Consider the following 57,671-nt stretch of genomic DNA (forward strand, 5'->3'; position numbering starts at 1 on the left):
TGGCACATGAGTTTGTGGATGCGGGAGCGGATCTCGTTATTGGTGGACATCCGCACGTGCTGCAGGGAGTGGAGTTTTACAAGGGCAAGTGGATCGCGTACAGCACAGGGAATTTTATTTTCTCAAAATCAACAACAGAAGAAACCTGGAAAACTGCTGTTTTCCAGGCAGAATGCAGCGCGGAAGCGAAATGCAGCATGAAAATCATCCCGTATGAGGCGGGACTCGGCCAGGCGATTCCAATGTTAGGTGAAGCCAACAAGCTGTTATTGGAGCAAATGACCAGGCTCTCACCAGGCATTCGTTTTGATGCGGATGGAGTGGCCTCAACAAGCTGATACAAGAATGAAAACGTCTAAGGAGTGGGAAATAAATGAGCAACCTATGTGTAGCGCACCGTGGATTTTCTTCCACAGCACCTGAGAATACGATGGCAGCCTTTCGGCTTGCCATGGAACAGCCCTATGTAACGTGGATCGAACTGGACGTACAATTGTCTCGTGATGGTGTGCCTGTGGTCATTCACGACTTCTCGTTTAACCGGACGACCAATGGAGAAGGGCTTGTACGAGAGACGAATTGGTCTGATATCCAGAAGCTGGATGCAGGGAGCTGGAAGTCCAAGGAGTATACGGGGGAGCGCGTTCCAGCGTTAAGTGAAGTCCTGGACAGCTGCAAGGGGAAGGTACGTCTGAATATTGAGTTGAAAACTCAAGGAGACATGTATCCGGGCTTGCCGGCAGCCGTAATTGAGGAAGTACGAAAAAGAAATATGCAGGATGAAGTCGTCTTTACTTCATTTGAACCTGCTGCGCTCGCCGAAGCCAAGAAACTTGCACCCGAGATCACTACCGGTCTCATCATTGATGCACGCCCGGGAGATCTTTTAGCCAGACTGCGTCAATTGGGTTGTGGCTTCCTGTCCATCGGTTACACGAATGTGGATAAATCGCTGATGCGTGAAATGAAGAACGATGGCATTCAGGTTATGGCCTGGACTGTAGATGACAAAACCATTATGAAGCGCTTGGCGGCCATCGACCCTGAACTCATGCTGTGCACGAATCGTCCGGACGCTTGGCATCAGGCATTGCAGAAGTCGAGCAATCAGGTATAGACGCCAGGGTTAATTATAATTGCAAGGTTACACATAGCATCAGAATATTATAGGTCGTAGCTACTTAACCGAAAACATATGCTTCATATTTGCTAAAGAATCCGATAAAGGTGGTCATATCCCGATGCTCTCAAATATTCGCAACGTATACTGTGTAGGACGCAATTATAGACTTCATGCGGAGGAGTTGGGTAACGCGGTTCCGGATGAACCGATGATCTTCATGAAACCTTCCCATGCGGTTGTACCCTTGAACGGAGAGGCGATCGAACTGCCTGCTTCCCAAGGGGAAGTTCACTATGAGGCTGAACTGGTCGTTCAAATTGGCCGGAGTTATGAATCAGGTGTTGCTTTGGAGGATTTGATTGAATCTTACGCGTTTGGCATCGACTTTACATTACGTGATGTACAGACCGTGATCAAGAAGAAAGGCCACCCGTGGACCGCGGCCAAAGGATTCAAAAATTCCGCACCTGTAAGTGGTTTTCAGGCATTTTCCGGAACAGAAGCGCTGCTTGATAAAGACTTTACGCTGACCAAGAATGGGGTTGAAGTTCAGCGAGGCAACATTCGCAACATGATTTTTGACCTTCAACACATTATTGGTTATGTAGGGCAGCATTATGGTCTTGGCGAAGGAGATGTCATTTTCACCGGGACTCCGGAGGGAGTGGGACCAACCGTAGAGGGTGATGTGCTCGAACTCGCTTGGGATGGTCAATCTGTTGGAAAATGTACCATTGCAGCAGCGAAATAATCTGATCTGTTCCGTATCAAATAAACAGGAAATTATTAAAGGGGCGGGAAACCGCTCCTTTTTTCATGCCCATAAATATAAATGAACACACAGGTGGTACGAAATTATGCCCACTCATACGAGGTGGTAGCACTCTCTAATACGAGTTCGTCCAGCTCTGCAAGTTGTGCCATGTACTGCTCTTCGCTAATACTTCCACTTGCCAGACGATCATCCAGCTGCTGTCTGAGTTGATTGACCTGCAAAGCCACGACCTGATTGAAATCCCCATCATTTTCTTCGGCAATCGTTTGTAGCGACTTGCCTGCGTAGAGATCCTGATACAGATTTTCTTCTGAGGATTGATTCAGTGCGTTCATCAGCTCATCCTTACTCTCATCCTTGGTATTTATACTTACAATGGACCACTCCGTTAAAGGGATCGGGGAAATGGCTGATTTGCTCCAGGCAGTTCCTGCAAAGGACATGGTTACAATCATCGTTCCCACAAACATAACGCGTTTCATGTTCATTCTTGTCAACCTCATTTCTGTTTTAAAGTACGAATGGGATCGTAGCTTAGTCTTGATGTTTTGAGCTGAGATTAGTTTAACCGGGGAAGCTGAAGTGAAACTTAAATTCGGATAAATAAATCCTAACCCGCAGAAAGTTTGAATATTTTTACTAATTCTTACTTGACAGGTTGGGTTAGTTGGTTATATGATGATCTTAATTATTTTAACACTCATTAAATGAACAGTGAAATAAATTGAATACAGATGCGAGCTGATTGGACCACCAAAGGCTCCCGGGACTACTCCATATGGAATGTCTTCGGGAGCCTTTTTGTGTACTGGCTAACGTTTCGATTGGATAGGAGGAGATGAAATGAGCGAGAGAGAGTGGGATGCGTTGGAGAAAACGGATTGGCTGTTTCGCAAAATGGTCAGGCGATTCGTCAAGGAGCGGGATCGCATAACGGTGGAAGGCATCAGCCTGCCGGGCATGCTCATCCTGCATAAAATTATTCGAGAAGGAGAACAGCGGCTGGGGGATCTGGCTGAACAGCTCGACTTCACTTCCGGTGCCATAACCGCATTAACTGACAAGCTTGAGAAAAAGGGGCTTACGATCCGCAGACGCAAGGAAGACGATCGCCGGACAGTCCTGCTGGACATTACCGCTAAAGGCCGGGAGATGTATGACCGCAACAGCAATATCGGTGCCCGATGTATCACGCTTCTGTTTGAGGGGTTTACAGCAGCGGAGCTCGAACTGCAAAGCCAATTTTATGAGCGGGTGATCGCGAATCTGGAAGGGTTCTCAGACACACTGCTGGAGCTGGCGGAGAGCAACACGAGAGACGATAGAGATCCGTCCGTTGACAATGTCCTTGAACAGAAGCAAAAGGGGAATTCCGGGAAGAGCAACTATCTCAGTTACTAACGTTTGACCAGCACTGAAAATCAACAAACCAATCCAAGGGAGAGATGAGAACGATGGGACATTCAACAATTTATCCAACAGGAGCAACGCTGTATAATCCGGAAAAAGCTTGGGGTGGTTACACGGTATATCAGGCAGGTGAAGAAGGCGTTGTATTAATTGATATGAACGGTAAGGAAGTTCATTTGTGGAAAGGTCTGCTCGGATTTCCGGCCAAGATTTTCCCAGGCGGTTATGTGCTGGGAAGCACAGGCAGAAGAGATCCGAAGTTTGGTATTCAGGATAATGTAGATCTGGTTCAAGTGGATTGGGAAGGCAACATCGTGTGGAAATACAACAGCTATGAGCATATTGAAGATCCGGGGTACGAACCATTGTGGTACGCCCGCCAGCACCATGATTATCAGCGTGAGGGCAATCCGGTAGGTTACTATGCACCTGGTCTTGCTCCCAAAACGCAGGGAGGCAAGACATTGATACTGGCTCACAAAAACGTAAGCAATCCGCAAATTTCGGATAAACCTTTGCTCGATGATGCCATTATCGAAGTGGATTGGGAAGGGAATGTGTTGTGGGAATGGCTTCCGAACGAGCATTTTGAAGAACTTGGTTTTGATGAGGCGGCACGCAATGTACTGTACCGTGATCCCAACACGCGCTCATTTGGTCACCTTGGTGGCGGTGTAGGTGATTGGCTGCATATAAACTCAGCTTCCTATGTTGGCCCCAACCGGTTCTATGAAGCGGGAGACGAGCGTTTTAACCCGGATAACATCATATGGGATGCTAGAGAAGCCAACATAATTGCCATTACGGACAGACAGAGCGGCAAGATTGTATGGAAACTGGGTCCGGATTATTCCTCTCCTGAAGCGAAGCATATCGGCACCATTATCGGACAGCATCATGCACATATCATTCCTCAAGGTCTGCCGGGTGAGGGGAATCTGCTGGTGTTTGATAATGGAGGATGGGCAGGTTATGGTCTCCCGAATCCGGCTTCTCCATACGGCTTGAAACATGCTGTTCGTGATCATTCACGCGTGCTTGAGATTGACCCGTTGACGTTGGAAATAGTGTGGCAATACACATCTGCCGAAGCAGGGTTTTCCGTCCCAACCGATTCGTATAAATTCTACAGTCCATATATCAGCTCCGCCCAGCGTTTGCCTAACGGTAATACCTTGATTACAGAAGGGTCTAACGGCAGATTGTTCGAAGTAACAGCTGAGCACGAGCTGGTGTGGGAGTATATTTCTCCATACAAAGATGGGCGTAATACCAATATGGTGTACCGTTCGTATCGTGTTCCATATCAATGGGTTCCTCAACTGGAGAAGCCGGAAGAGGTGGCGATTGAAGCCATTGATGTATCTGCCTACAGAGTGCCGGGAGCAGCACCCAAAGGCTCTGAATCTGTAGTCAATGTGGAGACAACGCTGCCGTTTGTTGAAGGCGCAGCTTGCGTAGCAACATCGGATGAGGGGAAACAAGGCGGTTAAAGGCTAGCGATGATAAAACGATCGAACGGGGGGCAATATTGTGAAAAAAACAGCCATTTTAAAGGGAGCATGGATCATGCTCCTCTCCATGACATTCATATTATCCGGATGTTCTTCAAACGGAACGATATCCGAAGCGAAGGGCGGCTCCGCCAGTGATGCCGCCAAGGTAAAGATTCGCATCGCGGATACAAGCACTAACCCGACGTTCAGGGTAGCCATTGCCAAAGGCTTCTTCGAAAGCCAAGGTATTGATGCAGAAAGTATTACGTTCGGTTCACCGGCAGAAGGCGTGAATGCACTGTTTATCAAGCAGGTGGACATTGCCTACGGCGCTGACTTCCCTGTGTTGAATGCTCTGGCCAAAGGGGATTATTCCATCATTGCTTCTGCCGGTCAGACGACGGATGAAGCAGCAGCTGCATGGAAGCTGTATGCCAAGGAGGAGATTCAGTCTGGTGCCGACTTGAAGGGCAAGAAAGTGAGTTTTATTCGTGGTACGTTTATTCCGTATCTGTGGGATGAGTATTTGAAGGATCAGGGACTGGCACTTGGTGATGTGACACAGGTTGGTCAAGGTGCCTTCGACGAATCCTACATTGCATTGAAGCAAGGAGAACTGGATGCCACCTGGGTAATCGGCTCTGCTTTAACTGACAAGTTCGATACACTCGAAGGTGTACATCAGCTGACAGATATGTCCCAGACTCCGGTAAGGCTTGGCATGGGACTGGTCGCAAGCAATGAGTTCATCGAGGATAATCCCGAAACGGTAAAGGGTTTTCTTGTGGCACTGGATGAAGCTGCGACATATGCCCAAGCGCATCCTGAAGAGGTAGCAGATCTAATGTATAAAGAGACAAAACAACCCAAGGAGGCTACGTTGAAGGATCTTCCCATCAATCCGTGGGTTGTCGGATTTACTCAGGAAGCCTATGACAGTTTGGCAGGACAAAAGCAATATATGGTGGATAACGGGATCATTGAGCAGGACTTCGATCTTAAAGGCAAGTTGAACCTGGAACTCCTGAAGCAGGCACTGCCCGATAAAGTAACATATACCGAATAACCTAATACGTATTGGAGGTATCCTTATGTCCTTACCTGCAGATCGTCACACCATTCATATCGAACAGCTTCGAAAAACCTACAACGCTCCGACAAATGGAGAAGTGCATTACATTATTAAGGATGTTGATCTGGTGATCAAGGGCGGCGAATTCTTCGTTCTGCTTGGTCCCAGCGGTTGCGGAAAGTCAACGTTACTTAACATGATCGCGGGGTTTATCTCCAAGTCGGGCGGACAGCTTAAAATGAATAACAAGGAGATCGACAGACCTGGTAGGGATCGTGCAATGGTGTTCCAACAGGCAGATTCCTCTCTCTTTCCGTGGCTTACCGTAAGGGAGAACGTTGAATTTGGGCTTCGAATGTCCAAGGTGGCCAAGTCGGAGCGACGTGCGATTTCGGATCGATACATCCAGCTTGTGGGGCTGGGGGGCCATGAAGGGAAATTTCCGAAGGAGCTGTCGGGAGGCATGAAGCAGCGGGTCCAACTGGCACGGGTACTGGCCAATGACTCGGCGATTCTTCTCATGGATGAACCTTTCGGGGCATTGGACGCCATGACCCGGAGAGTCATGCAGAAGGAACTGGTGAATATCTGGAGGGAAACACATAAGACCGTCATTTTTGTTACCCATGATATCCAGGAGGCGCTGTTGCTCGGTGAACGGATCGGAATCATGTCGGTGGGTCCTTCGTCGAATATAACGGATATTTACCATAACGTTCAGTCTTATCCGAGAAATATTGCATCGGCTGAATTTAACACCCTGTACGATCAGATTCAAAGCCATTTTGAAGAATAACTGAGGTGAACTGGACCATGAAATGGTTGGAGAAAAAATGGGTGTCTGTACCGCTGTTATGGGTTACAGTCATCCTGATATGGCAGCTAGGCGCATTGCTCTATGGGCCGGACGTGATCCCTGGTCCATGGGATACTGTGCAGGGTGCCCGCGAATTAATTGCAGATGGTACGCTGATGCAGTATATCGGGATTAGCTTTACGCGTGTACTGGCCGGGTGGGTACTGGGAAGCGTCATCGCCATTCCGGTAGGGCTTCTTATTGGTAAGGTTCACATCATTCGGCTGTTTGCCGAACCCTTTCTTAATTTTATTCGTTTTATACCGCCGATTGCTTTCATTACATTATTCCTGGTTTGGTTCGGCATTGGGGAACAGTCCAAAATTGCACTGATCATGTATGCGACATTTTTCATTGTTGTGCTGAATACGCTGACGGGTGTTCTGTCCATAGAGGAAGATAAGATTCGTTCAGCCCGCAGTATGGGAGCAAATGAGTGGCAAATTTTGCTGCACGTTGTTGTCCCCGCTACGACACCATACATTTTCACAGGGATTCGATTGGCAATGGGAACTTCCTACATGGCCATTATCGGTGCAGAGATGATTGCTTCAAATGAGGGTGTAGGTTATTTGATCTGGAACTCACGGCTGTTTTTCCGGACGGACTGGATTTTTGTTGGCCTAATCTCCTTAGGTTTTATGGGTTTTCTCACGGATCGCTTATTCAACTGGTTTGGCCGCCGCGTATTGTTCCGGTATGGCGTTGTTGGCGGAGCTAAGCGGGGCTAAACACTTGAATGGAATGAAAAAACGAAAAACTTACATCATAAGGCAACTCTTTATTTGTTATATCTTATCAAACAAACCTGATTTCGCAGCTTCCAAAGTTGCCAAATCAGGTTTTTGTTATGCCGGCTACGGGAGTTTCGGCATTGGGGTCAAACCGTGGTATAATTGAATTTCAAAAATATAATAAACGTCATGTGGACTCTACATGCTTCCACATGCAGGAGAGATTATGGACTGGATTATCGGCGCCGTATGCGCTTTTATTGTGGCTGGTGCTGCCTACGCGAAGAAGTCGCTAACCTTGTCCGGCTGCCTGGCAGCTGTGATGATGGGAACGATCTATTACGGAGCAGGTAACCTGTTTTGGTTTGGCACACTGTTGTTATTTTTCATTACCTCAACGCTGCTGTCCAAATATCGCAAGGAACGCAAGCAGGAGCTTGAGAAATCGTATGCCAAGACAGGCAATCGGGATGCAGGACAAGTGCTGGCTAACGGCGGAATCGGCATGGTTCTGTGTCTGGGATACTGGATCATACCACACCCGGCTTGGACATATGCGTTTGTTGGAGTCATGGCAACCGTGACATCTGATACCTGGGCTACCGAGCTCGGAAGTCTAAGTCGCAAACCGCCACGTTCAGTTGTGACTTGGAAGGTGCTGACCCCAGGCGCATCCGGAGGCGTGTCATTACTTGGTACAACGGCGGCTGCTGTAGGCGGAGCGTTAATTGGAGTCGGTGCATTTTTCTTTTCATGGATCGCAGGCATTGAGACTCAGGGTCTTCTGATCTGGACGTGCATAGGCCTCGTGGGTGGACTGGCTGGAGCGTTTGCCGATTCTTATCTGGGAGCAACGGTTCAGTTAATGTACCGCTGCACCACATGTGGGCGCGAAGTTGAGGTCAGCGAACATTGTGGGCGCACGACCGTGCGAGCACGTGGCTGGGCATGGATGAGCAACGATCTCGTCAATGTCCTGAGTTCGGTGATCGGAGGGTGTTTGGCGATCGGTTTGGGCAACATTTTGGCGCTGTAGGGAGGGAGTGCAAGTGAGCACTGTGCATGGAGACAAATCGGAGGCTATTTTGGATGCAGCTTATGGTATTTTTGGCTCAAAAGGATTTTATGAGACAAAAATGTCCGATATTGCGGACGAAGCAGGCATTGCAAAAGGCACCATTTATTTATATTTCAAAAGCAAGGAACAATTATTTATCGCCGTATCCAAGCGGGATTGTAACGGTTTTATCAGCAGGCTTGATTATGCTCTGAAATCTCAGGAGAACACGGGTGACAAGCTTGGCGCTATTGCCAAGACACACCTGACCTATTATTACGAGCGGCGCAATCATACGAAACTGTTTTTTATGGCACCCAACAATGATCCGGACTTGATGAAATTTATGAAGGCATTCATGAATGAGTATATGAGCATGGTTTGTGAGGTGCTGAAAAGTGCAAGCGTACCTGAACCTGTGCTTCTGGCTGAAGCTTACATCGGGATTTTGGACCGATTGAAGATGGACATCATGCTGAATCCGGAGTTCAATGAGGAAGACCTGAATAAACGAATTGCTTTTGCAGCGGCTCTATTTCTGGACGGATGCCGTTCCTTTTTACAAATATAAGTATCATCATGTGCGTGGAATCAAGAGAATATTGAATTTCAATTTACAGAGAAGTGGGTAACGAGCAATGAACATAATGACGGTAGAGCAAATTGCGAAAAGCTATGGCGAGAAAATATTGTTCAAGGATGCCTCGTTTGGCATGGGGGATCAGGACAAGATCGGCGTCGTTGGGGTGAACGGAACAGGAAAATCCACGTTTCTGCGTGTGATTGCAGGCATGGAGCCGGCAGATGAAGGACAGATTGCCATCAGTAATGATGTGCGTATTCAGTTTCTGGCACAGAATCCTGAGTTTAACCCTGATAATACCGTACTGCAGCAAGTATTTGAGGGCGATGGCCCAGAAATGAAAACAATGCGTGAATATACGGAGACGATGGAATTGTTAGAACTCAATCCTTCCGATCCAGCATTGCAAGAACGGTTATTGCGTCTGAACCAGCAGATGGAGCAGCTCCAGATCTGGCAGATGGAAAGTGAAGCAAAAAGCATTCTGTCCAAACTTGGTATCCGTCAATTCGATGCCCTAATGGGAACATTGTCCGGTGGACAGCGCAAAAGGGTAGCTCTTGCGTCTGCACTGATTCATCCCTGTGAGCTTCTCATCCTGGATGAGCCGACGAACCATATCGATAATGATTCCGTCATCTGGCTGGAGCAGTATTTGCAAAAACGCCGCGGTGCGCTCCTCATGATTACGCATGATCGCTATTTCCTGGATCGTGTGGCGAATGTGATGCTGGAGCTGGATCATGGACGTTTGTTCCGGTATGAGGCGAATTACACCCGTTTTCTAGAGTTGAAGGCGGAGCGGGAAGAACGCGAATCGGCATCGGAGCAAAAGCGGCAAAATCTGCTGCGTACGGAGCTTGCCTGGATTCGTCGCGGAGCCAAGGCGCGGACAACGAAACAAAAAGCGAGAATTGACCGGTTCGAACAGCTGAAGGACCAACAAGGTCCTACTCGTTCTGGCTCATTGGAGGTTTCGGTAGGATCCACCCGATTGGGCAAAAAGATTCTGGAGATTGAGCATTTGTCCAAATCGGCGGGCGATCGCAAATTAATTGAAGATCTAAGCTATATTGCCGTACCTGGCGACCGGGTGGGTATCGTTGGACCGAACGGCAGTGGTAAATCGACTCTGCTGCAGATGATCTCTGGCAAACTGGAGCCGGATTCCGGTGAGGTGGTTCTTGGTCCAACCGTCAATTTGGGCTACTTCACACAAGAGCATCAGGAAATGAATGAATCTCTGCGAGTCATTGAATATATCAAGGAAGTAGCCGAGAATGTGCGGACTGCCGATGGGTCGCTGATTACAGCAGCCCAGATGTTGGAACGGTTCCTTTTCACACCTGCATCGCAGTGGACGCCAATCTCTCGTCTGTCAGGTGGAGAGAAGCGTCGTCTCTATCTGCTGCGTGTGCTGATGGCTGCGCCGAATGTACTGCTTCTGGATGAGCCGACCAACGATCTGGATATTCAAACGCTGGCGGTACTCGAAGATTACCTGGATGACTTTCCCGGTGTTGTTTTCGTTGTATCCCATGATCGCTATTTCCTGGATCGTACCGTGGATAAAGTGCTGGCGTTCGAGGGCGATGGTGCCATTCGGGTTCATGTTGGCGACTATAGTGAGTATGCGGAATGGATGCTGAAGAATGCACCGGGAGCTTCTCCGGTGAGCGATAGTGGTTCAGCAGCGAAAAAAGCAGGAACGGATGAGGTTAAGTCTGCTGCTGCAGCAGCCAAACCCAAGCTGAAATTCAGCTTCAAGGAACAACGGGAATATGATCAGATCGATGAGAATATTGAGAAGGCCGAAGCCAATCTTGCGCGGATTACCACTGCGATGGAGGAATCCTTCAGTGATTCAGCCCGTCTGCAGGAACTGATGGCAGAGCAGGCCGAGGCAGAGCGTCATCTGGACGAACTGATGGAACGTTGGACCTTCCTGAATGAGCTTGCTGAGCAGATTGAGAAAAGCAAATCCTAATTGAATCAATTGAATCGTCATCTTTTAAAATGTGGCTTAACGCTGTGTTTTGAGGGATGGCGATTTTTTTTATATGAAACGTTAACCATATCCATTACGTTGTAAGTAGTAAGGAAATAGTTCCAGCGAAAGGAGAACACCACATTTATGTACAAAGAACTGAATGAACAACTGGCTGTGCTCAAGGAGAAGGGGAGAATTTACGAGAAGTGGAACATACGAATGGAGAAGTTGAATGAGGAAGAAGCTGAGTGGCAAACGAAAGTACAGCGGTGCCTGGAACATCTCCAGAAGGAGCAGGATGATGTGGATCGGCTGAATAGCATGACGCTGTCTGCATTTTTTTATAACCTGATCGGTAAAAAGCAGGAGCGCCTGGAGAAGGAAGAAATGGAGCTTATGGAGAGTAAGGCTGAATACGATACAGCTTGCCACATGTTAAACGACATCCATGAGCAGCGCAAGGAAGTGCAGCGCGAACTGGATGAGCAGAGTAAATATCGCTTTTGGGAAAATGATTACAAGGTGTTGTGGGGCAAAAAGGAAAATCAACTTCTGTCAAACAATGATGAACTTAGGCAATTGGCAGAGGATCTGGAGCATTTGCGCGGCGAGATGAAGGAACTTAAGGAGGCAGATCGTGAAGGTGAACGGTTACTGAGTGCACTGAATCGTGCCGGTGATGCGTTGAAGTCTGCAGGGAATTGGGGAGTTTACGACATGATGGGTGGAGGCATGATATCTACTCATATCAAACGCAGTCGTATGGATGACGCGCAATCTGCCATAACCGAAGCTGGAAGACATCTGAAACGATTCCAGAAGGAATTGGAAGATGTAAAAATGGCTGTACACACGGACTTGGAGCTAGGAGGTTTGTTATCCTTTGCAGATTATTTCTTCGACAATCTCTTTGTGGACTGGATGGTACAGGACAAAATACGCAAAGCGGAATCCCAGGTGGAGGATGGTTTGCGTACAGTTCGCCGTACATTGCATGTATTGAAAAATGAAATCCGTGATCATGAGCGAGATTTAACAGGGTTAGAGCAGCGATATCATCAGTATGTGGAGCAGGCCGACTAGGATGGGATAATCAGATGAGAGTAAAAAAAGATGCCAGGCAGCCTGAATGAGCTGTTGCTGGCATCTTCGTTTATTATTGAGGCACGGGCTGGTTGACTACTTGGTTGTGATGTATGCAGCCAGCAACCGGGCCGTATTCAGAACGGCATCCTTGTGTGTACGCTCCATGGAATGGGAAGCGTGAACCCCCGGACCAATCAGCGCAGCACGAATGTTATTCCCACCTCGCAAGGCGGCACTACCGTCAGAGCCGTATTGTGGATAAATATCGACTACGTAATCAAGATTCACTTGTTTGGCAAGCTCAATCAGTCGGCTTGTCATATCATAATCATACGGGCCAGAGGAGTCTTTGGCACAAATGGATACATCCGTTTCTTTACAGCTGAGATCATCACCCATTGCTCCCATATCTACAGCGATCAGTTCACTGATTTCTGCCGGGATATAGGAGGCACCATGACCAACTTCTTCATAGTTCGAAATAAGCAGAGAAATGTCATGAAGTGGCTTCCAGCCTTCCCGATGCGCTGATTCCAAGATGCCGAATAGGGCAGCCACACTGGCTTTGTCATCCAGATGACGTGACTTGATATAACCGCTTGGTGTAATAACCGCACGTGCGTCAAAAGAAATAAAGTCACCCACGCTGATGCCCAGTCCCAGAACGTCTTCCTTGGACGAGACCACTTCATCAATTCGAACTTCCATATGGTTCTCCGTACGCTCAAAGGTGCGGGCGTCAGGGTAGACGTGAACAGAAGGATGCAGGGAGAGAATGGTCCCGGTGTATGTCTTGCCGTCACGTGTATGGATGGTACAATACTCATTTTCAATACTATGCATAGAGAATCCGCCAACAGAAGTCAGCTTGAGCGTACCGTAGGAAGTGATGGAACGTACCATGGCACCTAAAGTGTCCACATGTGCACTAAGCCCCACCGTTTTGGATGAATCTTGACCAGGTAAAGTGAGTACGGCCCCACCTTTGTTGTTTAGTTCGAATGGGACATTCAATGATCGTGCTTCTTCCCGGATCATCTCCATAATGTAGTGTGTGTAACCACTTGGGCTTGGGGTATCCAGCAGCTTTTTCAGAAAGGTCAGGACGTAGGATTCATTAATTGTAAAATTCATATAGAGTTCCTCCTTAATAATAGGTGTTCCGTTAAACAAGAATACAGCCTGTCTGGTAGAATGGGCCAAACCATTCCTTATCCAGCAGGCTGTTTCTTCTTCTTACAACGTATCCGCAGAATTTCCTTTACGCCCACTCTGGATGGAATCCGTTTGAGCAATACTATCCGTTTCTGTCGCTCCGAATGGTTCTGTCGTTGTATAGGAATCGGGTGACGAGTAACTTGAAGTGGAGTTTTCCAATTCGATTATACGCAGTTTTAATTGCTTGTTCTCGCGCTGCAATCGATATTGGCGGAAAATGCCATAGGATCCTACAATGATTCCGCCGATCAGGGTACAGCCTAAAATCAGCAGGATTAATGGGATTTGAACCGTGTTAAAGAGCAGGTTGACCTGCACGGAATCCACATTAATTACAGCGAAGATTCCGGTTAGAAGTGCAAAAACAAGACCTGCGATGAGGGTCCATTGCATTTTCATGGTGGTGCCTCCTTGTTGAACAATTCAGGAATAGAATGCATTACCCCAAAGAAGGCGCTGTGCATCTGGCTTGATGATAAAATCCCTTGCCCATTCGGGCAAGGGATGCAGGTCACATGGAACAGTAGGGCAACCTTATTTGGTCAATTGTTCCATTTGTTCAATCAATTCTTTGAAGACACTCATGGCTTCGCGAATTGGCTGTGGTGAAGACATATCCACGCCTGCTTTTTTCAGAATATTGATGGAGTAGTCACTTCCACCACTCTTGAGGAAGCCGAGATAACGGTCTACCGCAGGCTGACCTTCTTCGAGAATCTGTTTGGAGAAGCTTGTTGCTGCAGAGAAGCCGGTTGCGTATTTATAAACATAAAAGCTGTTATAGAAATGGGGGATACGCGCCCACTCCATCTCGATATCCTTGTCAACAGCCATGCTGTTTCCATGGTATTTGACGTTAAGGTCATAATAAATTTCAGAGAGCAGCTGCGGCGTAAGGGCTTCGCCTTCTTCTGCACGCTCATGAATGATTTTCTCAAATTCTGCAAACATCGTTTGACGGAACACGGTGGTGCGGAATTGATCTGCATAGTATGTTAACAGATACAGCTTTTCCTTTGGATCCGTGGATTTGTTAAGCAGATAATCCATCAGCAGCGCCTCATTGGTTGTGGATGCAACTTCTGCAAGGAAAATGGTATATTGTGCATCCCGATACGGAAGGGAAGTATCCGAATAATACGAATGCAAGGCATGACCCATTTCATGTGCCAGCGTAAACATGCTGTTCAGATTGTCTTTGTGGTTAAGCAAGACGTATGGGTGAGTGCCATATGCACCCCAGCTGTATGCGCCTGATCGTTTATTTTCGTTCTCGTATACGTCGATCCAGCGGTCATCATAACCCGCCTGCAGAGCATCTGCATAGTCCTTGCCAAGCGGTTTCAAACCATCTTTAACGGTTTGTTTGGCTTCCTCATAGGTAATATCCATTTTATACTCATCGACCAGTGGAGCGAACAGATCGTACATATGCAGTTGGTCCACACCGAGCAATTTTTTGCGCAGATCCATATAACGGTGCAGCAGTGGAAGGCTCTCATGAATGGTGTCCACCAGATTGGTGTAAACATCCGTTGGAATGTTGTCACCGTACAGGGACATCTCCATGACGGACGGATACTTCCGGACGTTGGCATAGAACATGTTTTTGGTGACGTTGGCATTCAGGGCTGCGGCAATGGTGTTCTTCTGTTTGGAATACGTTTCATACACGGCTTTGAAAGCACGTTCACGAACTTCGCGATTAGGATTCTCCAGGAACTGAATGTAACTTCCGTGGGTAAGCTCCACTTCGTTGCCATGTTCGTCCTTGATTTTGGGAAACTTGAGATCAGCGTTATTCAGCATGCTGAAGATCGTCTGTGGTGCCTGGGACAAGTTGCCCACCTGTGCAAGCAGAGCTTCCTCCGTTTTGCTCAGGACATGCGCCTTTTCACGTTTCATCTCTTCCAGCGTGAACTTGAATGCAGACAATTGCTCATCGGCAATGAATGCATCCAGCTGATCATCCGGTAGAGAGAGAATTTCGGGTGTCACAAAGGAAAGAGCTTCGCCAACACGTACACTCAGCTTTTGCGCTTTTTGGGACAGGTTTTGGTATGTAGGATTAGCTGTGTCTTCATCTTGATGCATGCGTGCATACACAAAGAGGCGTTCAATTTTGAGACTGACCTCATCTTCGAGTTCGAAACATGCCTTAAGAGATTCCGGCTTGTTCAGCTTGCCTTGAAATTCGGAGGCTTTCTTGGTCAGAGACGTTACTTCTTCGTATTCCTGATCCCAGGCTTTCTGATCGGCGAACAAATCTTCGAGTTTCCAGGTATGTTCAGTTGGCACCTCGGAACGTTTCAATAATTGACTCATGGGAATCCTCCTTTGATGAAGTTGATGTATAGACCAGTCTGCCCCCGGCTCGCTCGCTTGTGCGGAGAGAGACGAAGGAATCAGACTGAGTACTAGCAAGACAAACAGCGATTTGCGGTATTTCAAGCGGCCTTCCTCCTCACTATACGAACAATCCGGTATAGTATGGCCTCGGGCCTGTTGAAATATTTGAGAGCACTAGGCTCCCATATTGGCTAGGAAATAGACGATCAGGAAAAAAGCAAAACAAATCAGCAGTGTGGCAATGAGAGCCATTCCCCGCCGAAGTCGATCCGGGATGGAATTGCGTCCCAGAATAAGTACAGCTCCCAGACAAAAGGCAAGGATAATGAAGATGACGACATTGCTTGAGTCAAGCGGCATCCATTACACCTCTTTGAAAGCAGCCATCAATTGACGCCATTCATCTTCGCGGTTCTCAAAATCAGCCTTAGGAAAACGGCGTTCAGCCCAGTGCATCAAGGCAGGGCGGCTGAGAAATGTGTGGCATTCCTCGCCCCATTCTTCGGAAATTTCACGGAGTACGAGATATTTGCCCTGTACCTCTACAGTCATCATATTCCACTTGTCGGTTTTGTATATTTCATGTTTTTTTATCATAGGTAGTCTCCAAACTAACGGTTTTGGTAAAATGATACCGTACCCTACGATTCAAAGCAAATTTTTTCCGCATTTATTGAAAAGATAAATTGCAATGTAGAAAGTCATACAGTATAATTAGGGTATTCGCCATAGATGGCGATATTTTTAGGAGGTTGTTCATTTGAAAGGTACAGTTAAATGGTTTAACGCAGAAAAAGGCTATGGCTTTATTTCAGTTGAAGGCGGCGAGGACGTATTCGTACATTTCTCCGCAATCCAAGGCGACGGCTTTAAAACATTGGAAGAAGGTCAAGCGGTAGAATTCGAAATCACTGATGGAAACCGTGGTCCTCAAGCAGCTAACGTAATTAAATTGTAAGATTTTTCCGTTTATCGGATTTCTTATAAATGATTGGCTTCTAGCTGAATATAAAGAACCCAAGCACAGTCCCCCTCGGGAGACTGTGCTTTTTTGTGTTCATATGTGGCAAAGGTTGTATAGCGCTCATTGCGCACGATTGGTCATGCTGGACAGCAGCTTCAGGACGAAGCCAACAAGTGCAGCGAGTGAGAATGCCATTGCTGTGAGATAGAAAACATGCCTGCCGGCATGATCCAATATCAAACCGCCAAAGGTTCCGCTGAGCAGACCAGAGGCACTGGACCACACAATGGTAAACAGGGCCATTCCTGTTGCACGGTACGCATCGGGAACAAGGCGTGTAATATAGCGGACGGCTGTCACGTAGAAAATGCCGAAGGTAACGCTGTGCATGGTCTGAATCGCAACAACAGCCGCAGGTGTATCCGAGACAGACATTAGCAATAAACGAATGGTGTACATCAGCGCAACGAACGTGAGGAGTGGAAGCTCCTTATAACGATTGCCATACTTGCTGAGCAGTAGAAAAATCGGAATTTCACTCACGGAAGAGATGAGCAAAGACCAGCCGATTAGCCCTTCACTGGCACCGAGGTCCTTCAGCGTGATGGTGAGAAAAGCCTCGTTCATCCGGTGACCCAGTGCCAGCAGGAAGACACAGCCGAAAAAGCTAAGGACATCCCTCCGTTTCAAGATCGCCCACAGCCCTGAAAGGTCCATTTTACTGGTAGTGCCAGAAGGCTCTTCCTGATCCTGTAATCGGAAACTGATCAGAAGTGTAATGGCCGCAAGTGCGATGCACACCCACATCGTCCATCCCGGTCCAAAAGAGCCAAGAAAATACCCGATGCTTAATGCAAAAAATGCGTAGCCGATCGAGCCGAAAACACGAATGGACGTGAAGTTGCGGCCATATTTGCTTGCAGTTGTAATCGCCATCGTATCGGCAAGGGGATAAACCGGATAGTAGAAAAAGTAAAACAAGGTTACCAGGATAAATACCTGTCCGAAGGACGTGGCATTTGCCAGCATGACACCTGTAATCAATTGTCCGCCTAGCAGAATGATCATGACTTTGCGGACCGTTTTATAGCGATCACTGGCCATGCTCCAGAACATGTTGGAGAATACCGAAACAAGTGGACCGATCCCGTACAGGTATCCAATTTCAGCCCGGCTGAATCCCAGATGACTGAAATACAGCTGCAAATAGGATACAACCAGTACGGTAGAGCCGAAGATTGTGAACATTAGTGCCCGCAGCCAGTTTTGATCCGGGCGGGCGTTGTGACTTAATTTCATGTTGAGAGACTCCATTCTTCAATGCATTTCAATATTTAGCCTTTAAGTGAAGGTGATTTTCCGGACGGTGCAGCAGACATGGAAGGCTCTTTCTGCGTGCGCCTGATGACAAGCCAGACAATGATCAGTTCGGCAAGCAGGCCAAGAGACTGAGCGACCGCTCCGATCATGCCGTTCCACGCTGGAAATATGGTGACCAGAATGAGCAGTACGATAACCGTACAGATGGCATTGGCTGACTGGGACCGAAACATCGTTTTGGTTTGTCCCCGCAGCAGGATCAATCCATTGCTGAAGTCGAGAAAAGGTGAAATCAGCGGGAATAGTACAAAGGCACGCAGTGTCCACAAGCTTTGCTGCAGCAGGTTGCCTTGAACGCTCATTACATTCTCCAGTACCCAGGGACCCAGAGGTGTGTAGGCAATGGATACAGTCATGGCAAACGGAATAAATCCGGTGACCAGTGCGAATTTTTTCACCAGTTTGGCATCAATCTGATAGAAGTTCAGCACAATTTGATGGATATAAGTAAAAAAGCTCAGCATAAGCTGCATCAGACTGCTGGCTACAGCAAAAGAAGAGATGGCCAGCGCAATTCCGGTTGTTTTGCCAAGTACGATATTGATGACGGGTCCGATGAACAAGGCCACAAAACTGGATAACAAGAGCGGTTTGTAGAAGCGAAAAACGTCTCCCTTGCTTTCAACAGGGTGATCTTCAAGCTTGGCTGGCATGCTTCGCTTGATGCTGTTTCCTTCCAGAAAGCTCACCAGGGCCTCGATCATCATGCCTGCCGCAAAAATGATAGCGCCTACACGACCACTGTTAATGCTGTCTGTATAGATGAAATACAGAGACAGGCCGTACATGCCGCCAAGACGGAATAACATGCCGATGGTCAGCCATTTGGTCCGGTTATTCGTAATAATGATGCCCTGGTAGATATTGCGAATGACGGAGAAAATGCTGACGTACATCAGAATTTCATAAACATCAATCACTTTGGTCAACAGATCGGGACTCACGCCAAACAGATATTTAAAAACTACTGTACCAACAGGAGAGTATACGATAAGGAATCCAATTAGCAGTACGCAGGCAAGAAATATTTTGGTGACGAATGTGAGGGCCTGAAAAGAAAGGCGGTCCCGTACCAGCGCAGAACAGGTTTGCCGCAGCAGTGTGGAGGGGCGTTCGGTAAGGGTCAGCAGACTGCCGGCAATGGCGTAGCTGGCAATGACCGTCTCCGGGTGGGCAGATCTGGCGAGTGTACTATTAATAATCACGTGAGAAATGGTAACCAAAGAGGCGGATATGCCGAGCGGCACAAAAAAAGCAAATAACCGTCTCCACGAGAGAGGCTCACTTGACGTCATGTCAACGACTCCTTTGATGGATGAAATATGCTTAGTATATCACAAAGACTTGGCAGCGGATGCGATTTTTTGCCGTGATTATGCGGTAGATCATTTGTACAATTAAGGGGTTCATATTATAATGGGATTGGTTAAAAATCGCTCTAATACGTATTCAACCAAGTGGAGGCACATTTATTTTGAGCCAATCTAATCAAAGTCGACATCAATATCCGCGGGGACCGCTGGAATTGATGAGAGGGGTGTACAAGTACACCATTCCGGAAACGCGGAAAGAACTGGCTGCCTGGCGTGCTGAGGCCGAGAAAATTCCGAATGAGGAATTACGCAATCAGGCCCTGGCTAGTCTCAAAGACAAACAGTTTCACTGTGAAGGCGGAACGGTTTATGCTTTGCCTGATATGCCAAAGAGGCACATCCTGATTCCGCTCATTGTTTCTTATCAAACTATTAGTGATTATTTGGACAATCTGTGCGACCGCAGCACATCGATGGACCCGAATGACTTTCGGCTTCTCCATCAATCCATGCTTGATGCGGTAGATCCCGAAGCAACACCAGTCAATTATTATGCGCTCCGAGAGGAGCAGGACGACGGTGGATACTTGCGGAATCTGGTGACAACATGTCAGGAGTTGACGCGTCAGCTGCCTGGATATGCGTCCGCCAAGCCCCAAATTCAGGATCTGGCAGGCCTATACACGGACCTGCAGGTATATAAGCACATCAAGCCGGAACTGAGAGAAACGGCACTGCTCGAATGGTGGTCGGAGCACCGCCACCGAACACCTCAGTTCCGTTGGAACGAATTTGCCGCCGCGACCGGCTCTACGCTGGGCGTATTCATGCTGTTTCTGGCTGCAAGTGATGATCAGCTGACTGAAGAGCAGGCGGCCTCGATCCACACTGCCTATTTTCCGCATGTATGCGCATTGCACATTATGCTCGATTATTTAATCGATCAGGATGAAGATCGTATCGGTGGAGATCTCAACTTCTGCAATTACTACGAGAATGTGGAGACGATGCTGGACCGCATTGCTTTTATCGTGGAGATGGCCCGCAGTGATGTGCAGAATATTCCGGGCAGCGCTTTTCACCGGATGATTATCGAAGGACTGCTTGCCATTTACCTGTCTGATCCCAAAGTCAGCGAACAGCAGGAAGTTCGCGCCGTATCCAAGCGTTTGATGAAGAAGAGTCCAATGACCAGAGTTTTTTTCTTTATCTTCAGTCGCTGGATTCGCAAACATATGTAAGTCAGGCGCATTGTTGCGGAAGCCTGAAGTGAAACTAGAGGAGGAAGAAACATCATGACAGCAGTAAAAAAAATCGCAGTTTTAACGAGCGGTGGTGATTCACAAGGAATGAACGCGGCTGTTCGTGCGGTGGTTCGCAGCGGATTGTTCCACGGTCTCGAAGTATACGGGGTTCAACGCGGGTATCAGGGTCTGTTGAATAACGATATTTTCCCAATGGATCTGCGCAGTGTAGGTGACATCATTCAGCGTGGCGGAACGGTTTTGCAATCGGCTCGCTGCAAGGAGTTCTACACGGCAGAAGGCCAGCAAAAGGGAGCAGACATCCTGCGTGCCCGTGGCATTGATGGTCTGGTTGTTATCGGTGGGGACGGTTCTTACAATGGTGCCAACAAACTGAGCAAACTGGGGATCAACACGATGGGTCTTCCAGGAACCATTGACAATGACATCTCATTTACGGATTATACAATTGGATTCGATACAGCAGTAAGTGTAGTGGTAGATGCAGTCAACAAACTGCGTGATACCATGTCTTCTCATGAACGTTCTTCCATCGTTGAGGTTATGGGCCGCCACTGTGGCGATATTGCACTTCATGCCGGACTGGCGTCCGGTGCCGAAACGATTCTTGTACCGGAAGTTCCATTCGACATGGATGAAGTGGCAGACCGGATGAAAGCCAACTTCGCACATGGTAAACGTCACAGTATCATTATCGTTGCTGAAGGCGTTGGCAGAGGCGAAGATGTGGCCAAAGAACTGATGGAACGCTGCCCGACATATGAGCCGCGTGTAACTGTACTGGGTCACATTCAACGTGGCGGTACGCCAACTCCGTTTGACCGTAACCTGGCCAGCCGTCTGGGTGACTTCGCTGTACGCAGCCTGATTTCCGGTGAGACCGACAAGGGTTGTGGGATTATCAAAGGTGAGCTGGTCCTGACAGATATCGATAAAGTCGTTAACACGAAAAAAGATTTCGACATGAACACGTACGAACTTGCACAACGTTTATCTCAATAAACAACAATCAAAAGAGCACAGCCCGGGTTGACGGCGCTGTGCTTTTTTTGCATCACATGAAATGTGATGTGATGTGATGTGATGTGATGTGATGTGATGTGATGTGATGTAAAGTAATGTGAGCTTGCTTACTTTTATCCTTGAACTGATTAATTTGATTGTTCAACCATGCGAACTGCAGTTTTCCGCTGAACCAGGAACAGTCTCCAGAGCAGTGCAGTGGCACCGACAGCAAGGCCGGCAATAAGGCCGATCCAGTATCCAAAAGCGCCGAGCGATGTATACGTGGCAGTAATGTAGCCTACGGGAAGACCAATGATCCAATAAGCCACGAACGTAATCATCAACGCAGGGTTAACATCTTTGTATCCCCGAAGTGCACCTTGGGTTGGGGTAGCGATGGCATCCGATATCTGAAAGAAGATGGCATAAATGAGGAAATGCTGAGTTAAGGCAATGACCTCATGTTCGTTTGAATACAGACCTGCAATTTGTTCTCCAAAGACGAGCAATACAACCGCTGTCAGCAGTGATAGTACAATGGCTCCGCCAATACCAAGCAGACTGTACTGCTTGGCATCTCTCAAACGTCCAGCACCTGCCTCGTAACCGACAAGGATGGTAAGGGCCATACATATGCTCACTGGCAGCATGTACAGCGTAGACGCGAAATTGAGGGCAGCCTGATGGGCAGCAATCGTAATGGTGTCAAACCGGCTCATCATTAACGTCACGGCAGCAAAGATCGATGTTTCAAAAAAAGTAGCGAAGCCGATGGGTACCCCGATTTTGAGGAGTTCCTTCCATTTTCCCAGTGATACGCCAGTGAGGTGACGAAATACCCCATACTGGGCAAAAGGCTCAATCCGATGCACAAAGAAGATGCTGATAAGGAAAATAAGCCAGTAGGTACACGCGGTAGCCACACCTGCGCCCACACCCCCCAGCTGGGGAAAACCCCATCGTCCGAAGATGAGTAAATAATTCAGTAAAATATTAACTGGCAGGGAAACTAACGTGATGAACATGGTGATTCGTGTCTGCCCAAGTGCATCCATGAAACTGCGCAGCACGGTATATCCGAATAGTGGAAGGATACCAAAAGCCAGCGCACACAGAAAATATAGGGCAACCTGGGCAACACGCGGTTCCAGCGGCATCCCGTTCAGAATTGGGGTAAGGATCATGGCTCCTATGGCAAGAACGGCAAGACTGACGGCAATGCCCAAATAAAGTGCCTGTATGACACTGTGTCCGATCTGATCCTTGCGTTTGGAGCCAAGCAGATGGGATACCACAGGAGTGATTCCGATGAGAATTCCACTAAGCCCGGTTTGTACCGGCATCCACAGACTCGTACCTATTGCTACACCAGCCAAATCGGCCGGGGAAAACTTGCCTGACATATTGGTATCGAAGAAGGACATGGCAGACAGGGCGATCTGTGTTGTGAATATGGGTAAAAATATGATCAGGAATTGTTTTACTTTTTGCGAAAAACTTGTGGTTGTCATGTTCACTGGGAGTGCCTCGCTATTCATAAGAATGATCATTCAACTGACATATATGGACAGCTATTCATTGTAGTGGATTTTGCCGAATTTGAACAGGGAACAGCTCCAGATAGGTGACAAAACAAATAAAAAACCTCGCTCCGCACAAGCGGAACGAGGTGAATAAAGGTGGGAAGAGTGCCTGACTTATCTTTACTTATAGTTCACACCAGAGGTGTAACGATTGGACGCATTCCAGAGCAGGTATTCATCTACATCCATATCTTTCATTGCGCGAATCTGGTCTTCAACTTGTTTTTTGCCGTATTTGATATAGTGCCCGCTGCCAAGCCAGCTTGCCGTAAAGTCTTGAATCCACGGACGAATTACCGGCTTGAGCTCTTTGGTTGGGTCGAGTTTCTTGTGTGTGTCTTCCATGGAGCCTTTGATCGTGGTGTAGGGATCCTTGTCAGGGTCCTTCACACCATACCATCCCGTTGAGTAATGGCTTGGATAGACCATTGGTGAGATCACATCCACATTTTCGGATATTTTTACAAAATCCTGACCGATGCCTTCTGCTGCAGGCACTGAGGCTGCGTAGCCGAAGATATCCACCGAAACCCGGACACCCAACGGCGCCAGTTCCTTGCGGGCGTATTGAACAAATTCCGCTACAACGTCAACCCGGGACTTATCCGTTTTGGTGTATTTGAGCTTATCTGCGCGATTCTCGAAGCCTTCTGGAAAACGAACATAGTCGAACTGGATTTCCTTGAATCCAAGCTTGGCGGCTTCCTTGGCAATTTCGATATTATAATCCCAGACTTCCTTGCTGTAGGGGTTCACGAAACTGTCGCCTTTGCCGTTGGCCCATACCGAGCCATCCTTGTTTCGGAAAGAAAGTTCCGGATTTTTTTTGGCAAGAATCGTATCTTTGAACACGACGACCCGGGCAATCGGGTAGACTTCATGTTTTTGCAGTCTTTTCATCAAAGCGTCAATATCCCGAATAAATGACTGGGATTTGCCCATTTCTTGTAGTGATTTGTTCTCTGTAGGGTAGGTTATGTATCCGAGATCGTCCTTGATATCAATGACCATGGAATTAAGCTCCGTGTTATCAATCAGATCGAGCAATTCTTTCATCCGTGCTCCACCAGCACTGTAGGCTGTAACATAAATGCCTTTAACAACGGGTGCGTCCGGCTGAGGATCAACCTTGGCAGGCGGATTGTCTGCATCAATAACGACCTGATCTTTTTGTGATTGAATAATAGCGGTGTTGAAACTGTTCGTTAATGATTGAAATTGCTGATTTCCCTGATCTGCTGTTGCAGGTGTACCACCGAAGCTTCCCATGGCCATGGCCAGTAAAGCCCAAAACATGTTCATTTCACTCCCACTCCCTTATGTGCATTCCATGATTGAATTATATAATAAAGCCTCTGGGCTTTTAACCATATTAATCAAGTAATGAAACAGCCCGGGAAAATTGAAAACCGCTTCCTGTGAGGGGGAAACCTCTCAAGAAGCGGCGTAATCAGTCAAAAAAATTTATTGAATGTAAATATCGTTCTGATGCTCACAAATACTGTACTGAATGATTTCCATTGCGTCTCCCTGCTCCAGAATGCCCAGCCCATCCCGGAGAACAATAAGTGAATCGAGCTCATTCGGTTTTAAGAAAGGGAGCATTTCCGGACACCATCTGTTGACGATTTCAAACAGTTTTACCGTTTCCATATCCACAATAATCACCCTTTCCTACTCGAATTCCAAAATGGTAAGTCATTCGGCGCGAATCGGAAAAGCATATGGCCTGTGAAAGTGAAGGGCAGATCCTGCTATACATCATATTTAGGAGCCGTGCACAATTATTATACCACAATTATATAAATTGTTAACCGTACATGTGTCTCAACTTCTGCGGAAAGAACCCATGACACCAACCGTTTCGACGATATTCACAAACGCATTGGGATCGGTTTCCTTAATGATGCGTTTAATCTCAACGAGCTCATAACGGGTTGTCACCGTCATTAACATGTCCTTTTCAATGTCGGTATATGCCCCTTGGGTTTTGATCTTCGTGACTCCGCGAGGACGAACCAGCAATTTTTTCAACATGGATTCTGTCTCATTCGTGATGATGTACAACGTCACTTTAACATGACTGATGTGGATCAGATCCAGCACCTTCCCTGTGATATAAATCGATACCATGGAGGCCAAGGCAATGTTCCAGTCATTATTCAGATAACCCGCGAGCATAATAATTGCCCCGTTCATGCCTGCCATAACCGTACCAATCGGAAAGTCCCGATATCGTGTGAAAATGGAACCGACAATATCCAATCCGCCGGTAGAACCGCCTACCCGGAAGGAGATTCCTGTGCCCAGACCTACCAAAACGCCCCCGAATACACAGCTGAGGAGAGGGTCTGTAGCCACGACAAAAACAGGCAGCAATCCAATAAACCAGGAAGTGGCTGCTACCGATACAATGCTCAATATAATGAATCGTCGTCCAAGAATAAACCAACCCGCAACGAGCAAAGGAATGTTAAGAACAAAATACATTACACTAAGATTTAAATTTGTAAAATAACCAAGAAGCATGGAAATACCGGATACCCCGCCGCTTAGCAGCTGATGGGGGACCAAAAACCAGTTAAAGCCGCAGGCTATAGCTGCAGCACCCAATATGATCACTAAAGAGTGCCAAATTATTTTGGGCAATTTAATCACCTCATTTATATTTAAAACCAGATTGCTGGTAATCTTGATTTGTTTTGTGATATAATAATTTGTGGATATTCTTGAGTAGGGAACTTTTTCCAAATGGAACGATAAAATTTGAAATGTTTCAAACAGATGTATGTAGTTTTAGTCTTATGTTGGGGACCCATTCACGAATTGTGATGATTGTGAAAATAATTTGCCCTTATGGGATACCCTATAAATATTAACGCTACTTAAGAATACAGACAACAAAGTGGATTGTCCACCATGTCCACCCTATAGAAGGAGTATGAATAATTTTGACAAATTTAAATTTCGCAGATTTCAATCTTGAACCACTGGTGCTGCAAGCCATCACCGAACTTGGGTTCGAAGAGGCAACACCGATTCAATCCAAATCGATCCCTATTGCGCTTGAAGGCAGAGATTTGATCGGCCAAGCTCAAACAGGTACAGGTAAAACAGCAGCATTCGGTATTCCGCTGATCAGCAAAATCTCCAAAAGCGACGAAAAAATCCGCGCCCTCATTATGGCACCTACACGTGAACTTGCGATCCAAGTTGCCGAAGAGATCGAAAAACTCACCCGCTTCAAAGGTTTGCGCTCCCTGCCAATTTACGGAGGACAAGACATCGTTCGTCAAATCCGTGCACTGAAAAGAAAACCACAGATTATCATCGGTACACCTGGACGTCTCCTGGATCACATTAACCGCAAAACGATCAAACTTGAAGATGTACAAACGGTTGTATTGGATGAAGCAGATGAAATGCTCGACATGGGCTTCATGGAGGATATTCAATCCATCCTTAAACAAGTTCCGGCTGATCGTCAAACGATGCTCTTCTCAGCAACAATGCCTCCTAACATTCAAAAACTGGCTCAGCAATTCTTGAACAACCCAGAGCACGTATCCGTAATTCCGAAACAAGTTAGTGCACCTCTGATTGACCAAGCTTACATCGAAGTTCCTGAGCGTCAAAAATTCGAAGCACTCAGCCGTTTGCTGGATATGGAATCTCCTGAACTGGCGATCGTATTCGGACGTACAAAACGTCGTGTTGACGAATTGGCAGAAGCACTTCAAAAACGTGGATACTCCGCTGATGGTCTTCATGGTGACTTGTCTCAAAACCAACGTGATACAGTAATGCGTAAGTTCCGTGACGGCAGCATTGATGTACTCGTTGCAACAGATGTGGCTGCACGTGGTCTCGACGTTTCCGGCGTAACTCACGTTGTGAACTTTGACCTTCCGCAAGATCCTGAGAGCTACGTTCACCGTATTGGTCGTACGGGCCGTGCAGGTAAAGAGGGTGCTGCTTGGTCATTCGTTACACCACGTGAGATCGATCACTTGCACTTCATTGAGCGTGTAACACGTCACCGTATCCCTCGCAAACCACTGCCAACGTTGGCTGAGGCTGTAGAAGGTAAACAACGTTTGACAGCTGAGCGTTTGCTTGAGATTGTACAATCCGGTGAACTGAACGAATACAAAGGTATCGCAATTCAATTGCTTGAGCAATATGATTCTGTTCAACTGTTGTCTGCTTCCCTGAAGCTCCTGACAGGTGACAAAAAAGACGCTCAAGTTGAATTGACTCCAGAAGATCCGATTCGTGCTAAACGTCGTAAACCAGATGTTCGCTCCAGCGGACGTAAACCATCTGGCTACAGCGGTAACCGCAGCGGTGGTGGCGGTGGCTACAACCGTGACCGTAACAGCAGTGGTGGCGGACGTGGTGGTTACAACCGCGATCGCAACAGCAGTGGCGGTGGAAGCAGAGAAGGTGGTTACAACCGTGACCGCAAACCGCGTCCAAGCAACAACGAAGGGCGTCGTCCTGCGAAAGATTCTTCTTTCGAATAATATGCAAGGCTGAATTGGGAAATGGGGCAGGCAACTGCTCCATTTTTTTATTTTGGAAATGTGTAATAATTCCATGGCCTTAATGGAACTGGATTAGAGGGATTGTTGATCTGTTTTCGGGAAGTACTGGCTTTTCCTATCTATAATAAGGTATATTAATATTAGACTTCAGGTTAGACGCAAGGCTGCGGAGGAGGAGAAATGTTTGGAATTTAAAGGAGCTATGGGTGGGATCTACCGGCTTACAGAGTGGATTACGAGACTGGCCGCAACCAATCTGTTGTGGGCTATTTGTTCGTCTCCGTTCTTGTTTTTCTTGATTATGAAACTGCTCGTTATGCAGCAGAATCTCGCAAATGAATCATTGCAAATGAACTGGGCTATAGCTATTGTGGCACCGCTTACACTTTTTCCGGCAACTTCGGCCCTGTTCACGGTCGTACGCAAATGGAATATGGGTGACACAGATGTGCCGATCTTCCGTACTTTCTTTGTAGGCTACAAAGAGAACTACAAGCAAAGTTTAATTGGGGGCATATTTTATACCCTGTTGTTTGCCATCATGTATCTGGATTATACAGTATACATGACACAGTTCCGCAATATGCAGCTGGTGGGAATCATTATGCTTGTGCTGCTTTTGCTTTTGTTTGTATCCCTGTTTAACTTTTTCTCGATGGTTGTACACTATCATATGTCAATCGGACTCATTATTAAAAATGCAGTGCTCTTGACATTGATCAGACCGTTTCGTGTGTTCTCTACATTGCTTGGAAGCGGGCTGTTGTTTTACATTGGATTCCGGTATCCGGTATTGTTTATCTTCTTCATTATCAGCATTATTGCCTGGTTTGCCTTCTTTAACTTCTACGCGACCTTCATGAAGATGCAGGAGCAGATGGAAAAAATGCAGCAGAAGAAGGAAGAAGAGGAGGCTGCTAAGGCCGGCGATTCTGTAGAGACCATCGGTGATGTTGAAGCAGCTGAAGTGAAAAACGATAATCTGCAAAAATAAAACATGAGTCATCACCATTTACTTTTTACACAGTTAGGGATATAATAATTGTACATCCTGCGATGTACGTTTCGGTTATTCGTTGTTTTGAACCAATGATGATGTCTTCGGGAGATCTACACAGAATGTTGCTGAAACGCCCTGTCTATACGACATGGGGACTTCAAAAAGCATTTTTGCGGTCACCCACCTGCCAAGCAGGTTCATAAGACAATGTAGCCGGACGGCATAGGCGGGTTCCTATGTTACAAGTACAGCACCCTGACGCTTTCCTCTAATCCAGGAATTGCAGGGTGTTTTTTATTTGAACTTTTTATGTTTTGACCCGTGTATTTCTGTTAAAAGCACTGTATGCCCTTTTGTTACTACTTGAACAATGTTACACTAGAATACATAAATGGAACGGTTACATTCAAAGGAGGAAGGGTCTTGACCTTAAAGAGAACGCTCGTCGGTATCATCCGCAGTATGGAGGGAACCAGCGATCGAGCCAAGGATCCCAAATTAAAAACACGTTATTATAATTTATCCAAAGACAGAGCTTGGGAAGAGGTTTCTTCGACACTGAAAAAGATTCCGGGTTATAAGGTGCTTCACGAGGTTCCTTCGGTTGGAGAGATTATTCTGGAGAAACGGACGACGTTTGGACGGACCATGGATATTACGGTTTCAGTTATTTCGGTTAGTCCGGTTCGCAGTGCGGTGGATATGTATTCAGCTTCACGCGGTTCACTTGGAGACCTGGGTTCCAATTATCGGACGATCATGAACCTGTTCTCTGTATTGGATAAGAAGCTCGCCAAATATAAGGCAAACGATTGAAATAGATGGATGGATAAACAAACAAAAAGCGAGAGAAGGTGAACCTTCCTCGCTTTTGTTCTGAACATGGAGTCCTTTTACAGCAAAGCTTTAACAGCTGCAATTGCTTGCTCGAAGTTAGGGGATTCTGTCATCTCAGGCAGATATTCCACATATGTAATCCGGTCTTCGGTATCCACTACAAAGATGGAACGCATGTCCAATTGGAATTCCTTGATCAGAACACCATAGTTTTCACCGAATGAGCGTGTTTTGTAATCGGACAATGTTACAACGCGGTCTACACCGGCTGCTCCGCACCAGCGTTCTTGTGCAAACGGGAGGTCAACACTTACCGTTAGAACGACAACATTGTCACCGAGGTCTCCAGCTTCGACGTTGAAGCGGCGGGTTTGGGCATCGCATACTCCCGTATCGAGTGAAGGAACAACGCTGATCAGTTTGATTTTGCCTGCGTAGTCTTTCAGGGATGCATCTTCAACCAGATTTTTACTCAAAGTAAAATCGGGTGCTTGATCGCCCACTTTCAGTTCGGGTCCGATCAATGTAATAGGGTTGCCTTTGAATGTGGCTGCGCCTGTACGTTCTTGTGCCATAATAATGTTCCTCCTTTAAATTGGTGATCCGTGCCAAAATCCATTATAATCTTTTATGAAAGGCATTGTCCAATTCAGACGAACAATCAATAGAATGGATCGGAATTAAAGGCAGATCTGAACAGGGTGGAGTGAAAGAAGAAGCTTATGATATTTTTACGGTATGAAAATTGGAGAAGTTACTTAAAGTTTTTCCCGCTGACGTCAATTTTTTTGATAGCCAATGTCGTTATGTTTATTTTACTTGCTGTCAATGGTGGATCGACAAATACAATGACGCTGCTCAAGTTTGGTGCTTTGACAAACCATGAGTTCTTCTCGGGAGAATGGTGGAGGTACTTCACATCCATTTTCCTTCATGCGGGTTTCAGTCATCTGTTATTTAACAGTTTCGCGCTTGTTGTATTTGCGCCACCGATGGAACGCCTACTTGGTTCAGTGAGATATGGCTTGCTGTATTTGGGTGGAGGTATCTTGGGTAACATTCTGGCGGTGGCATGGTATAACACAGCTGGAGAGGTTACGATTTCGGTCGGTGCTTCGGGAGCGATTTATGCTATCTATGGTGCGTTTCTGTATGTTGCTTTGTTCCAGCGGACGATGATGGACGAAGCCTCCCGCAAAACGTTATACACACTGCTAGCGTTCGGTATTATTTTCTCTTTTGCCATGTCGGGCATTAGCTGGATGGCTCATTTGGGTGGTTTGTTAGGTGGATTCTTCATTTATGGACTTCTCATCCGTTTATGGAAGCCGCGCAAGTTCAGGAAACAGTAAACACGTAAATAATTGATCTGAAGACGGAGTGCAGGCAAGATCTAAGTAGGGTATAGCAGATTGGAGAGATCAGGCGAGTGGAATTAAGACAGTTGCATTACTTTTTAAAAGTGGCACAAAAGGAGCATGTGACCCAGGCAGCAGAAGAGCTGCATGTCGCACAGTCCGCGGTGAGTCGCCAGATTCATCAACTGGAGGAGGAGCTGGGAGTTGACCTCTTTATGCAAAAGGGGAGAAATTTGCAGTTGACCGCAGTTGGGCAGCTCTTCTGCAAACGAATTGAAGGCATACTGAAGGATCTGGACAAAGCAGTCGGAGAGGTTCATGAGTTTTTGGACCCGGAACATGGTGAAATTCGCATTGGTTTTCCTCATAGTCTTGGTATTCACCTGATTCCTTCGGTTGTGGCCGCATTTCGTCAGCGTTATCCCAACGTCAAATTCAGATTTAAACAGGGCATGTTTCCCACACTCATACGTGATGTGTTGTCTGCTGAGGTGGATCTAGCCTTTATATCTCCTTTTCCGGAAAAGCATGATCAGGTTGCGGGTGATATCGTGTTAACCGAAGAGTTGCATGCGATTCTCCCCCCGAATCATCCGCTTGCGGGCGAAGATGAGATCGCGCTTGACCAGCTCAAGGATGATAAGTTTGTTTTGTTCAGCAAAGGATACTCACTGCGCCCGATTGTCTGGCATGCCTGCCTTGAGGCTGGATTCACGCCGAAAATTGCCTTTGAAGGTGAAGAGACGGATACAATTCGAGGATTGGTTGCTGCGGGAATGGGAGTGAGTCTGCTGCCCGAAATGGCGCTATTTCAGACCAATCCGCTGCAACCGGCTCATGTGGCGATCTCTCATCCCAAAGTAACACGAACAATCGGGCTGATCCATCGCGCGGATGACAAACTGCCACTTGTGGCACAGTCCTTTCGTTCGTTTTTGCTTAATTATTTCGGTTTACAACAAAACAATACCCCATCCGAATAACGGTGGGGTATTGTTTTGTTATGGTTGTATTTAATTTAGTCACGACTGTTGAAAATCCCGATGTAACGGATCAATTCGAGTAGTGAAATCAGTGCAGCGGCAACGTAAGTCAATGCTGCAGCATTCAGTACCTTGGCAACGCCTTTTTCCTCTTCGTTACGAATGTAACCTTCCGATACCATAATTTCACGAGCACGATTGCTTGCGTTGAACTCTACCGGCAGCGTGATGAGCTGGAAGGCAACGGTAACGGAGAAGAAGATAATACCGAGACCAACAAGGTTCATTGCGTTGAAGATGAAACCGGCGATCAACAGAAAAGGTGCAAGTCCGGATGCGAAGTTCACAATCGGGAAGATCCGGTGGCGAAGTGCCAGCATCGGATAGCTTTCCTTGTGCTGTATCGCATGGCCGACCTCGTGACAGGCAACGGAAACAGCTGAGATTGAATTTTCATAATATACAGGTTCGGACAATCGAACAACCCGATGAATTGGATCATAGTGATCGGAGAGTGCACCGCGTACCGGTTCGATTGGAACATCATGCAGACCGTTTGAGTCCAACATGTGGCGAGCGGCGTCATAACCGGTCATACCGTTCAGGTTTTTGACATCAGACCAACGGTTGAATGTACTCTTAACGCGGAATTGCGCCCATAAGGAGAGCAAAAAAGCGATAATGATCAAAACGAACATACCGTTATTAAAACTCATATTCATTCCTCCGCTTTCTAATAGTAAGCTACATCATGGTGTTCTCAAGCAAGATTTTCAAGGCTTCCATCGTACCGGCGCTTTTCGTGAGCAGGCCTGCCATCATCTTGCGTGCTTGTACAGGCTTCATCTCCCCAAGCAGCGGTTTGAGTTCATTAACCTCTCGTTCGAGTTGTTGAACATGGAGCTCAAGAGTTGTCAGTTTGCTGGCAACCTGCTCTTCCGTGCTAACGAGGCTCCACTTCTCAAGAGATTGCTTGATCTCGTCGAGACTATATTTCTCTTGTTTCATCTGTACAATACGTTCGAGCCTAGTTAAAGTTTCATTACTATAGAGACGATAGTTCTTTTCTGTCCGCTCTTCAGGAGCGATCAAACCAAGCTTCGTGTAGTAATCAATCGTCCGTTCACTCACACCAGCGGTCTTGGCAAGTTCGCCAATCCGAAACAGTTTCATATCCCCAATGGTATTCACCTCGCTTGCCAGTTCTAATGTAGGGAATTGTAGATTCACCTGCGGCTTTACAGACTCCGCCCCATTCTTTTCTTCCTATATAGTTATGATACATGATCTTTAACCATACAGTCAAACGTTATACTTTAACGCCCAGTAAAACTGCGTTTCTATAACTATGTACTCATAGGACATGAATATGTACTTAAGTGCAAGAAAAAGACGCATGACTTTATTCCCAGAAATAATTTTCGGTTTTGTTTAAAATACTCTTGTCAACTTTCCTGTCTTCTGCTTATAATGACATTAAGAGTTTCACGTTATGTGAAGAAACTTAACATACGAGGGAGTGGGGTACATGAGAAAGAAATGGTTGGTTTCGGTGTTATTAATGCTTACTTTACTGGCTTTCCCGGTCAGCGCGTTTGCTGCAGCGGAGGGGCCGACTAACATCGAACTTCAAAGCGGTCTGAACTCAGCCTTTACGTTTCTGGCTGTTGTGCTGGTTTTCTTAATGCAAGGGGGATTTGCTTTATTGGAAGCAGGTTCAACACGAATGAAGAATGCAGGACATATTGCGGGTAAGACGATCCTGACATTGGGAATTTCGGTTATTGCTTTCTGGGCTCTCGGCTTCGGTCTCGGCTTCGGTAATGGTAACAGCTTCTTTGGAACAACAGGATTTTTCCTGAGTGGTGACCAAATGGCTGCTTCCTTCGAATCACTGGCCTTCTCCGATGTTCCACTTACCATAAAATTTGTATTCCATCTCGCTTTTGCGGCGGTATCTCTGGCCATTGCCTGCGGTGGTATGGCTGAACGTGCAAAAATGAGCGTATATATTGTTTTCGGAACACTTTATACCATTATTATGTATCCGGTTGTTGCTCACTGGGTATGGGGTGGCGGCTGGCTCGCAGAGCTGGGTATGCAAGACTTTGCAGGTTCCACTGTCGTTCACTTGACGGGTGCTACGGCTGCGTTGGTAGCTACAATTCTTTTGAAACCACGTATCGGTAAATATAATAAAGACGGTAAACCTAACATCATCCCGGGTCACAACCAAGTGTATTCTGTACTCGGTGTAATCATCCTCTGGATTGGTTGGTTTGGCTTTAACCCAGGTAGTACGTTGTCTGCCATGGGCGATGGATTCTTCGGTTATGTTGCATTGACTACAAACGTAGCTGCTGCTGCTGGTGGTGTTGCTGCACTGCTGATCTCGTGGGCAGTTCTGGGTAAATCGGATATTCCAAGCATGCTGAACGGTGTTCTTGCAGCACTCGTAGCGATTACAGGTGCTTGTGCCTTTGTAGAACCTTGGGCAGCTCTGGTCATCGGTGCATTGGCAGGTATCATTACATTCTTCACGGCTCAATTCTTTGATCGCAAAGGAATTGACGATCCAATCTACGCTTTCTCCGTTCACGGTATCGCTGGTATGTGGGGAGCGATTTCCACAGGATTGTTCGCAACTCCGGAGCTTGCTGAGAATGCAGGGGTAGGTCAAGCGGGTCTGTTCTACGGCGGTGGATTCCACCAGCTCGGAGTTCAACTCCTAGGTCTGGTAGGCGCATTTGCCTTCGTACTGATTGTCTCCTTCATTATTCTTGGCGGAATGAAAGCCATTATGGGTATCCGTGTTACAGAAGAAGAGGAAACCATGGGTCTGGATCTTAGTGAGCACGGTACTTACGGGTATCCTGAGCAAATGAAAAACATTGAAGGTAAATCCAATGGAGGCGGTACGTTCAGCTCCTGAGGTGAATGATGACTGAATCACGCTTCAAGGAGGCTGGACATGATGGAACCTATCCCGTTTATAAACCATTCTTGGTCCTATCAGGGGATCGATGGTGCGGCTTCTTCCGAGGAGCTGCGCCAGGCGCGTGTAGTTTTGCAGAATGAGCTCCAGGAATTGTTGTCCGCTTCCTTGTCGCCGATCGAGTGGTACCAAACGGTAAATGAACTGCATGACCGGATATATCGGAAAGCAGTAGAGTTATGCATCCAGGGGATGGTAGAGGACGGCTTCGGTCGGCCTCCCGTCCCCTATGCCTTTATCGTATTTGGCAGTTCGGGCAGGGAAGAAGCAACATTATGGAGCGATCAGGACAATGGCATGATTATCAGTGATACCCCGCATGAGGGGAAAGAAGCGTATTTTGCCGAACTTGGACGACGAATGGCTGATATGCTTGAGGAATTGGGTTATGCCAAATGTGAAGGGAAAGTCATGTGTTCGGAGCCGTTATGGCGTAAGACACTTGAATCCTGGAAGGAGCAGCTCAGGGAGTGGAGATCAGATCTGGCATGGGAACCTGTGCGGAATCTGATCATTGCTTCGGATATGCGTTTTGTGGCAGGGGAGCGAGGTCTGGCAGAGGAATGGGTTGCGGCGTTCTATGATGGATTCAGAGCCGTTCCTGAGCTATCTGATGCTGTTCTGCGCAATACGGTTAAACACAAGGCGACACTTAATATTCTCGGTCAGGTGGTCACGGAACGATTCGGTGAGCATGCAGGCGGATTTGACGTCAAATATGGATTATATATTCCGCTGGTGAACAGTGCGCGTTTTTTGGCATTGCAGCATGGAATTAGGGAAACGTCCACACTTAAACGAATTCAGAGACTGGTTTCGCTGGAAGCTGTCCCTTTGACCTTACTTGATGCAGCCGGTCGGGCCTTCATGATTGCACTCAAGTTTAGACGCAGCACACCTGTTGTAATCAGAAGTGGATTGCAGCAGAGCAGTGGGTTTCTGGATGAGAAACAAATGAAACAAAAACAAATGCATTATGAGCTTCGGGATACGTTAGGGCAGGTGCGACGCGTGCATCGTGCACTGCAAAGACAACTTCGTTTTGCAGAAAGGAGACGTCCATGAGAGAGCCGGCAAGGGGCAATACTGGATTTTGGAATTCGCTGCGTCAGGGAGGGGTACCTTCTGCCATCGCTTCCATTATGGGGGCCCCAACGGCGCAACACATGGCGTTCATTCGCTCAATGATGAGGGAGCAGCGCAGACCGGAAGTTCTTCATACGCCGCTGAATGAATTGGATGCTGTTGTATTTGATCTGGAGACGACAGGTTTTTCTCCCCAGCATGGAGATGAGATTCTTTCATTCGGCGCTGTGCGCATCAGTGGTGGGGTGGTGCTGGAAGGGGAACATTTTTATACGCTCGTGCAGTCCAAAACTGCGGTTCCCGAACATATTACTGAGCTTACAGGCATTACGCAGCAAATGACTGTTGAAGCACCTTCCCTGTTGGAGGGCTTGCATGATTTTATGTCATTTGTTGGAGGCAGTGTACTGGTTGCACATGCAAGTGCACATGATCGGGCCTTTCTGAATGCAGCACTGTGGCGCACCTCCAAGGTCAGGCTGACACATCGGCTGATTGATACCATGATGCTGGCTCGCTGGCTGGAGCCGGGTCGACCAGGTTATGGTCTGGATGAATTGCTGGAATCAAGAGGTATACCAATTTATGGACGACATCATGCCTTGGAGGATGCCAAGATGACGGCGCAGCTGTGGTCATGCTATCTGGAGGATATGACTCGTAAAAATGTAGAAACATTGGGTGACTTGTACACTCACTTAAGTCACGCATAATTGTGCCGGCTGAAGATGATATAACTTTTGCTGTTCCGCCTTGCTAGGGTAATCAAGATTTGACTGGATCTGATAGCCGTTTAAGCGCATCTGTTGGTCAGGCCTGACTGTCAGGTTAGGAGAGCCGATCAGATACACCTGAAGTAATCCGGCGTAAGCTGGAAGGGCGATAAGATCCTCGATGGACGGTACTGGCTCGGTTCGTGGATGGGAGTGGAAAATGCCGATGAGCTGGGGCTCATGGAATACACACCGAATCCATGCTGCATCATCCAGACTAAAGTGATGCAGCGGGTTAGGCGCTACGTTACGAATTGGCTGAAACCGACTGATTCGTATGCCGCCCGCTGCGGCTTCACCCAGCACAACCCCGCAGGCTTCCTGCGGCAGCGAAGTGTACATGTGCTTCAACATCTCTTGCTCTACGGAAGAAGGGATGAAGAATGTGTTTTGCTGTCCATGAAGTGCTGCCATTTTGTATTCACCCCTCTCTCTTTGGCTCCTGCTTAGGCAGGAGTCCTTTTTTTGTTTCAATTTGTGTGATCCCTGATTGTAAAATTTTAAAGGAAAAGGGTACAATAATAAAGAAAGTATTTTGAATCAATGGAATAAGGGTTCCCCAATGCGCAAATGCCGATAAGAGAACTTGACTTCTCACAATGAAGTAAATAAGTCATTAATATGCTGATACTATAAAAGGGTGGCTGGCCATGAAACGGAACATCTACATACTCCTTGGTGTTATATTGCTGATTGGGGTTGCGCTCGCTCAAAATGCGGATAATGGGATCGCTGCAGTGTTTAAACAAGAGGAACCGCTTCCTACTGAAACGGGACCGAGAGCGGGATTGCTGGCTCCAGGGTTTTCTCTAAAAGGCATGGATGGAAAAACGTATACTGCAGGAGGAGCCAAGGAAAAGGCTGTATTTGTCAGCTTCTGGGCTTCCTGGTGTGAACCCTGTAAGGAAGAAGCGCCTGCGCTTAATACCTTGGCTGCGAAGTACAAAGACAAATTGGATATGTATGGAGTCAATGTGACCCCTTACGATAAACTAAAAGATGCAAAGGCTTTTGTGGAGGAGTACAAACTGACGTTCCCCATATTGCTTGATGAAGATGGTGCAGCCTATGCAAAGTATAATGGTGTAGCTTTTCCCACAAATGTATTGATTGATAAGAATGGTGTGATCCAGGAAGTTATTCTCGGCATTTTGCCTGAAAAAGAACTGGAACGCAAGATTAAGGATGTAATCAACTAAGTACATGCAATAAAAAGCGCCTGACTCCATATGATTCTGGAGACAAGCGCTTCTTTTATTTTCCGGGAAATAAGCACTAATGGTTGCTTAATCCGTGAAAGGCGGTATGGACTACACCCGGCTCGTCCTGTAATTTTTCCTGAAGCAGGGCATAACGGAAACTGTGAACAAGGGCTTCCCAGCTCGCTTCAATGACGTTTTCGGAAACGCCGACAGTATTCCATGTATTCTCTGTATTTTTGGATTCAATTAATACACGTACTTTGGCTGCTGTTGCATCTTTCTCGTCCAGCACACGCACTTTATAGTCGGAGAGGTGCATGTTGGCTAGCGAAGGGAAGTATTGGACGAGTGCTTTCCGAAGGGCATTATCCAATGCATTCACCGGACCGTTGCCCTCAGCAGCGGTATAAACGCTTGTTCCAGCCACATTCAGTTTCACAAATGCTTCGGAGACAACGGATTTGCCGGCTGTTTTTTCCACAAGCATTTTGAATGATTCAAATGTAAACAGTTCCTTCATATCTCCGTTCGCTTCGCGAATCAGCAGCTCCAGGGAAGCATCTGCCCCTTCAAACTGATAACCCTGATGCTCCAGATCTTTGATTTTCTCGATGATCTGGCGTGAATTGGCACTGCTTGGATCGAACTCCAGTCCGAGTTCCTGAGCTTTGGAAACGATGTTGCTCTGTCCGGCCAGTTCGGAGACGAGTACACGCTGTTTGTTCCCGACAAGTTCAGGCACGATATGCTCGTAGGTACGGGAATCGCGCAGGATGGCAGAGACGTGAATGCCGCCCTTGTGGGCGAAAGCTGCATTACCTACATAAGGCTGATTGATCGGCATGTTCACATTGGCAATCTCGCTGACGTAACGGGCTACATTTGTAAGTTGTCTCATGGAATCCTCGGACACACATTCATATCCGAGCTTCAGCTGCAGGTTCGGAATAATGGAGGCGAGATTGGCATTGCCGCATCTTTCTCCATAACCGTTCATTGTGCCTTGAACCTGTCTGGCACCGGCTTGTACAGCACTTAGCGTATTGGCAACAGCGAGCTCACAGTCATTATGTGTGTGAATGCCGAGATGAGCTTGAGGAAGGGTTCCAGAGAGTCTGGAAACAATCTCATACACTTCATGTGGCATCGTACCACCGTTGGTATCACACATCACGAGCCAGTCTGCCCCTGCCTCATGAGCTTTGGTTAATACAGCTTGGGCATACTCCGGATTGTGCTTGAATCCATCGAAGAAGTGCTCAGCGTCGAAAATGACTTCCATTCCATTTTGTTTCAAATAAGCAATCGAATCATAGATCATAGACAGATTTTCTTCCAAAGTGGTCTGCAGGGCGGTATGCACATGGAAATCCCACGATTTGCCCACCAATGTTGCTGCCTGTGCACCGGATTCGATCATCCGTTTCAAGTTGGCGTCTTCGCTGGCAATGCTTCCTTTACGACGAGTGCTGCCAAAGGCAACTACCTTGGCATTCAGGTTTAACTCCTTAACTCTTTTGAAAAACTCAATGTCCTTGGTGTTGCTGCCCGGAATTCCGCCTTCAATATAATGAGCACCCAGGTCGTCGAGTTTCTTGGCAATTTTGAGCTTGTCATCTGCCGATAAACTGACACCCTCCCCTTGTGTGCCGTCACGTAAAGTCGTATCGAAGATGGAAATGGCCTTTGACATGAAGATCCTCCTTTGAAATAAAGCGCTTTTTTAAAAAGTTTAATTGTAAGTTGGGAAGCGTGCGAACTAATTTGCGGACGAATCCTTCGATTCTGCAACGCTACACTGTGTTAAATTAGGTGCGTTGATTTGTCCTAAAGTCGTGAATTTGTATAATTAATTATTATAGCACCATTATGGACAAATGCTACACAGAAATCGCAGTTTCATGTAACAAATATCAAATTACGAATATAAGATATGAGATCCATGTCAAAATTTATGATATATTTAAGTTTAACTGATAAATGGGATATATGGAAAATCGGAGGGGTATATTTGACTATTGTATGGGAGAATATGATTTTAGCCTTGATTGCCTCTGTTCTTTTTGTAAGTGTGGGATGGTTGATTATTCGCTCGATCATCAAATCCAACCGAAAATAAAATCACGTGACTGATTTTACATAATGACCTTGGTATAATAGAAATAGATTATATGATGTTTCATTAAATAAGATGCACGAAAGGGCGGAGGAACATGTCTTCAGATGGAACTCATTACACCAATGTGGATCGATATTATCCTGCCGCCGGAAGGGTCATTTTGCATGTTGACATGAACGCTTTTTATTGCTCGGTGCATGAAGCTGAAGAGCCGGAACGATACAGAGGTAAAGCAACAGCTGTTGCAGGCAGCAGCGAAGTGAGAAAAGGCGTGATTGTAACGTGTTCTTACGCTGCTCGGAGCAGAGGCATCTCCACAGGCATGGTAGTAAACCAGGCGATGAAGAAATGTCCGGAATTGATCGTCATTCGTCCCGATTTTCATTTATATCGTCGCTACTCAAGAGAATTTATGAAAATAGCCTATAGCTACACACCGCTTTTGGAGGCGACTTCCATTGATGAGTGTTACCTGGATATCACCGGTTCAAAACAATTCGGCACACCCATGGAAATTGCGGAGAGTATCCAGCGCAGAATTCGGGAGGAACTGGGATTGCCGTGTTCCATCGGAATTGCACCCAATAAATTGCTGGCCAAGATGGCCTCTGATCTGAAGAAACCTAACGGCATTTCCATCTTGCGAATGAGGGATGTACCTCAAATCCTTTGGCACAGACCCTGTAATGAGTTGTTTGGGATTGGCAAAAAGACGGCTGAGAAGCTGAAAAAGCTGGGCATAGAAACCATTGGACAGCTTGCAAAATCGGATGAACGCATGCTGACGGATGTTTTTGGCATTAACGGTACCTGGCTGAAAAATTCGGCGAATGGCATTAACCATTCATCCGTTCAGGCAGAACGGGAAGCGAACAAATCCATCGGGCATACCACTACACTTCCTGCGGACATTAGCGAGATGGAGGATGTACACCGGGTACTGCTTAATATAAGTGATCAGGTGGCCAGGCGTTTGCGCAAGCATGAGATGCTGAGTCAGGGCATACAGATTACGATCCGTACACCGGACATGAAGACCATCACGCGATCACGAATGATGGAAGTCCCTACGGAGGATGCAACGATTATATACCGGGAAGCCTGCGCTTTATTTGCGAAGCATTGGAGCGGGGGGAAGCCTGTACGAATGCTGGGAGTAACGCTGCAAAATCTGATTCCTCGTGAGGAATCCGTTGTACAGCTTGATCTGTTTGAATATGAGCAGAAGCCGAAAAAGGAAAATCTGATTCGCATTATGGATCAGCTGCGTGACAAATTTGGAGAGAATGCTGTTGTAACCGCGGGCATGCTCGGAGATGACCCTTCCGTGTTGCTTCGCAACCATAAGGTGAGGGGCACCTCACTGCAAAAAGATAACTTGCAAAGTCTCGATTAAATAGGGCATAATATAGTCTTGATGTTGTGAAAATAATTTGTAATTACTTTTACTTTGTATTAATATGTTTCTAGATAAAAACACTGTACGTTTTGAATTTTAGGAGGAGAGATTGTAATGAGTAAGTATACTTGGGTTGAAAAAGACACATGTATTGCATGTGGTGCTTGCGGAGCAACAGCGCCTGACATTTATGACTATGACGATGAAGGTTTGGCCGAAGTGATCTTCGATGGCGACGCCAACCAAGGCATCAAGGCGATCCCGGACGACCTGTTCGATGATATGCAGGATGCTTGCGATGGCTGCCCTACAGATTCCATCAAAGTTGCAGACGAACCTTTCAACAAAGAAGGCTAATCCACTCCATATACCATTAAAAAGCACATTCTTCTGTCTTGGGACAGGAGGACGTGCTTTTTTTGATGCTCTGAAATTGGTTCAATGGATTTAGACGTATTTTTTTGTCGAAAGTACAGCCTCACCCGGGTACTCAAGTCCTATGGATTTCATTCCTTACTATGCCGATATAATAGAAAGAAACGGAAAAAGGCATAACAACGGAGGATCGGATGCAGAACACTCATCTAAGAACATATGTTAAGAAACATCCAGATAATAAAATGGCCTGGTATTTGCTCGGCAAGGAGTATGTGCGCGAAGGCCAGGAAGGCAAGGCCAATTATTGTTTTCAGCAAGCAGGTGAGGTTTACGAAGCGTTTGAACGGAGTAAGGCTCCTGCAGACATTTGGGTGGATTATCAAAACAAGCTGGTTGAGATGGCGGAACAAAAGGAGAAGAAGCACCGTATTCGCAAAATGTGGCTTACTCTGCTGATGCTGCTTGTGCTTGCAGGATTGCCGCCTGCAGATGCCCCTGGCTTCAATCGAGATGCAGCTGAAACGCTGGCTACCGCATTGGAATCTGTAGGTGATTCAGGTGAGGAGCCATTATCGGGGGGGCAGGAAGAACAAACCGTTCCTGTATCCAATTCAAATGTGTTTACAGCAGCTGGGTTTGGTGGCAGTCATCAGGGAGAAACAGCGCTGGCTGCCGCCTGGTCAGGGGCCGGACCTAAAGTGGAGACATCGGCAGTACTGGGTATGCAAATGACTGACAACTGGGCGTTATGGAAACGGAATATGCCGGTGAAATATATCGTGCAGACCAACAGCAGCGGCAGGTTAACAGCGCAAAGTTATGATGCGAAGCAGTGCAACTGCGAACCTCCGGAAGTTTCGAAGGACATAAAGCTGTTGGCACAAGCCTGGACCGCCAAGCAGGAATCAGCGGCGTCGTTGTCCAGTGCGATCATTACATATCAAAAGAAAAAGGGTACTTGGCCCAAAAACGTGAGCCAGCTTGCACAGCCTTTTCCAAATAATATCTTGGGCGAGACTGCACCCGGAATGACTGAAATGTTCCCGTCATTACTCTCGCTGCATCAACAAGGGAAGGGGATTGCAGGTCAAGAAACAAATGATGCACAAGCTGGACAATCGGATTCTCCGCAAGCTGGCAGCCCTTTTGCAGATACACTTGGAGGGAAGCTCTTTTTGCAGGATCAACTGGAGATTGTGGTAGACAAAAGCAACCATAGACTTGCGCTGATTAGCGGGAAGACCATTATACGTAATTATGAGGTCGGACTGGGGGGAGAACGCACACCCGAAGGAACTTTTGTCATTACAGACAAGGTTGTGAATCCGAATGGCCGCGCCGATGGTGAATTCGGAACACGAGGCATGCAGCTGTCGGATACGAATTATGCCATCCATGGGACCAACGAGCCAAACAGCATCGGGCTGGATGAATCCCTTGGATGTGTGAGAATGAGTACAGGGGATGTGGAGGAATTGTTTGCGCTTGCCCCTCAGGGAACCCCGGTACGGATTGGAACAGATCTGCTGCCAGACACCATCCTTGTTCCGGAAGCGAAGGATCGTTATCAGTATACGCTTGTTCCGAAGCAAAACAATCCAAACAAGACGTATCACTGGCTGAACTAGGCTGCTGTTTAACTGTTCGTTAAAGCATAAACAACCGGGTCATTATGTACGGAACTGGCAGTCGGTTTGACCATTTACATGTTGGCGATAATGATCAGTGCGCCGATGATAATGATTAATCCGATGACGCTGGCCGCTGTCCAGGCAATGGCTTTCCGATTGACTTCTTCTTTCTTTTGCTGCAATGCAGGCGGTTTACGTTTGGGAGCCATGGGCTGTTCCTCCTTCGTTCATTAGAACTGGTATAATGTAACCATGCTCCCATTGTAAAGAATTCAACACTTCATTTCCAGTATGCGGGTGTATTTCTTCCGCACAGATTCAAGTCGCTTCGGGGTACAGGCAAAATGCTGCTGTCTATGCGCAAACTACTTTCCTTTTGATGAAGAAACGGATAGACTTGTGTATAGAGTGTTTTTTTACATATGAAAAAGACGGGAAAGCATATTTACAGCGTACCGGACGAGAACGGAGTGAGTGATTTGTTATACAGAAGTCTTGCTAAACCCTTGTTGTTCAAAATGGACCCTGAACAGGCCCATCATCTGATTATTGGTGGCCTTAGCGGCATGGGCAGTATTCGCCCGGTGCCTTCTGGTTTGCGTGTGATGTATGGCGTGCGTGAAACGGAAGACTTGGCTGTCGATATGTTTGGCTGTCATTTTCCTACACCAGTGGGCCTCGCGGCAGGTCTGGACAAAAATGGACAGGCTGTAACGGGTTTCTCATCCATCGGATTTGGGTTCATGGAAGTGGGCACCGTAACACCGCTCGCACAGCCAGGCAACGAGCAGCCTCGCCTGTTCCGTCTGCCTCCCGATGAGGCATTGGTCAACCGGATGGGTTTCAATAACCTTGGTGCGGAAGCGATGGCAGGTGAGTTGGCGCGTCTGAAGGAACGCCGGATTCCCGTAGCTGTCAACATCGGCAAAAATAAGGCAACGCCCAATGAGGAAGCCCATCTGGATTATGCCAAATGCATCCGTGCGCTGTATGAATATGCTGACTTGTTTGTGGTAAATATCAGTTCACCAAATACACCGGATCTGCGTAACCTGCAACATGGGAATGAATTGAAGGAATTGCTTGCTGCGGTGATGAGCGAAATGGAGACACAGCATGCGAAAGCAGGTGGATCGGTCAAATCGGTTTTGGTCAAAATTGCACCGGACGTCAACGATCAGGAGCTTGAATATATGGTCAGCACGATCGCAGACAGCGGTGTTGCCGGCATCATTGCCACCAACACGACGATTAACCGGGAGGGCCTGTCCCATCAGCATGCCAAGGAGACCGGCGGACTGAGCGGCAAACCGCTGCGTGATCGCTCTACGGAGATTATTCGCCGAATTTATCGCCAAACCGAAGGGAAACTTCCGATCATTGGTTCGGGGGGGATTTTTACGAGCGAAGACGCCTACGAAAAAATTAAGGCTGGAGCAAGTTTGGTGGAAATATACACGGCTCTGATCTATGAAGGTCCTGAGGTGAATCGGCGTATTCATGCCGGATTGCGTGAGCTGCTGCGCAAAGACGGTTATCGTCATATCTCCGAAGCTGTTGGTGCAGAGCACGCATAAGAAATAAGAAGGATAAGAAGTTCCCCGGAGCGAAAATATAGAAGCTTGGAAGAGAGTAATAAGTACGGGACTCTTCCCCCCGCTGAACATCATGTATAATAGACTAGAACAGGGGACGCTATAGAGACAGGAGGCATAAGCATGGACGGTAGAGACTGGGGTACATTTTTACTTCCTTATGAACAAGCGGTAGAGGAATTAAAAGTCAAATTCAAAACGATGCGAGCGGAACTGAAGAAACGGGAAGAATATGCCCCGATTGAATTCGTTACCGGTCGTGTCAAAAAAATATCCAGCATTCTGGAGAAATCCAGACGTCTGAATGTGCCACTAGATCAGGTAGAGACGGGAATTGAGGATATTGCGGGAATCCGTATTATGTGTCAATTCGTGGATGATATTCGCAGAGTGGCGGAGTACATTCGCGGACGCAAGGATTTAACGGTTTTGATTGAAAAGGATTATATTACGAACTTTAAAGAGAGCGGTTATCGCAGTTTCCATATGATTATTGAATATCCTGTTCAGACAGCTCTGGGACAGAAGAAGGTGTTGGCCGAGATTCAGATTCGGACGCTTGCCATGAACTTCTGGGCCACGATTGAGCACTCGCTGAGCTATAAATATCGGGAAAGTCTGCCGGATGATATGCGGGCAAGGTTGAAGAAAACCGCTGAAGCCGCTTTTGTATTGGATAATGAGATGTCAGCAATCCGCCTGCAGATTTTGGAAGCGCAGAAGGAGTTTGAAGATGATTCAAACATCGTCTCCAAGACGTTGTCCATCATACATCAATTGTATTTCTATCATCTCGTCAACGAGGCTATTGAGGCTCAGAAGCGCTTTAACGACTGCTGGGAGCGTCATGATATGGAAGCGCTGAAAGACTTGCTGGACGATGTGAAGGCACTTTTGAATTCGGCCAGGAAGGGCGAAAATCCCGATGAGCAGCTATGAGCCGCTTTATGTGGATTATCTGATCTATTTTAACCGTGATCAGGACTACTTCGAATGCCATGAGGTACTGGAAGAGCTTTGGCTGGAACGGGATCGGGATACCTTTTATAAAGGATTATTACAGATTGCGGTTGGCTTATATCATTTCAGGAACAACAATCTTCGCGGAGGACGGATGATGTTACAGAGTGCGGTAGAACTGCTGGAGCATTATCCTGAAAATGCAAGAGGGATTGAACTCGGGAAATTGGTTGAGGAAGTGAAGGAACTGGTTCAAGGACTATCAGGTCCTGATCCAGAGAATGTTCCATACAGGGATCTAACCATTCAGATCTGGGATAAGGCACTGCTTGACGCAGTTCAAGAACGATCTCTGCAATTGAAACCCAACATTCCGCAACGACGCAGTCCGACCCGAGGGCGCATCTATGAAGAGAAGATGAAGGCGTTGCAGCAGGAACAGAATTCGAACGGGAAGTAAAATTAGAGAAATTGACATCATGGATATACGACATAACACAAATCACCCCGGCAGATCCTTCAAAAGGATTTGTCGGGGTGATTTTTAATTAATTTCCATGGGATTAATGTGCGAATGAGTGCGTGGCTTGTCCGCCAAGACACAGCTTAAATGAGGTCATGACTTGAAATCATAGGTTAGCCTTTAGCTTGCTGAAGGAGTTGTGCTAACTTTGTACTTTTCAAAAAATTGTTTGTAGTCATCCAGTGTGTAGCCGTTGTCGCTGCCGTTCTCCTGCAGGCCGCCAACCATGCGGTCCTTCTCCACACCATCCTGATAATAAACCAGCGTAGGTGTATATTCGATGTTATAATCTGTCCAGCCTGAATCGAACTCACGCAGATTGAATTGTGGCAGATCAATGCCTTCTTCATCTACCAGCGGCATTAACTGAGGTGTAGTTGCACGGCAATGTGAGCAGTCAGAGGCAAAGAAATAAACAAAAAAGCTTTCCTTACTGTCAATCTTGGTTTTAAGATCATCTGGCAGGATAATCTGTTGATAGTTAGGATCATCAAGCAATTCGCGTGTAGCCGGATTAAGCTTGGATGCTGCAATGCCATAAGCGTTCTCGACAGCGTCCATTTGTTTCTTGGATTGCTGATTCACCAGGACGAGCGCTGCAAGCAGCACGACAAAAATACCCAGGAAAATCAGGATTGAGGCACTTTTCTTTTTCTTCGATTTCATTGGACCATCCCCCATTAATCATATCAAAATATAGTTTTGGCAAAAATAGAGTATGGGATAATATACATAAACACCCGTTTTTTGCACGAGAATCAACCTACTTGTCATTATACAACATTACACGTTGTAGTGGAATATGCAGTGAAGCCATAGGAAAGCTGCACCCCGATATGATAACATAGAACAATATGCATTTTAACAGGACAGGATGAGTGAATATGGCTGTACAGCTACCTATAATCTTTGCCGAGCGTATGAAAGGTCTGCTTGGTGATGAGTTTGAACAATTTATGAAATCATATGAACAGTCCCCGCATGCGGGGCTTCGAGTAAATACGTTAAAAATATCATTGGATCAATTTGATGAATTGGCTCCTTTTGATTTGCGGCCCATTCCGTGGTGCGGGACGGGCTTTTATGTGCCTCATGGTGTGAAGCCAGGTCTGCATCCGTACTATCATGCGGGTCTATATTATATTCAGGAACCAAGTGCGATGGCCCCGGTTGAACTGTTGGGTGTTCAGCCTGGGGATCATGTGCTGGACCTGTGTGCAGCACCGGGCGGCAAGTCAACCCAGATCGCTGCGAAACTTCAGGGCAGGGGTGTGCTGGTAACCAATGATATCCATGCGGAACGGACCAAAGCACTTGCCAAAAATGTGGAACTGTACGGTGTACGCAACGCAGTTGTGCTGAATGAGTCACCTGAGCGGATTGCCGGTGCATTTCCACATTATTTTAATAAGGTGTTAATTGATGCGCCATGTTCGGGTGAAGGCATGTTCCGTAAAGATGAAGACATGGTCAAATCATGGGAACATCATTCGGTGGAAAAATGTGTGCTCATGCAGCGTGACATTTTGGAGACAGCCGCGAAGCTGCTTGCTCCTGGGGGAACCATCGTTTATTCCACGTGTACGTTTGCGCCAGAGGAAAATGAGGCCATGATTGCGGAATTTCTGAACCTCAATCCAGACTTTGTCGTGAAGGACATTCCGGCAGCGGCCGGGTTTGCCCCGGGAAGACCCGATTGGGTACGCCAGATGCTGCCTGAGACGGCAGAAGAGACCGATACTGTGTTGGATCAGACGCGCGGTACTGCAAGGTTGTGGCCTCACTTGTTGGAAGGAGAAGGCCATTATGTAGCTGTATTACAGCATCGTTCTGAATCCTTTGCAGAAGTGAGCAGCATCACGGGAGAAAAGAGCGAGATTGAATCCAGAGTACACGAGGATCAAACGATCGCTGTGACTCAGCCTCTCAGCAAAGCAGATCGAAAACGGGAACGCTTGATGAGAACCGAATCCAGAGAGCGAAATGACAGACCGGCACGAGGTGGCAAAAACGAAGGAAGAGTCGGAAGAAATAACGAGCGTGATACTCGTAAAACCAATCGTGGCAAAGGGCGAGGGACTGAGCAGGTGAACATTGATCCAATAACGGTTTATCAACAATTTATTGAAGATCATGTGGAACTGGAGCTCTTTGGTGAAACGGTATTTTACGGTGATCGTGTGTATCAATCTTCTGTTGGTGCGGCGCGACTGGAAGGGCTTAAGGTGATCCGTCCGGGATGGTTTATGGGTACGGTGAAGAATGGACGATTTGTACCGTCTCACCCACTGGCTTGTGCTCTGCATAGCAATGAGGCAAAGAGGATGATAAACCTGGCTTCCGCGAACGGAGAAGCGGTGAGGTACCTGAAAGGCGAGACCTTGAATATCGAAGAAGCACGCGTGGAGTGTAAGCGAGATGCAGCGGCCAAAGGATATGCGTTGGTGTGTGTGGACGGGTATGCGCTCGGCTGGGGGAAATGGCTGGATGGCGTGCTGAAAAATGAGTATCCAGCGGGCTGGAGGTGGACATCGGTATGAGTGAAAAAGGAAAGAAAACGCAGCGCCTCGATAAAATATTGAGTCACATGGGTGTAGGTACGCGCAGTGAGCTCAAGAAAATGGTGAAGCAAGGCAGAATTCTTGTCGATGGCAAAACGGTGAAAGATAGTGGGATTCAGGTGAACCCGGAGACCAATGTGATAGAAGCTGACGGGGAGCGGATTGTGTACCGGGAAATGATCTATCTGATGCTGCATAAACCCCCTGGTGTGGTGTCGGCAACGGAAGACAACAGGGATAGAACCGTGCTCGACCTGCTGCGCAAAGAGGACAGAATCTTCGAGCCATTTCCTGTGGGACGGCTGGATAAGGACACGGAGGGCCTGCTCATTTTAACGAATGACGGTCCCCTTGCGCATGATCTGTTATCCCCGCGCAAACATGTACCCAAGACCTACGAAGCTCGTGTATTGGGGAAAGTGGATGACGAGGATGTACAACGGTTCAAGGCTGGCATACACCTGGATGATGGCTATGAAGCTATGCCTGCAGAGCTCACCGTGCTTAGTCATGAGGAGACCGAGGAGGGAGTTATTTCTACGATATCGCTCATTATCCACGAGGGTAAATTCCATCAAGTGAAACGAATGTTTCTGGCTGTAGGCAAACGAGTGGTTTATCTAAAACGAGTAGCCATGGGCGAACTTCAACTCGATTCCGAGCTGCCGATCGGCAAATATCGTGAACTAACCGCAGACGAGTTAGCTTGTCTGCGTAAGTAAGGCTCCCGTCCTACGCGAAGCGGAGCAGGGAGCCGGGCAGGGAGCGAAGCCCTGTCCGCAATGGTCCCCTTAAGCTTGGCCTGGATTGCCGCATGAAGCGGTGATCCGGGCAGACAAGCGCTCCCACACCCAGCGTCACATAGCAAGACCCGACCCCTCGCCGGTCAACAGACGGGAGTCCAGAGGGCAGAGCCCTCTGGGGCCCTCCCTCGGAAGGGAGGGTTTGGGAGGGTGCGATTCCCCTAATCAGATGAGGAGTGAAGACCCAATGACAATCAAACTAATTGCGCTTGACGTAGACGGAACACTGCTTAATGATCATCATGAACTTACCGAATGGACCCAAGAAATTCTGATTCGTGCTTCCCGTCAGGGGGCCGAGATTGTTTTGTGTTCAGGAAGAGGTCCGGCCAACACCATCCCTTTTATGGAGCGAATGGGTCTCAACGGTTATGTTATTACCCATAACGGAGCAGTGACTGCCGAGGTGGAAAGCCGTGAAGTGGTGCACAGGTTTGCGATGGATGGTCAAGGCTTGGAACCGTTTATAACGTATTGCCGCACAAATGGTGTACATTTTGATATCAACACGGCATTTGGATTATATGTAGATCAGCCGGAAGGCTTGGAGTTGCAGGTTCGGGAGATGTACACCAATTTCATGATGGAGCCCTTAAAGCTGCCGCAGTGGGCGGATCTGACAGAACCGCTTGCCAAATTCACCGCGTTTGGACCGTTAGAGCAGATGGACGAGGTTCAGCAGGAATGGGGAACATGGAATCTGCCTTACTATATGACTCGCAGTGGTGACTTTTTCATTGATCTGATGCACCCGGAAGCCTCCAAGGGAGCGGCGCTGAAGAGACTGGCCGAATCCAAAGGTATGGTTCCTTCCGAGATTCTGGCGATTGGCAATTACTACAATGATATTACGATGCTGACTTATGCAGGCATAGGGATTGCGATGGACAACTCACCGGAAGAGGTCAAGGCCGCTTCGGATGAAGTGACTCTTTCCAACAATGAGCAGGGAGTTGCTCATGCCATCCAAAAACATGTTCTAGCTGTCTAATTACAGCCACATGTTTCATTTTCAAAGCATCCTGCTTCATATTCTACTGGCCTCGTGGGCAACCTATGAGAATACCATTAGAAATGGAGGAGGACAGGCACATGAATCAGAAAGTGGAACTGATCCCGGATCTGCGTACATCAGGTGGTGAAGTGCTGGATGTGATGGTGAATGATCAATATGCTGGCTCGCTTCTGCTGGTGTACAGAGAAGGAGACCGTTTGTCTGGCAGTCTTCAGATGGAACGAGAATTGGTTTCAGAGGATGCAGAAAAGCACATCATTGAACAAGTTCATTCTTATATCCGATCACTTACGGATGCAGTCGAGGCTATCTATTACGAAGTGCTGGTTAGCTGCGGCACATTGCATTCCGTCCTGCAAAACCTGGAATTTGATCCGGAGCGGCAGTCGGATGATATGGACTATGAGGCTGATAAATACCTGGATGACATGGATTCGGATAACTCACGATTAATTCCTGATGCAGCAAATGAAGCTTTTACATATGAAGATCGGGAACATGTGCTGGAAATGGAGCTTGTAACTGCCGGACGAAGCATATCGACTTATGTGTTTAATGATGCTGGTGGCAATGAGCTGGCCGAAGCTTCATTGAAACAATATGGGGCCGACATTCAAGGCGAGATACACTGGTATGACGTACCTCTGGAGAATCAGCTGGATGCTGCAGCAGAGCTGCTCGTAAGAGAACTCGACGAAGAAGTGATCGATACGATTACTCTTCGCATGTGGCACCAGGGCAATGAGCTGGAGTCCATGGAGTGGGTACACCGTGACTTTGCCAATGAATCGGATGAAGAGGAGTATGTCGAATACGAGGAATGGGACAATTCTGACGATGAGATGGATGAAGCAGAGGATTCCTGTTACGTCATGTTGGTGCGCAAAGACCGGGAATTCAGGGTCTATGAGCTATTTCTGCAGGAGCGCGGCGGATTGCCTGTGGGGACAGCAACCATTGATACCTCTCATGCTGATCTGACAGGCTATATGGATTACCAGGTACCCGGGACCAGTGCACAGCGGCGGGAATTGGTTGAGGTACTGCTTCAGGAACTGGATAAGGAACTTGAATTCAACACACTGCACCTTACCATGCTGTACCGTAACCAAATTATTGATGAAGCGAAGATTGACGGGTAAAAGGCTTTGGCCTTTTACCTTTTTTTTGTTTTCTTTTTGACGTAAAATGGATTTCCGGGTATAGTTCCATTAGTTCTAAAGAGACCTGAAAGTGGAGGAGTACGATGAAGCATTCATTTAAAATCATTTCTGAGTATATTAACGATGATTTCAGAGCAATGCAGGCTCAGCCGGAAGACACAGAGGAGGTGTTGTCCCTGCTAGTGGAGACAGCCGAATGGCTGAGAAGTCAGGGATCTTCCCAGTGGAGTGCCCTTTTGAAAGGTGAGGATTCTCACGATACAGCAGGAGCAATCCGGCGTGGAGACGTGTTTGTTTTTAAGAAAGACTCCAAAGTGGCAGGTATGGTTATTTTGCTGCAGCAGCCAAGTGCCTGGGATAGGCAGCTATGGGGGACTCAAGCTAATGAAGAGGATGGTGCTGTTTATGTACATCGTCTGGCGATTCGCAGAAAATATGCCCGTACTGGCTTGGGTAGGGACATTTTGGCCTGGTCCAGCAGTGGGATCCGCTTCGAGAACAAACATGTCGTAAGATTAGATTGTGTTGGGGACAATGAGCGGTTGAATGAGTTTTATCCTCGGAACGGGTACACCTTTGTGGGGAAAACGGATGGTTATAGTACGTATGAGAGGCCAATACCATTCTAAGCTATTTTAAAATACAGATTGCTTAACGATTCGTTAACTTGATCATATGAACCTAAAATAAAGCCGGGAGCAACCATGCTCACCGGCTTTGAGTCGTGATGATTTTCCTACTGCATGCGTCTCAGGCCCTTGGGCAAACGATTCTTTAATTGTCCTGCACTGGCTTTTCCCCAACCGAGCGGAAGTCCATGAACAGTCACGAGTGTCCAACCATTGAGTTCGCTGTCGGCGGGAAGGCTCTCACCACGAAGGTAAGCGGCTGCTTGGCTGCTCTCCACGTCGAGAGAGATGTGCTGCATGTTACTGGCCTCATGTTGTCCAAGAGCCAGTGCCAAAGCATGAGCAGGCTCAAACCGCCCTTTCTTCCAGTCACCGACATGAAGTCCCGGGCGCGGCAATTTTAATCCGTTTAATCGATCATCTGTAAGCAGCTGTGCAGCATGCTCTGGCAGTACATATAATGCTTCGCCAAAGAGCAGGGGTCTGCCTGTCCCATTGGCAATAGCCACTTTATGTTCGGAGCTCCAGGCACGATACGCATTCCAGGCGGAATTCACTTCTTTGGACGAGGAGCTTTGACGCGGGCCCTTGCCTTTTTTGTCTTTGCGTTTGGGCGGTTGATCGTCCTGTTCCACGGATGCAGACGCCTGCGTTCCTGCTTTGCTCACTACAGCCACAAAATGTCCCTCACCCTGAGCCAGATGGGGCCAGATTCGTTCGGTCCGCACCAGGGACAGATCAGGATAGGCGGCAACCAAACGTTCCATCATGCCTTCATTTTCTTCGCGATTGAAGGTACAGGTGGAATAAGCCAAGGTTCCGCCCGGTTTAAGCATGATATAGGCATCCTGCAAAATGTCCCATTGTCTGTTTACACAAAGGGTTACCAGATTGTCGCTCCATTCGGTCACTGCATCCGGATCTTTGCGGAACATGCCTTCACCAGAGCAAGGGGCATCCAGCATGATCCGGTCAAAGGCACCCGGAAAACGAGCTGACAATTCCCCAGGGGCTGCGCTGGTAACAACGACGGAAGAAAGGCCCATCCGTTCCACGTTTTCTGCCAGAATCTTGGCGCGGGCCGGATGGATTTCGTTAGAAACCAGCAGACCTCGATCCTCCATGAGTGAGGCGATGTGAGTGGTTTTGCCGCCTGGAGCTGCCGCGAGATCCAGAATGATCTCACCCGGCTGTGGATTCAGCATTTCCACTGCCGACATGGCAGAAGGTTCCTGAATATAGTATAGTCCTGCAGCATGATATACATGTTTGCCAGGACGTTCATTGGGAGGGTAATAATAACCCGTTTCGCACCAGGGTACCTTGGTCAGGTCAAAATGCTCAATAACCTGTTTTTTTAATTCATTTGTGGTTTTAATTGAGTTGAATCGCAGCCCCTGCACACGGGGGTGTTGGTAGCTGTTGATAAATGCTTCTGCTTCTGAGCCGAGCATTTCCCGAATATGATGTATATACGACTCAGGGAGTGAAGGCTTGCCCATGTATTAATGTTCTCCTTTTCATTAGCTTACCTGCATGGCCTTTTCCGAAAAACGGCAGGTGCTGTAAGCTGCAACGTTGTTGTTAAAATGGTGGGGAATACACAGTTATTTCTTTACTGAAACATACGTTCTAATATATCATGATTGTAGATGTACTGAAAAGACTGAAGCTAGAAAGGGGGAAACTAACGGTGAAATTGCTGCAGGCGCTTTTCTTTCCTCCGGAGCAGCCCGGAGGTGTATCCTCTATGATACCGTATATGCAGGAGAGGTTTACAACTCCGAGGTGGGAGATGGACCTGTTCTCGCTGCCGAAGCGAATCCGCAACAAGGGCAGAGAGGACGTGCAGTTCGAAACGTTCGATTGGACCCTATATCAGGAGAGTCCGGTCGTTCAAAAATATATGCAGACGTACCGTGATTATTTATGGTGGACTAAACTGCGCATTCAGAAACCCTACGACTTGATTCATGCTCACCACCCCATTGCAGGTCTGGCCATGAAGAATGTATTTCCAGATACACCGCTTATTCAGACCATTCACTCAAGTTATGAGCGGGAGTTGATCCTGAATGGTCGAATTGAGCCGGACGGTCTGGAACATCAGTTTCTTCTCGCCATATACGGCGAACTTGAGCATCAGGCAGAGCGACTGTTAACCGTCTCGGATTCATTTAGGCGGTATTTGACACCCTATGTGAAGCAGCCCGACGTGATTGGCATTATTCCGAACGGTTTCGATGAAAAACGCTTCAAACCCATTCCTCATGACAATGCCATTCCACAACTGGTAACAGTGTGCCGACTTGTTCCTGCCAAAGGACTTGATATTTTATTTAAAGCGTGCGCGGAACTCAAAGGGCGGGGACATGACTATGTTTTGCATATTATCGGGGATGGTCCGATTCGACCTGATTTGGAAGAGTTGGCACAGCGGCTGGGCATATATAACGAAACCATTTTTTACGGATACACGCTGCATCCTGAGGAATTCATGCCATTCTTTGATATATTCGTACTTCCTTCCCGTGCGGAGGCATTCGGATCCGTATTTGCCGAAGCAGCACTGAGCTGCCTTGCCCTTATAGGCACCGATGTGGGCGGAATACCCGAACAGATCGAGAACGGCAGCAACGGGCTGCTGGTGCCTCCAGAGGATCCGCCAGCACTTGCTGAGGCGCTGGAAAAAGTCATGCTGGATCCCTCGTATCGCTACGAACTTGCACGCTCGGCATGTGAGAAAGCCAAGACGCATTACTCTTTGGGCAGATCGGTTAACGAACTGAAAAAAATGTACCTGCAATATGCGAACAAGGAATAGATTCATCAAAAATAAAGGGATGAAGCCGCTGTGAAAAACAGCGGCTTTTGGTCTTGATAATCTGCGTATTATCGATCAACGGATTTCAGTTATAGATTGCAAGTTACAAATTTTTATGCCTCGCGCGAAAACTGCCCCAGCGGTCGGTTACCAACCTTCCGGCCCAGAATAGAGCAAGACTCCCGAAAATCGGGTACAGAATGGATAAAAGGGAGCTGAAACCAAACTGGCTGAGTGAGTAGCACAGCAGCATAATGGTTAATGTTATTAATCTGGGGTGGACTTGCAAGTGCTGACCAAGCTGAAGGGTCATGCCATAGATATCTGCGACGAATGTAGTGAATATTTCCATGAATATCAGAGTTACATACACGGATTGCACAGCCCATCCAAGTTGGAAGGCAATGCTCCCCATTGGAATCTCAAATTGCATGATACCGGGCATCTGGGCTGACATGGCGAAGTGGGCGGCAAGAAGCATGAAGCCTACGCCTATTCCGCCGAATACACCGCCCCACTTCAGCACGTTACGATTTCGGATCTGATTGCCTACCGGCACCAAGACGGCTTGGGCCAGTACCAGATTGAAGGATGAATACAATAGTGGAGAAAGCCACACCTGTACAGGATGGGCATCTGTAGTCAGCGTAATAAACCGTAAAGCACCAGGATGGTGTATGGTGCTTGTAATCATAAGCAAGGACAACAGGAGCATCATCGGAACCACAATGCTATTCATTTGCAGTATGGCTTTGATACCTCGTCCAAGAAGCAGGTATGTTCCCACAATCGTGAGGATCAAACCAGTCTGGTAATGCAGTCCAAGATGCTCCACGAAGACCGAGCCTGCTCCGGCAAGCATTACACTGTTTACACCAATGAGAATCAAAAGTGTTAACCAGGTAATCCATTTGCCTGCCTTGTGCCCGAACAAATGCTTATTAAGATCTTCATAAGAGCGGGAGCCCGTATCATGGGCGATCAGCATCATTTTGGTGCCCAGCCAGACAAAGAGCATGGTGGATAAGCCGATGGTGACGGTGGCCCATTTGCCATACTGGGTAAAAAACTGCAATATTTCCTGCCCTGTCGCGAAGCCGGCTCCTACAACCGTTCCGATGTATGTAAATGCGATCTGCAGCACCCGGAATGCCTGTTTCATGCGTTTCCCCTCTCAGGCCCCTGAATAGTTTGGACATGCGGGTACCATGGTACAAGGTATGCTTGACTCTGGAAACTCATGACAATCGGGAGAAGCTTTACGTTCCTTATCCGGGCTAAAGTTGGGGGAAAGGCGATTTCGCTTGAACTGACAGCCTTATCTATGATACTTTTACCTCATAGGATAGGCTTGGGAGGTCAAATCATGGAAGTATTGAAACAACGAATTTTACAAGAAGGCGTAGTCATCTCGGATCAGGTGCTGAAGCTGGACGGATTATTGAATCATCAGATTGATCCTGCTTTGACGATGGAGATGGGGCGCGAGTTTGCTGCTCGTTTTCGTGAAAGTGGAGTGACCCGGGTCATTACGGTAGAGTCTTCAGGGATTCCGGTTGCATTTGCCGCCGCTCATGAACTTGGGGTGCCGCTTGTATTTGCCCGTCGCAAAAAGACGCTTCTGGCTGATCCTGATGCCTACTGTGAACGCGTACCTTCCTTTACCAAAGGGATTGTAACTGATATTATGGTATCCCGCGAATACATTCATGAGAATGACCGTATTTTGTTTATAGACGATATCATCGCCAACGGAGATGCTGCCCGCGGTGTCATTAAAATTATCGAGCGTTCGGGCGCGGAGCTCGTCGGATTCGGCGTGGTTGTCGAGAAATGTTTTCAGGCAGGAGCACGCACCATCCGCGAACAGGGCATACCGGTTGAAGCCTTGGTGCGCATTCGTTCACTGAACGATGGGACCGTGCAATTCGACGATAACGAAATGTGACAGTTTCAAGGAAAAGGGCCTATTTTTTGAACAATGCCTTTGCATGACCGCGGATTTCATTTATAATGGGGTTATGTTAGGGA

58 protein-coding genes and 1 other RNA gene (1 of these 59 running past the window's edge) are annotated in these 57,671 nt (G+C 47.3%); 38 read left to right on the forward strand and 21 right to left on the reverse strand.

The annotated features are described in order from the left end of the window. The 3 genes from HP552_RS34010 to HP552_RS34020 all read left to right on the forward strand — a co-directional run. Positions 1-338, forward strand: the final stretch of a protein-coding gene (locus tag HP552_RS34010; protein WP_175399725.1) for a CapA family protein. 1,072 nt of this gene lie to the left of the window's left edge; the window shows 338 of its 1,410 coding nt (coding positions 1,073-1,410); the start codon falls outside the window, past its left edge; it ends in the stop codon at positions 336-338. A gap of 35 nt (positions 339-373) precedes the next feature. Continuing rightward, a complete protein-coding gene (locus HP552_RS34015; protein WP_175399726.1) occupies positions 374-1,117 on the forward strand; it encodes a glycerophosphodiester phosphodiesterase in 744 nt (247 codons plus the stop codon). 124 nt (positions 1,118-1,241) lie between these two features. Next, positions 1,242-1,874 (forward strand): fumarylacetoacetate hydrolase family protein, encoded by a 633-nt coding sequence (locus HP552_RS34020; protein WP_175399727.1) that lies wholly within the window; start codon positions 1,242-1,244, stop codon positions 1,872-1,874. 104 nt (positions 1,875-1,978) lie between these two features. Here the strand turns inward: HP552_RS34020 and HP552_RS34025 are convergent, their stop codons facing one another. Further along, the gene (locus HP552_RS34025; RefSeq protein WP_175399728.1) at positions 1,979-2,386 is read right to left on the reverse strand and encodes a hypothetical protein; all 408 of its coding nucleotides are present in this window, start codon (positions 2,384-2,386) and stop codon (positions 1,979-1,981) included. A gap of 355 nt (positions 2,387-2,741) precedes the next feature. Between HP552_RS34025 and HP552_RS34030 the strand changes: the two genes are divergently transcribed. From HP552_RS34030 to HP552_RS34070, 9 genes are all read left to right on the forward strand, one after another. Further along, complete coding sequence (locus tag HP552_RS34030; protein ID WP_175399729.1) at positions 2,742-3,299, forward strand: MarR family winged helix-turn-helix transcriptional regulator; 558 nt, start codon at positions 2,742-2,744, stop codon at positions 3,297-3,299. A gap of 53 nt (positions 3,300-3,352) precedes the next feature. Beyond that, a complete protein-coding gene (locus HP552_RS34035) occupies positions 3,353-4,801 on the forward strand; it encodes an aryl-sulfate sulfotransferase (RefSeq protein ID WP_175399730.1) in 1,449 nt (482 codons plus the stop codon). A 76-nt stretch (positions 4,802-4,877) separates the two neighbouring features. Beyond that, positions 4,878-5,870 carry an ABC transporter substrate-binding protein gene (locus HP552_RS34040; RefSeq protein ID WP_175399864.1) on the forward strand — a complete coding sequence of 331 codons (993 nt, stop codon included), beginning with the start codon at positions 4,878-4,880 and terminating at the stop codon, positions 5,868-5,870. 25 nt (positions 5,871-5,895) lie between these two features. After that, positions 5,896-6,672: an ABC transporter ATP-binding protein gene (locus tag HP552_RS34045; protein ID WP_175399731.1), complete on the forward strand. Its 777-nt coding sequence runs from the start codon at positions 5,896-5,898 to the stop codon at positions 6,670-6,672. Between the two features lie 17 nt (positions 6,673-6,689). After that, positions 6,690-7,463, forward strand: coding sequence for an ABC transporter permease (locus HP552_RS34050; protein WP_175399732.1), 774 nt, complete (start codon positions 6,690-6,692; stop codon positions 7,461-7,463). A 229-nt stretch (positions 7,464-7,692) separates the two neighbouring features. Next, positions 7,693-8,502 (forward strand): DUF92 domain-containing protein, encoded by an 810-nt coding sequence (locus tag HP552_RS34055; RefSeq protein WP_175399865.1) that lies wholly within the window; start codon positions 7,693-7,695, stop codon positions 8,500-8,502. 13 nt (positions 8,503-8,515) lie between these two features. Beyond that, positions 8,516-9,094: a TetR/AcrR family transcriptional regulator gene (locus HP552_RS34060; protein WP_175399733.1), complete on the forward strand. Its 579-nt coding sequence runs from the start codon at positions 8,516-8,518 to the stop codon at positions 9,092-9,094. 67 nt (positions 9,095-9,161) lie between these two features. Beyond that, positions 9,162-11,093, forward strand: a complete 1,932-nt coding sequence (locus tag HP552_RS34065; RefSeq protein WP_175399734.1) for an ABC-F family ATP-binding cassette domain-containing protein — start codon at positions 9,162-9,164, stop codon at positions 11,091-11,093. 147 nt (positions 11,094-11,240) lie between these two features. After that, the gene (locus tag HP552_RS34070) at positions 11,241-12,179 is read left to right on the forward strand and encodes a hypothetical protein (RefSeq protein ID WP_175399735.1); all 939 of its coding nucleotides are present in this window, start codon (positions 11,241-11,243) and stop codon (positions 12,177-12,179) included. A 96-nt stretch (positions 12,180-12,275) separates the two neighbouring features. On the opposite strand, the gene HP552_RS34075 is transcribed toward HP552_RS34070, so the two are convergent. From HP552_RS34075 to HP552_RS34095, 5 genes are all read right to left on the reverse strand, one after another. Then, positions 12,276-13,316: a M42 family metallopeptidase gene (locus HP552_RS34075; RefSeq protein ID WP_175399736.1), complete on the reverse strand. Its 1,041-nt coding sequence runs from the start codon at positions 13,314-13,316 to the stop codon at positions 12,276-12,278. 102 nt (positions 13,317-13,418) lie between these two features. Continuing rightward, positions 13,419-13,799, reverse strand: coding sequence for a LapA family protein (locus HP552_RS34080; protein WP_175399737.1), 381 nt, complete (start codon positions 13,797-13,799; stop codon positions 13,419-13,421). A gap of 135 nt (positions 13,800-13,934) precedes the next feature. After that, positions 13,935-15,725, reverse strand: coding sequence for an oligoendopeptidase F (gene pepF / locus HP552_RS34085; protein WP_175399866.1), 1,791 nt, complete (start codon positions 15,723-15,725; stop codon positions 13,935-13,937). Between the two features lie 198 nt (positions 15,726-15,923). Next, positions 15,924-16,109 (reverse strand): hypothetical protein, encoded by a 186-nt coding sequence (locus HP552_RS34090; RefSeq protein ID WP_175399738.1) that lies wholly within the window; start codon positions 16,107-16,109, stop codon positions 15,924-15,926. Between the two features lie 3 nt (positions 16,110-16,112). After that, entirely contained in the window at positions 16,113-16,346 is a 234-nt protein-coding gene (locus HP552_RS34095) for a hypothetical protein (protein ID WP_056700248.1), read from the reverse strand. A 163-nt stretch (positions 16,347-16,509) separates the two neighbouring features. Between HP552_RS34095 and HP552_RS34100 the strand changes: the two genes are divergently transcribed. Next, the gene (locus HP552_RS34100) at positions 16,510-16,707 is read left to right on the forward strand and encodes a cold shock domain-containing protein (protein ID WP_095288023.1); all 198 of its coding nucleotides are present in this window, start codon (positions 16,510-16,512) and stop codon (positions 16,705-16,707) included. A gap of 126 nt (positions 16,708-16,833) precedes the next feature. On the opposite strand, the gene HP552_RS34105 is transcribed toward HP552_RS34100, so the two are convergent. Next, the gene (locus HP552_RS34105) at positions 16,834-18,012 is read right to left on the reverse strand and encodes an MFS transporter (protein WP_175399739.1); all 1,179 of its coding nucleotides are present in this window, start codon (positions 18,010-18,012) and stop codon (positions 16,834-16,836) included. A 35-nt stretch (positions 18,013-18,047) separates the two neighbouring features. Further along, a complete protein-coding gene (locus HP552_RS34110; protein WP_175399740.1) occupies positions 18,048-19,388 on the reverse strand; it encodes a multi antimicrobial extrusion protein MatE in 1,341 nt (446 codons plus the stop codon). Between the two features lie 179 nt (positions 19,389-19,567). On the opposite strand from HP552_RS34110, the gene HP552_RS34115 reads away from it, so the two are divergent. Together HP552_RS34115 and pfkA are read left to right on the forward strand one after the other, a co-directional pair. Next, on the forward strand, positions 19,568-20,647 hold the full coding sequence (locus HP552_RS34115; RefSeq protein WP_175399741.1) for a tetraprenyl-beta-curcumene synthase family protein: 1,080 nt from the start codon (positions 19,568-19,570) through the stop codon (positions 20,645-20,647). 54 nt (positions 20,648-20,701) lie between these two features. Next, positions 20,702-21,673 (forward strand): 6-phosphofructokinase, encoded by a 972-nt coding sequence (gene pfkA / locus HP552_RS34120; protein WP_175399742.1) that lies wholly within the window; start codon positions 20,702-20,704, stop codon positions 21,671-21,673. Between the two features lie 149 nt (positions 21,674-21,822). On the opposite strand, the gene HP552_RS34125 is transcribed toward pfkA, so the two are convergent. From HP552_RS34125 to HP552_RS34140, 4 genes are all read right to left on the reverse strand, one after another. After that, positions 21,823-23,187, reverse strand: a complete 1,365-nt coding sequence (locus HP552_RS34125) for an MATE family efflux transporter (protein WP_175399867.1) — start codon at positions 23,185-23,187, stop codon at positions 21,823-21,825. A gap of 192 nt (positions 23,188-23,379) precedes the next feature. Beyond that, entirely contained in the window at positions 23,380-24,561 is a 1,182-nt protein-coding gene (locus HP552_RS34130) for a putative glycoside hydrolase (protein WP_175399743.1), read from the reverse strand. A gap of 162 nt (positions 24,562-24,723) precedes the next feature. After that, entirely contained in the window at positions 24,724-24,912 is a 189-nt protein-coding gene (locus HP552_RS34135; RefSeq protein WP_170948057.1) for a hypothetical protein, read from the reverse strand. A 174-nt stretch (positions 24,913-25,086) separates the two neighbouring features. After that, positions 25,087-25,908 (reverse strand): YitT family protein, encoded by an 822-nt coding sequence (locus HP552_RS34140; protein ID WP_175399744.1) that lies wholly within the window; start codon positions 25,906-25,908, stop codon positions 25,087-25,089. Positions 25,909-26,210: 302 nt separating this feature from the next. Between HP552_RS34140 and cshA the strand changes: the two genes are divergently transcribed. The 4 genes from cshA (at position 26,211) to HP552_RS34160 (ending at position 29,622) form a co-directional block, all read left to right on the forward strand. Next, on the forward strand, positions 26,211-27,785 hold the full coding sequence (cshA, locus tag HP552_RS34145) for a degradosome RNA helicase CshA (protein ID WP_175399745.1): 1,575 nt from the start codon (positions 26,211-26,213) through the stop codon (positions 27,783-27,785). Between the two features lie 205 nt (positions 27,786-27,990). Further along, positions 27,991-28,800, forward strand: a complete 810-nt coding sequence (locus HP552_RS34150; protein WP_175399746.1) for a YesL family protein — start codon at positions 27,991-27,993, stop codon at positions 28,798-28,800. Positions 28,801-28,851: 51 nt separating this feature from the next. Beyond that, positions 28,852-29,043: non-coding RNA, 6S RNA (gene ssrS / locus HP552_RS34155), on the forward strand. 186 nt (positions 29,044-29,229) lie between these two features. After that, positions 29,230-29,622, forward strand: a complete 393-nt coding sequence (locus tag HP552_RS34160) for a DUF1499 domain-containing protein (protein WP_154896022.1) — start codon at positions 29,230-29,232, stop codon at positions 29,620-29,622. Between the two features lie 77 nt (positions 29,623-29,699). On the opposite strand, the gene tpx is transcribed toward HP552_RS34160, so the two are convergent. Continuing rightward, positions 29,700-30,218: a thiol peroxidase gene (gene tpx / locus HP552_RS34165; protein ID WP_175399747.1), complete on the reverse strand. Its 519-nt coding sequence runs from the start codon at positions 30,216-30,218 to the stop codon at positions 29,700-29,702. Between the two features lie 147 nt (positions 30,219-30,365). On the opposite strand from tpx, the gene HP552_RS34170 reads away from it, so the two are divergent. Both HP552_RS34170 and gltC read left to right on the forward strand, forming a co-directional pair. Continuing rightward, on the forward strand, positions 30,366-30,995 hold the full coding sequence (locus HP552_RS34170) for a rhomboid family intramembrane serine protease (RefSeq protein WP_175399748.1): 630 nt from the start codon (positions 30,366-30,368) through the stop codon (positions 30,993-30,995). Between the two features lie 77 nt (positions 30,996-31,072). Then, on the forward strand, positions 31,073-31,984 hold the full coding sequence (gene gltC / locus HP552_RS34175; protein ID WP_175399749.1) for a glutamate biosynthesis transcriptional regulator GltC: 912 nt from the start codon (positions 31,073-31,075) through the stop codon (positions 31,982-31,984). A gap of 35 nt (positions 31,985-32,019) precedes the next feature. Here gltC and HP552_RS34180 read toward each other — a convergent pair whose 3' ends face one another. Then, entirely contained in the window at positions 32,020-32,700 is a 681-nt protein-coding gene (locus HP552_RS34180; protein WP_175399750.1) for a zinc metallopeptidase, read from the reverse strand. Positions 32,701-32,728: 28 nt separating this feature from the next. Next, positions 32,729-33,157 (reverse strand): MerR family transcriptional regulator, encoded by a 429-nt coding sequence (locus HP552_RS34185; protein ID WP_095288009.1) that lies wholly within the window; start codon positions 33,155-33,157, stop codon positions 32,729-32,731. Between the two features lie 355 nt (positions 33,158-33,512). Between HP552_RS34185 and HP552_RS34190 the strand changes: the two genes are divergently transcribed. The 3 genes from HP552_RS34190 to HP552_RS34200 are packed head-to-tail and all read left to right on the forward strand — an operon-like array spanning position 33,513 to position 36,778. Next, a complete protein-coding gene (locus HP552_RS34190; protein WP_175399751.1) occupies positions 33,513-34,916 on the forward strand; it encodes an ammonium transporter in 1,404 nt (467 codons plus the stop codon). Positions 34,917-34,949: 33 nt separating this feature from the next. Further along, positions 34,950-36,044, forward strand: a complete 1,095-nt coding sequence (locus HP552_RS34195; RefSeq protein ID WP_376769007.1) for a DUF294 nucleotidyltransferase-like domain-containing protein — start codon at positions 34,950-34,952, stop codon at positions 36,042-36,044. Beyond that, positions 36,041-36,778, forward strand: coding sequence for an exonuclease domain-containing protein (locus tag HP552_RS34200; protein WP_175399753.1), 738 nt, complete (start codon positions 36,041-36,043; stop codon positions 36,776-36,778). The genes HP552_RS34195 and HP552_RS34200 overlap by 4 nt, the downstream gene beginning before the upstream one ends. Here HP552_RS34200 and HP552_RS34205 read toward each other — a convergent pair. After that, complete coding sequence (locus tag HP552_RS34205; protein ID WP_175399754.1) at positions 36,764-37,252, reverse strand: M67 family metallopeptidase; 489 nt, start codon at positions 37,250-37,252, stop codon at positions 36,764-36,766. The genes HP552_RS34200 and HP552_RS34205 overlap by 15 nt on opposite strands. A gap of 236 nt (positions 37,253-37,488) precedes the next feature. On the opposite strand from HP552_RS34205, the gene HP552_RS34210 reads away from it, so the two are divergent. Beyond that, entirely contained in the window at positions 37,489-38,037 is a 549-nt protein-coding gene (locus tag HP552_RS34210; RefSeq protein ID WP_175399755.1) for a TlpA disulfide reductase family protein, read from the forward strand. A 76-nt stretch (positions 38,038-38,113) separates the two neighbouring features. Here HP552_RS34210 and cimA read toward each other — a convergent pair whose 3' ends face one another. Beyond that, positions 38,114-39,733 (reverse strand): citramalate synthase, encoded by a 1,620-nt coding sequence (gene cimA / locus HP552_RS34215; protein WP_175399756.1) that lies wholly within the window; start codon positions 39,731-39,733, stop codon positions 38,114-38,116. A 520-nt stretch (positions 39,734-40,253) separates the two neighbouring features. Here cimA and HP552_RS34220 point away from each other — a divergent pair. The 3 genes from HP552_RS34220 (at position 40,254) to HP552_RS34230 (ending at position 43,564) form a co-directional block, all read left to right on the forward strand. Next, the gene (locus HP552_RS34220; protein ID WP_175399757.1) at positions 40,254-41,555 is read left to right on the forward strand and encodes a DNA polymerase IV; all 1,302 of its coding nucleotides are present in this window, start codon (positions 40,254-40,256) and stop codon (positions 41,553-41,555) included. 117 nt (positions 41,556-41,672) lie between these two features. Then, a complete protein-coding gene (locus HP552_RS34225) occupies positions 41,673-41,915 on the forward strand; it encodes a ferredoxin (protein ID WP_062322102.1) in 243 nt (80 codons plus the stop codon). A 212-nt stretch (positions 41,916-42,127) separates the two neighbouring features. Continuing rightward, the gene (locus HP552_RS34230) at positions 42,128-43,564 is read left to right on the forward strand and encodes a L,D-transpeptidase family protein (RefSeq protein WP_175399758.1); all 1,437 of its coding nucleotides are present in this window, start codon (positions 42,128-42,130) and stop codon (positions 43,562-43,564) included. A gap of 74 nt (positions 43,565-43,638) precedes the next feature. Here the strand turns inward: HP552_RS34230 and HP552_RS34235 are convergent, their stop codons facing one another. Further along, the gene (locus HP552_RS34235; protein WP_164764163.1) at positions 43,639-43,776 is read right to left on the reverse strand and encodes a hypothetical protein; all 138 of its coding nucleotides are present in this window, start codon (positions 43,774-43,776) and stop codon (positions 43,639-43,641) included. A gap of 270 nt (positions 43,777-44,046) precedes the next feature. On the opposite strand from HP552_RS34235, the gene HP552_RS34240 reads away from it, so the two are divergent. From HP552_RS34240 to HP552_RS34250, 3 genes are all read left to right on the forward strand, one after another. Further along, on the forward strand, positions 44,047-45,144 hold the full coding sequence (locus HP552_RS34240) for a quinone-dependent dihydroorotate dehydrogenase (RefSeq protein WP_175399868.1): 1,098 nt from the start codon (positions 44,047-44,049) through the stop codon (positions 45,142-45,144). Between the two features lie 141 nt (positions 45,145-45,285). Beyond that, positions 45,286-46,101 (forward strand): GTP diphosphokinase, encoded by an 816-nt coding sequence (gene yjbM / locus HP552_RS34245; RefSeq protein WP_175399759.1) that lies wholly within the window; start codon positions 45,286-45,288, stop codon positions 46,099-46,101. Then, positions 46,088-46,582, forward strand: a complete 495-nt coding sequence (locus HP552_RS34250; protein ID WP_175399760.1) for a DUF309 domain-containing protein — start codon at positions 46,088-46,090, stop codon at positions 46,580-46,582. Before yjbM ends, HP552_RS34250 begins: the two co-directional genes overlap by 14 nt. Positions 46,583-46,765: 183 nt before the next feature. Here the strand turns inward: HP552_RS34250 and HP552_RS34255 are convergent, their stop codons facing one another. Further along, the gene (locus HP552_RS34255; protein WP_175399761.1) at positions 46,766-47,311 is read right to left on the reverse strand and encodes a thioredoxin family protein; all 546 of its coding nucleotides are present in this window, start codon (positions 47,309-47,311) and stop codon (positions 46,766-46,768) included. Positions 47,312-47,529: 218 nt separating this feature from the next. Between HP552_RS34255 and HP552_RS34260 the strand changes: the two genes are divergently transcribed. The 5 genes from HP552_RS34260 to HP552_RS34280 all read left to right on the forward strand — a co-directional run bounded on the left by HP552_RS34260 (position 47,530) and on the right by HP552_RS34280 (position 52,816). Further along, positions 47,530-49,185: an RsmB/NOP family class I SAM-dependent RNA methyltransferase gene (locus tag HP552_RS34260; RefSeq protein WP_175399762.1), complete on the forward strand. Its 1,656-nt coding sequence runs from the start codon at positions 47,530-47,532 to the stop codon at positions 49,183-49,185. Then, on the forward strand, positions 49,182-49,928 hold the full coding sequence (locus HP552_RS34265; protein WP_175399763.1) for a pseudouridine synthase: 747 nt from the start codon (positions 49,182-49,184) through the stop codon (positions 49,926-49,928). The genes HP552_RS34260 and HP552_RS34265 overlap by 4 nt, the downstream gene beginning before the upstream one ends. 268 nt (positions 49,929-50,196) lie before the next feature. Then, positions 50,197-51,000 carry a Cof-type HAD-IIB family hydrolase gene (locus HP552_RS34270; RefSeq protein WP_175399764.1) on the forward strand — a complete coding sequence of 268 codons (804 nt, stop codon included), beginning with the start codon at positions 50,197-50,199 and terminating at the stop codon, positions 50,998-51,000. A 101-nt stretch (positions 51,001-51,101) separates the two neighbouring features. Then, a complete protein-coding gene (locus tag HP552_RS34275; RefSeq protein WP_175399765.1) occupies positions 51,102-52,166 on the forward strand; it encodes a hypothetical protein in 1,065 nt (354 codons plus the stop codon). Positions 52,167-52,270: 104 nt separating this feature from the next. Beyond that, a complete protein-coding gene (locus HP552_RS34280) occupies positions 52,271-52,816 on the forward strand; it encodes a GNAT family N-acetyltransferase (RefSeq protein WP_175399766.1) in 546 nt (181 codons plus the stop codon). A gap of 107 nt (positions 52,817-52,923) precedes the next feature. On the opposite strand, the gene HP552_RS34285 is transcribed toward HP552_RS34280, so the two are convergent. Continuing rightward, positions 52,924-54,318: an RsmF rRNA methyltransferase first C-terminal domain-containing protein gene (locus HP552_RS34285; RefSeq protein WP_175399767.1), complete on the reverse strand. Its 1,395-nt coding sequence runs from the start codon at positions 54,316-54,318 to the stop codon at positions 52,924-52,926. Between the two features lie 191 nt (positions 54,319-54,509). Between HP552_RS34285 and HP552_RS34290 the strand changes: the two genes are divergently transcribed. Then, entirely contained in the window at positions 54,510-55,640 is a 1,131-nt protein-coding gene (locus tag HP552_RS34290) for a glycosyltransferase family 4 protein (RefSeq protein ID WP_175399768.1), read from the forward strand. 103 nt (positions 55,641-55,743) lie between these two features. On the opposite strand, the gene HP552_RS34295 is transcribed toward HP552_RS34290, so the two are convergent. Continuing rightward, positions 55,744-56,802, reverse strand: coding sequence for a YkvI family membrane protein (locus HP552_RS34295; protein WP_175399769.1), 1,059 nt, complete (start codon positions 56,800-56,802; stop codon positions 55,744-55,746). 204 nt (positions 56,803-57,006) lie between these two features. On the opposite strand from HP552_RS34295, the gene HP552_RS34300 reads away from it, so the two are divergent. Continuing rightward, a complete protein-coding gene (locus tag HP552_RS34300) occupies positions 57,007-57,588 on the forward strand; it encodes a xanthine phosphoribosyltransferase (RefSeq protein ID WP_175399770.1) in 582 nt (193 codons plus the stop codon). Positions 57,589-57,671: the final 83 nt, after the last annotated feature.

Origin of the sequence: Paenibacillus xylanilyticus (assembly GCF_013359935.1) — a bacterium.
GTDB lineage: Bacteria > Bacillota > Bacilli > Paenibacillales > Paenibacillaceae > Paenibacillus > Paenibacillus xylanilyticus.

Excerpts from the sequence above, each read along its gene's own strand:
- HP552_RS34015 (WP_175399726.1), top strand. The coding sequence starts at position 374 with ATGAGCAACCTATGTGTAGCGCACCGTGGATTTTCTTCCACAGCACCT.
- HP552_RS34020 (WP_175399727.1), top strand. The coding sequence starts at position 1,242 with ATGCTCTCAAATATTCGCAACGTATACTGTGTAGGACGCAATTATAGA.
- HP552_RS34025 (WP_175399728.1), bottom strand. The coding sequence starts at position 2,386 with ATGAACATGAAACGCGTTATGTTTGTGGGAACGATGATTGTAACCATG.
- HP552_RS34030 (WP_175399729.1), top strand. The coding sequence starts at position 2,742 with ATGAGCGAGAGAGAGTGGGATGCGTTGGAGAAAACGGATTGGCTGTTT.
- HP552_RS34035 (WP_175399730.1), top strand. The coding sequence starts at position 3,353 with ATGGGACATTCAACAATTTATCCAACAGGAGCAACGCTGTATAATCCG.
- HP552_RS34040 (WP_175399864.1), top strand. The coding sequence starts at position 4,878 with ATGCTCCTCTCCATGACATTCATATTATCCGGATGTTCTTCAAACGGA.
- HP552_RS34045 (WP_175399731.1), top strand. The coding sequence starts at position 5,896 with ATGTCCTTACCTGCAGATCGTCACACCATTCATATCGAACAGCTTCGA.
- HP552_RS34050 (WP_175399732.1), top strand. The coding sequence starts at position 6,690 with ATGAAATGGTTGGAGAAAAAATGGGTGTCTGTACCGCTGTTATGGGTT.
- HP552_RS34055 (WP_175399865.1), top strand. The coding sequence starts at position 7,693 with ATGGACTGGATTATCGGCGCCGTATGCGCTTTTATTGTGGCTGGTGCT.
- HP552_RS34065 (WP_175399734.1), top strand. The coding sequence starts at position 9,162 with ATGAACATAATGACGGTAGAGCAAATTGCGAAAAGCTATGGCGAGAAA.
- HP552_RS34070 (WP_175399735.1), top strand. The coding sequence starts at position 11,241 with ATGTACAAAGAACTGAATGAACAACTGGCTGTGCTCAAGGAGAAGGGG.
- HP552_RS34075 (WP_175399736.1), bottom strand. The coding sequence starts at position 13,316 with ATGAATTTTACAATTAATGAATCCTACGTCCTGACCTTTCTGAAAAAG.
- HP552_RS34080 (WP_175399737.1), bottom strand. The coding sequence starts at position 13,799 with ATGAAAATGCAATGGACCCTCATCGCAGGTCTTGTTTTTGCACTTCTA.
- pepF (WP_175399866.1), bottom strand. The coding sequence starts at position 15,725 with ATGAGTCAATTATTGAAACGTTCCGAGGTGCCAACTGAACATACCTGG.
- HP552_RS34090 (WP_175399738.1), bottom strand. The coding sequence starts at position 16,109 with ATGCCGCTTGACTCAAGCAATGTCGTCATCTTCATTATCCTTGCCTTT.
- HP552_RS34095 (WP_056700248.1), bottom strand. The coding sequence starts at position 16,346 with ATGATAAAAAAACATGAAATATACAAAACCGACAAGTGGAATATGATG.
- HP552_RS34105 (WP_175399739.1), bottom strand. The coding sequence starts at position 18,012 with ATGAAATTAAGTCACAACGCCCGCCCGGATCAAAACTGGCTGCGGGCA.
- HP552_RS34110 (WP_175399740.1), bottom strand. The coding sequence starts at position 19,388 with ATGACGTCAAGTGAGCCTCTCTCGTGGAGACGGTTATTTGCTTTTTTT.
- pfkA (WP_175399742.1), top strand. The coding sequence starts at position 20,702 with ATGACAGCAGTAAAAAAAATCGCAGTTTTAACGAGCGGTGGTGATTCA.
- HP552_RS34125 (WP_175399867.1), bottom strand. The coding sequence starts at position 23,187 with ATGACAACCACAAGTTTTTCGCAAAAAGTAAAACAATTCCTGATCATA.
- HP552_RS34130 (WP_175399743.1), bottom strand. The coding sequence starts at position 24,561 with ATGAACATGTTTTGGGCTTTACTGGCCATGGCCATGGGAAGCTTCGGT.
- HP552_RS34135 (WP_170948057.1), bottom strand. The coding sequence starts at position 24,912 with ATGGAAACGGTAAAACTGTTTGAAATCGTCAACAGATGGTGTCCGGAA.
- tpx (WP_175399747.1), bottom strand. The coding sequence starts at position 30,218 with ATGGCACAAGAACGTACAGGCGCAGCCACATTCAAAGGCAACCCTATT.
- HP552_RS34170 (WP_175399748.1), top strand. The coding sequence starts at position 30,366 with ATGATATTTTTACGGTATGAAAATTGGAGAAGTTACTTAAAGTTTTTC.
- HP552_RS34180 (WP_175399750.1), bottom strand. The coding sequence starts at position 32,700 with ATGAGTTTTAATAACGGTATGTTCGTTTTGATCATTATCGCTTTTTTG.
- HP552_RS34185 (WP_095288009.1), bottom strand. The coding sequence starts at position 33,157 with ATGAAACTGTTTCGGATTGGCGAACTTGCCAAGACCGCTGGTGTGAGT.
- HP552_RS34190 (WP_175399751.1), top strand. The coding sequence starts at position 33,513 with ATGAGAAAGAAATGGTTGGTTTCGGTGTTATTAATGCTTACTTTACTG.
- HP552_RS34200 (WP_175399753.1), top strand. The coding sequence starts at position 36,041 with ATGAGAGAGCCGGCAAGGGGCAATACTGGATTTTGGAATTCGCTGCGT.
- HP552_RS34205 (WP_175399754.1), bottom strand. The coding sequence starts at position 37,252 with ATGGCAGCACTTCATGGACAGCAAAACACATTCTTCATCCCTTCTTCC.
- HP552_RS34210 (WP_175399755.1), top strand. The coding sequence starts at position 37,489 with ATGAAACGGAACATCTACATACTCCTTGGTGTTATATTGCTGATTGGG.
- cimA (WP_175399756.1), bottom strand. The coding sequence starts at position 39,733 with ATGTCAAAGGCCATTTCCATCTTCGATACGACTTTACGTGACGGCACA.
- HP552_RS34220 (WP_175399757.1), top strand. The coding sequence starts at position 40,254 with ATGTCTTCAGATGGAACTCATTACACCAATGTGGATCGATATTATCCT.
- HP552_RS34225 (WP_062322102.1), top strand. The coding sequence starts at position 41,673 with ATGAGTAAGTATACTTGGGTTGAAAAAGACACATGTATTGCATGTGGT.
- HP552_RS34230 (WP_175399758.1), top strand. The coding sequence starts at position 42,128 with ATGCAGAACACTCATCTAAGAACATATGTTAAGAAACATCCAGATAAT.
- HP552_RS34235 (WP_164764163.1), bottom strand. The coding sequence starts at position 43,776 with ATGGCTCCCAAACGTAAACCGCCTGCATTGCAGCAAAAGAAAGAAGAA.
- yjbM (WP_175399759.1), top strand. The coding sequence starts at position 45,286 with ATGGACGGTAGAGACTGGGGTACATTTTTACTTCCTTATGAACAAGCG.
- HP552_RS34250 (WP_175399760.1), top strand. The coding sequence starts at position 46,088 with ATGAGCAGCTATGAGCCGCTTTATGTGGATTATCTGATCTATTTTAAC.
- HP552_RS34255 (WP_175399761.1), bottom strand. The coding sequence starts at position 47,311 with ATGAAATCGAAGAAAAAGAAAAGTGCCTCAATCCTGATTTTCCTGGGT.
- HP552_RS34260 (WP_175399762.1), top strand. The coding sequence starts at position 47,530 with ATGGCTGTACAGCTACCTATAATCTTTGCCGAGCGTATGAAAGGTCTG.
- HP552_RS34265 (WP_175399763.1), top strand. The coding sequence starts at position 49,182 with ATGAGTGAAAAAGGAAAGAAAACGCAGCGCCTCGATAAAATATTGAGT.
- HP552_RS34270 (WP_175399764.1), top strand. The coding sequence starts at position 50,197 with ATGACAATCAAACTAATTGCGCTTGACGTAGACGGAACACTGCTTAAT.
- HP552_RS34275 (WP_175399765.1), top strand. The coding sequence starts at position 51,102 with ATGAATCAGAAAGTGGAACTGATCCCGGATCTGCGTACATCAGGTGGT.
- HP552_RS34280 (WP_175399766.1), top strand. The coding sequence starts at position 52,271 with ATGAAGCATTCATTTAAAATCATTTCTGAGTATATTAACGATGATTTC.
- HP552_RS34285 (WP_175399767.1), bottom strand. The coding sequence starts at position 54,318 with ATGGGCAAGCCTTCACTCCCTGAGTCGTATATACATCATATTCGGGAA.
- HP552_RS34295 (WP_175399769.1), bottom strand. The coding sequence starts at position 56,802 with ATGAAACAGGCATTCCGGGTGCTGCAGATCGCATTTACATACATCGGA.
- HP552_RS34300 (WP_175399770.1), top strand. The coding sequence starts at position 57,007 with ATGGAAGTATTGAAACAACGAATTTTACAAGAAGGCGTAGTCATCTCG.